The 57671-nt window shown below is 60.0% G+C and carries 57 protein-coding genes (2 of these 57 cut by a window edge); 25 read left to right on the top strand and 32 right to left on the bottom strand.

The annotated features are described in order from the left end of the window. The 11 genes from HS101_20040 to HS101_19990 form a co-directional block, all read right to left on the bottom strand. A protein-coding gene (locus HS101_20040; GenBank protein MBE7508554.1) for a hypothetical protein crosses the window boundary here: on the bottom strand, positions 1 to 381 show its 5' portion. It extends 207 nt beyond the left edge of the window; 381 of the gene's 588 nt are visible here — the first part of the coding sequence; the start codon lies at positions 379 to 381; the stop codon falls past the left edge of the window. Between the two features lie 6 nt (positions 382 to 387). Continuing rightward, complete coding sequence (locus HS101_20035) at positions 388 to 672, bottom strand: hypothetical protein (GenBank protein ID MBE7508553.1); 285 nt, start codon at positions 670 to 672, stop codon at positions 388 to 390. Between the two features lie 22 nt (positions 673 to 694). Continuing rightward, positions 695 to 1285: a hypothetical protein gene (locus tag HS101_20030; GenBank protein MBE7508552.1), complete on the bottom strand. Its 591-nt coding sequence runs from the start codon at positions 1283 to 1285 to the stop codon at positions 695 to 697. 15 nt (positions 1286 to 1300) lie between these two features. Next, positions 1301 to 2614: a TraM recognition domain-containing protein gene (locus tag HS101_20025; GenBank protein MBE7508551.1), complete on the bottom strand. Its 1314-nt coding sequence runs from the start codon at positions 2612 to 2614 to the stop codon at positions 1301 to 1303. Positions 2615 to 2805: 191 nt separating this feature from the next. Continuing rightward, positions 2806 to 3114, bottom strand: coding sequence for a DUF1232 domain-containing protein (locus tag HS101_20020; GenBank protein MBE7508550.1), 309 nt, complete (start codon positions 3112 to 3114; stop codon positions 2806 to 2808). Positions 3115 to 3279: 165 nt separating this feature from the next. Continuing rightward, the gene (locus HS101_20015) at positions 3280 to 3465 is read right to left on the bottom strand and encodes a hypothetical protein (protein MBE7508549.1); all 186 of its coding nucleotides are present in this window, start codon (positions 3463 to 3465) and stop codon (positions 3280 to 3282) included. Positions 3466 to 3541: 76 nt separating this feature from the next. Then, positions 3542 to 4381 carry a ParB/RepB/Spo0J family partition protein gene (locus tag HS101_20010; GenBank protein ID MBE7508548.1) on the bottom strand — a complete coding sequence of 280 codons (840 nt, stop codon included), beginning with the start codon at positions 4379 to 4381 and terminating at the stop codon, positions 3542 to 3544. A 183-nt stretch (positions 4382 to 4564) separates the two neighbouring features. Further along, positions 4565 to 5230, bottom strand: coding sequence for a hypothetical protein (locus tag HS101_20005; GenBank protein MBE7508547.1), 666 nt, complete (start codon positions 5228 to 5230; stop codon positions 4565 to 4567). A gap of 238 nt (positions 5231 to 5468) precedes the next feature. Next, on the bottom strand, positions 5469 to 5609 hold the full coding sequence (locus tag HS101_20000; GenBank protein MBE7508546.1) for a hypothetical protein: 141 nt from the start codon (positions 5607 to 5609) through the stop codon (positions 5469 to 5471). Beyond that, positions 5602 to 5706: a type II secretion system protein gene (locus tag HS101_19995; protein ID MBE7508545.1), complete on the bottom strand. Its 105-nt coding sequence runs from the start codon at positions 5704 to 5706 to the stop codon at positions 5602 to 5604. Before HS101_19995 ends, HS101_20000 begins: the two co-directional genes overlap by 8 nt. Continuing rightward, a complete protein-coding gene (locus tag HS101_19990) occupies positions 5703 to 5804 on the bottom strand; it encodes a hypothetical protein (protein MBE7508544.1) in 102 nt (33 codons plus the stop codon). Before HS101_19990 ends, HS101_19995 begins: the two co-directional genes overlap by 4 nt. Positions 5805 to 6037: 233 nt before the next feature. Between HS101_19990 and HS101_19985 the strand changes: the two genes are divergently transcribed. Both HS101_19985 and HS101_19980 read left to right on the top strand, forming a co-directional pair. Continuing rightward, positions 6038 to 6505, top strand: a complete 468-nt coding sequence (locus HS101_19985; GenBank protein MBE7508543.1) for a hypothetical protein — start codon at positions 6038 to 6040, stop codon at positions 6503 to 6505. Positions 6506 to 6648: 143 nt separating this feature from the next. Then, on the top strand, positions 6649 to 7641 hold the full coding sequence (locus HS101_19980; protein MBE7508542.1) for a tyrosine-type recombinase/integrase: 993 nt from the start codon (positions 6649 to 6651) through the stop codon (positions 7639 to 7641). Positions 7642 to 7821: 180 nt separating this feature from the next. On the opposite strand, the gene HS101_19975 is transcribed toward HS101_19980, so the two are convergent. The 9 genes from HS101_19975 to HS101_19935 all read right to left on the bottom strand — a co-directional run bounded on the left by HS101_19975 (position 7822) and on the right by HS101_19935 (position 15158). Then, complete coding sequence (locus HS101_19975; protein ID MBE7508541.1) at positions 7822 to 10137, bottom strand: FG-GAP repeat protein; 2316 nt, start codon at positions 10135 to 10137, stop codon at positions 7822 to 7824. A gap of 151 nt (positions 10138 to 10288) precedes the next feature. After that, positions 10289 to 10678, bottom strand: coding sequence for a hypothetical protein (locus HS101_19970; GenBank protein ID MBE7508540.1), 390 nt, complete (start codon positions 10676 to 10678; stop codon positions 10289 to 10291). A 28-nt stretch (positions 10679 to 10706) separates the two neighbouring features. Continuing rightward, a complete protein-coding gene (locus HS101_19965) occupies positions 10707 to 10925 on the bottom strand; it encodes a hypothetical protein (protein ID MBE7508539.1) in 219 nt (72 codons plus the stop codon). Between the two features lie 146 nt (positions 10926 to 11071). After that, a complete protein-coding gene (locus HS101_19960) occupies positions 11072 to 11386 on the bottom strand; it encodes a hypothetical protein (GenBank protein MBE7508538.1) in 315 nt (104 codons plus the stop codon). 194 nt (positions 11387 to 11580) lie between these two features. Continuing rightward, positions 11581 to 11883 carry a hypothetical protein gene (locus HS101_19955; GenBank protein ID MBE7508537.1) on the bottom strand — a complete coding sequence of 101 codons (303 nt, stop codon included), beginning with the start codon at positions 11881 to 11883 and terminating at the stop codon, positions 11581 to 11583. Positions 11884 to 11992: 109 nt separating this feature from the next. Further along, positions 11993 to 13003 (bottom strand): prepilin-type N-terminal cleavage/methylation domain-containing protein, encoded by a 1011-nt coding sequence (locus HS101_19950; GenBank protein ID MBE7508536.1) that lies wholly within the window; start codon positions 13001 to 13003, stop codon positions 11993 to 11995. A 62-nt stretch (positions 13004 to 13065) separates the two neighbouring features. Beyond that, complete coding sequence (locus HS101_19945) at positions 13066 to 13686, bottom strand: ankyrin repeat domain-containing protein (protein ID MBE7508535.1); 621 nt, start codon at positions 13684 to 13686, stop codon at positions 13066 to 13068. A gap of 123 nt (positions 13687 to 13809) precedes the next feature. Next, positions 13810 to 14685 carry a prepilin-type N-terminal cleavage/methylation domain-containing protein gene (locus HS101_19940; GenBank protein ID MBE7508534.1) on the bottom strand — a complete coding sequence of 292 codons (876 nt, stop codon included), beginning with the start codon at positions 14683 to 14685 and terminating at the stop codon, positions 13810 to 13812. Between the two features lie 167 nt (positions 14686 to 14852). Further along, a complete protein-coding gene (locus HS101_19935) occupies positions 14853 to 15158 on the bottom strand; it encodes a hypothetical protein (protein ID MBE7508533.1) in 306 nt (101 codons plus the stop codon). Between the two features lie 279 nt (positions 15159 to 15437). Here HS101_19935 and HS101_19930 point away from each other — a divergent pair, with 279 nt between their 5' ends. Then, positions 15438 to 15650 carry a hypothetical protein gene (locus tag HS101_19930; protein MBE7508532.1) on the top strand — a complete coding sequence of 71 codons (213 nt, stop codon included), beginning with the start codon at positions 15438 to 15440 and terminating at the stop codon, positions 15648 to 15650. A gap of 6 nt (positions 15651 to 15656) precedes the next feature. Here HS101_19930 and HS101_19925 read toward each other — a convergent pair whose 3' ends face one another. Further along, the gene (locus HS101_19925; protein ID MBE7508531.1) at positions 15657 to 16073 is read right to left on the bottom strand and encodes a hypothetical protein; all 417 of its coding nucleotides are present in this window, start codon (positions 16071 to 16073) and stop codon (positions 15657 to 15659) included. Beyond that, positions 16063 to 18705 carry a relaxase domain-containing protein gene (locus HS101_19920; GenBank protein ID MBE7508530.1) on the bottom strand — a complete coding sequence of 881 codons (2643 nt, stop codon included), beginning with the start codon at positions 18703 to 18705 and terminating at the stop codon, positions 16063 to 16065. Before HS101_19920 ends, HS101_19925 begins: the two co-directional genes overlap by 11 nt. Positions 18706 to 19233: 528 nt before the next feature. Between HS101_19920 and HS101_19915 the strand changes: the two genes are divergently transcribed. From HS101_19915 to HS101_19885, 7 genes are all read left to right on the top strand, one after another. Further along, the gene (locus HS101_19915) at positions 19234 to 19446 is read left to right on the top strand and encodes a hypothetical protein (GenBank protein MBE7508529.1); all 213 of its coding nucleotides are present in this window, start codon (positions 19234 to 19236) and stop codon (positions 19444 to 19446) included. A 61-nt stretch (positions 19447 to 19507) separates the two neighbouring features. Beyond that, positions 19508 to 20128 carry a hypothetical protein gene (locus HS101_19910; protein MBE7508528.1) on the top strand — a complete coding sequence of 207 codons (621 nt, stop codon included), beginning with the start codon at positions 19508 to 19510 and terminating at the stop codon, positions 20126 to 20128. Positions 20129 to 20138: 10 nt separating this feature from the next. After that, the gene (locus HS101_19905; GenBank protein ID MBE7508527.1) at positions 20139 to 20861 is read left to right on the top strand and encodes a hypothetical protein; all 723 of its coding nucleotides are present in this window, start codon (positions 20139 to 20141) and stop codon (positions 20859 to 20861) included. A gap of 4 nt (positions 20862 to 20865) precedes the next feature. Next, on the top strand, positions 20866 to 21099 hold the full coding sequence (locus tag HS101_19900; protein MBE7508526.1) for a hypothetical protein: 234 nt from the start codon (positions 20866 to 20868) through the stop codon (positions 21097 to 21099). Between the two features lie 248 nt (positions 21100 to 21347). Further along, positions 21348 to 21761, top strand: coding sequence for a hypothetical protein (locus tag HS101_19895; GenBank protein MBE7508525.1), 414 nt, complete (start codon positions 21348 to 21350; stop codon positions 21759 to 21761). 640 nt (positions 21762 to 22401) lie between these two features. Continuing rightward, complete coding sequence (locus tag HS101_19890) at positions 22402 to 23064, top strand: ParA family protein (protein MBE7508524.1); 663 nt, start codon at positions 22402 to 22404, stop codon at positions 23062 to 23064. Positions 23065 to 23076: 12 nt separating this feature from the next. Then, complete coding sequence (locus HS101_19885; protein ID MBE7508523.1) at positions 23077 to 23376, top strand: hypothetical protein; 300 nt, start codon at positions 23077 to 23079, stop codon at positions 23374 to 23376. Here HS101_19885 and HS101_19880 read toward each other — a convergent pair. After that, on the bottom strand, positions 23364 to 24023 hold the full coding sequence (locus HS101_19880) for a replication/maintenance protein RepL (protein ID MBE7508522.1): 660 nt from the start codon (positions 24021 to 24023) through the stop codon (positions 23364 to 23366). The two genes, HS101_19885 and HS101_19880, sit on opposite strands and share 13 nt — an antisense overlap. 525 nt (positions 24024 to 24548) lie before the next feature. Continuing rightward, on the bottom strand, positions 24549 to 25904 hold the full coding sequence (locus tag HS101_19875; GenBank protein ID MBE7508521.1) for a hypothetical protein: 1356 nt from the start codon (positions 25902 to 25904) through the stop codon (positions 24549 to 24551). A gap of 104 nt (positions 25905 to 26008) precedes the next feature. Here HS101_19875 and HS101_19870 point away from each other — a divergent pair, with 104 nt between their 5' ends. Then, positions 26009 to 26242: a helix-turn-helix transcriptional regulator gene (locus HS101_19870; GenBank protein ID MBE7508520.1), complete on the top strand. Its 234-nt coding sequence runs from the start codon at positions 26009 to 26011 to the stop codon at positions 26240 to 26242. 78 nt (positions 26243 to 26320) lie between these two features. Here the strand turns inward: HS101_19870 and HS101_19865 are convergent, their stop codons facing one another. Together HS101_19865 and HS101_19860 are read right to left on the bottom strand one after the other, a co-directional pair. Continuing rightward, entirely contained in the window at positions 26321 to 28978 is a 2658-nt protein-coding gene (locus HS101_19865; protein ID MBE7508519.1) for a cation:proton antiporter, read from the bottom strand. 48 nt (positions 28979 to 29026) lie between these two features. Next, positions 29027 to 29497 carry a hypothetical protein gene (locus HS101_19860; GenBank protein ID MBE7508518.1) on the bottom strand — a complete coding sequence of 157 codons (471 nt, stop codon included), beginning with the start codon at positions 29495 to 29497 and terminating at the stop codon, positions 29027 to 29029. 897 nt (positions 29498 to 30394) lie between these two features. Here HS101_19860 and HS101_19855 point away from each other — a divergent pair. From HS101_19855 to HS101_19805, 11 genes are all read left to right on the top strand, one after another. Next, entirely contained in the window at positions 30395 to 35962 is a 5568-nt protein-coding gene (locus HS101_19855) for a DEAD/DEAH box helicase family protein (GenBank protein MBE7508517.1), read from the top strand. 95 nt (positions 35963 to 36057) lie between these two features. Then, the gene (locus tag HS101_19850) at positions 36058 to 37332 is read left to right on the top strand and encodes a DUF2130 domain-containing protein (protein MBE7508516.1); all 1275 of its coding nucleotides are present in this window, start codon (positions 36058 to 36060) and stop codon (positions 37330 to 37332) included. Between the two features lie 42 nt (positions 37333 to 37374). Then, positions 37375 to 39330 carry an AAA family ATPase gene (locus HS101_19845; GenBank protein MBE7508515.1) on the top strand — a complete coding sequence of 652 codons (1956 nt, stop codon included), beginning with the start codon at positions 37375 to 37377 and terminating at the stop codon, positions 39328 to 39330. Positions 39331 to 39466: 136 nt separating this feature from the next. Beyond that, on the top strand, positions 39467 to 41344 hold the full coding sequence (locus HS101_19840; protein ID MBE7508514.1) for a UvrD-helicase domain-containing protein: 1878 nt from the start codon (positions 39467 to 39469) through the stop codon (positions 41342 to 41344). A 453-nt stretch (positions 41345 to 41797) separates the two neighbouring features. Next, complete coding sequence (locus tag HS101_19835) at positions 41798 to 42307, top strand: hypothetical protein (GenBank protein MBE7508513.1); 510 nt, start codon at positions 41798 to 41800, stop codon at positions 42305 to 42307. Positions 42308 to 42314: 7 nt separating this feature from the next. Then, positions 42315 to 43319 (top strand): toll/interleukin-1 receptor domain-containing protein, encoded by a 1005-nt coding sequence (locus HS101_19830; protein MBE7508512.1) that lies wholly within the window; start codon positions 42315 to 42317, stop codon positions 43317 to 43319. Further along, positions 43319 to 43522 (top strand): hypothetical protein, encoded by a 204-nt coding sequence (locus HS101_19825; protein ID MBE7508511.1) that lies wholly within the window; start codon positions 43319 to 43321, stop codon positions 43520 to 43522. The genes HS101_19830 and HS101_19825 overlap by 1 nt, the downstream gene beginning before the upstream one ends. 9 nt (positions 43523 to 43531) lie before the next feature. Then, positions 43532 to 46519 (top strand): DEAD/DEAH box helicase family protein, encoded by a 2988-nt coding sequence (locus HS101_19820; protein MBE7508510.1) that lies wholly within the window; start codon positions 43532 to 43534, stop codon positions 46517 to 46519. A 2-nt stretch (positions 46520 to 46521) separates the two neighbouring features. Beyond that, on the top strand, positions 46522 to 47724 hold the full coding sequence (locus HS101_19815) for an ATP-binding protein (GenBank protein MBE7508509.1): 1203 nt from the start codon (positions 46522 to 46524) through the stop codon (positions 47722 to 47724). Continuing rightward, positions 47721 to 49163, top strand: a complete 1443-nt coding sequence (locus HS101_19810; protein MBE7508508.1) for an SIR2 family protein — start codon at positions 47721 to 47723, stop codon at positions 49161 to 49163. Before HS101_19815 ends, HS101_19810 begins: the two co-directional genes overlap by 4 nt. A gap of 10 nt (positions 49164 to 49173) precedes the next feature. Then, positions 49174 to 49665, top strand: a complete 492-nt coding sequence (locus tag HS101_19805; protein ID MBE7508507.1) for a TIR domain-containing protein — start codon at positions 49174 to 49176, stop codon at positions 49663 to 49665. Positions 49666 to 49864: 199 nt separating this feature from the next. Here the strand turns inward: HS101_19805 and HS101_19800 are convergent, their stop codons facing one another. The 3 genes from HS101_19800 to HS101_19790 all read right to left on the bottom strand — a co-directional run bounded on the left by HS101_19800 (position 49865) and on the right by HS101_19790 (position 52348). Next, a complete protein-coding gene (locus HS101_19800) occupies positions 49865 to 50572 on the bottom strand; it encodes a toll/interleukin-1 receptor domain-containing protein (protein ID MBE7508506.1) in 708 nt (235 codons plus the stop codon). A gap of 463 nt (positions 50573 to 51035) precedes the next feature. Then, positions 51036 to 51848 carry a hypothetical protein gene (locus HS101_19795; GenBank protein ID MBE7508505.1) on the bottom strand — a complete coding sequence of 271 codons (813 nt, stop codon included), beginning with the start codon at positions 51846 to 51848 and terminating at the stop codon, positions 51036 to 51038. After that, positions 51845 to 52348, bottom strand: a complete 504-nt coding sequence (locus HS101_19790) for a DUF4238 domain-containing protein (GenBank protein ID MBE7508504.1) — start codon at positions 52346 to 52348, stop codon at positions 51845 to 51847. The genes HS101_19795 and HS101_19790 overlap by 4 nt, the downstream gene beginning before the upstream one ends. Here HS101_19790 and HS101_19785 point away from each other — a divergent pair. Beyond that, positions 52288 to 53982 carry a recombinase family protein gene (locus HS101_19785; GenBank protein MBE7508503.1) on the top strand — a complete coding sequence of 565 codons (1695 nt, stop codon included), beginning with the start codon at positions 52288 to 52290 and terminating at the stop codon, positions 53980 to 53982. The genes HS101_19790 and HS101_19785 overlap by 61 nt on opposite strands. A gap of 398 nt (positions 53983 to 54380) precedes the next feature. Then, positions 54381 to 55643, top strand: a complete 1263-nt coding sequence (locus HS101_19780; GenBank protein MBE7508502.1) for a ParB N-terminal domain-containing protein — start codon at positions 54381 to 54383, stop codon at positions 55641 to 55643. Positions 55644 to 55682: 39 nt separating this feature from the next. On the opposite strand, the gene HS101_19775 is transcribed toward HS101_19780, so the two are convergent. From HS101_19775 to HS101_19765, 3 genes are all read right to left on the bottom strand, one after another. Then, on the bottom strand, positions 55683 to 56309 hold the full coding sequence (locus HS101_19775) for a hypothetical protein (protein MBE7508501.1): 627 nt from the start codon (positions 56307 to 56309) through the stop codon (positions 55683 to 55685). Between the two features lie 334 nt (positions 56310 to 56643). Beyond that, complete coding sequence (locus HS101_19770; protein MBE7508500.1) at positions 56644 to 56817, bottom strand: hypothetical protein; 174 nt, start codon at positions 56815 to 56817, stop codon at positions 56644 to 56646. A gap of 24 nt (positions 56818 to 56841) precedes the next feature. Continuing rightward, the gene (locus HS101_19765; protein ID MBE7508499.1) at positions 56842 to 57063 is read right to left on the bottom strand and encodes a hypothetical protein; all 222 of its coding nucleotides are present in this window, start codon (positions 57061 to 57063) and stop codon (positions 56842 to 56844) included. A 504-nt stretch (positions 57064 to 57567) separates the two neighbouring features. On the opposite strand from HS101_19765, the gene HS101_19760 reads away from it, so the two are divergent. Then, positions 57568 to 57671, top strand: partial view of an HNH endonuclease gene (locus HS101_19760; protein MBE7508498.1) — the 5' portion only. 280 nt of this gene lie beyond the right edge of the window; 104 of the gene's 384 nt are visible here — the first part of the coding sequence; the start codon lies at positions 57568 to 57570; its stop codon lies off the right edge, out of view.

Below are 57671 nucleotides of genomic sequence, written 5' to 3'. Positions count from 1 at the left end.
CTTTTGTGTGATGCGCACGGTCGGCAAGACCCGGTAGCAGATGTCCACTTTTGTTTTGCCAGATTCGGTGAGAAGAACAATCGAAACGACTTGCGGTACCAGATGCCAATTGACCGTGTGATCGACTTGTCGAAATGTAAGGATACAACCGCGCTGATAAGCCCACGCTCCGTCTTTTATACAATCAAATGAGCACGCCTTGGACTGGTAGAACTTGTGCAATGTTTTTCGCACTCTTGATGGCGGAAGAGCGACGATACCTGAGTGAGAGTGCTGGATGTTATTTCGCACTTTGTTGATGATGTACGAATGCGCTTTTTGCATCAGATGGCAAACCACCAGGATCAGCGCAATGGCGAATCCAATTGTGTGTGACTCCATTTGAGACTACTCCCTTTCTCTTTCAGGTTCCGGCTCGCGGACGTTTGTCTCTCGCTCGACCTGCTTGAGCCGTTCGCCCAGGATGGACGGCTTTTCGTCCGGGTCGCGCAGCTCGCCTTGTTTCTCCTGCATGACTTCGCCGGGAGTCCGAGTCCCAGCGATGCCATAGACGCTCGGCTGCGCTACGTTTGATTCCGGATAGAGCGCCGCGCGCAATTCGGTGAGGCCCTGCCGGAACATCGCCTGCGCGTGGCCGGCGCCGATCTTCGGTTGTGGTTGTTTGTCTGCCATGATTCACCCTTGATTTCGTTGATTACTCACCGCGCATGTCGCGGAACCGCTCCGCGACGCCGCGTTGTTCCAGGTATGCGTCGTGCATATCGGAGACCCGCCGCCGTTCGTACTCGGCGGCTAGCCCGTTCGAGATCATCAATCCGGCGCTGGCGATCATCAGATACCCGCCGAGCGGCGGGCTGAAATTGAGCATGACGGCTCCGACCGCAAACGTCAGAAACGGCTCGACGATTTGCTTGGCCTTCACTTCGTCCATTCGTCGGAAACGCCGTAACAATCCGGGACTGCCGCTGTAACGTGTGTGAGGCTGCGGCAGGCCGCGCTTCCGCCGGAGCTGCAACCGCGCCCGAATGACAACACAGGCAAGGCAATACGCTCCCGCGTAGATGAGCATCGGCGTCGCGTCGTGATGCGGCTCGCACAGCACCGGCCAGAAGAAGATCAGCAGCAGCGCCACGCCGGCCTGTAGGCCGAGATAGCGCTCGCCGAAGGAACCGGGCTCGTGCAGAAAAACAACGACTGAGGCCTCGAACGCCCTCGCGACAAATGCGACGCCGCCGAGAAATCTGCGGAGTCCGTCGAATGGTCCTGCTGACTGGTCGTCGTGCATGAAGATGCCCTCTGCTTATGGCCTTTGCCTGAATGCCGTCTTGAGCCAGGTGCGGCCCGACGCGGCGAACGTGCGGCCGTTCTGAAAGACGATGCCGTCCACAATCCAACCGTTCGCGGGACCGCCCGTGCGAAGCCGCGTGAACTCCCGCGGCTGGACTTCGTACTCGAATGTCTCGCTGAACCCGGCGGACGTGGAGCCGCCGCCGTCCAGCCAATCAAGCCCGACGGCCGCTGCCCATCGGTGATCGTTGTCGTAGGAACTGTTGCCGCTGGCGAGAAACTGCCGCGCGCGGCCGATGAGCGAGGCGGCCCATTCGTTCGTCACCGGGTCACCGTTGGCGTGAAAGATCTTGGTATTCAGATTGGCGAACAGCGAATCGGCCTCTGCGCGCCCCTTGTCGCCCCCGCCGAGCGCTGCGTACACGTTGCTCACGTTCTGCGTCAGATTGACCGTAGCAACGCGCGCGGAGCGGCACGTCGTCTGGAACTGCATGTCGTACGACGTGATGAAATGCTGCGCCTCGTCGGCCCACAGGAAGACGGGGCGTGGACTCTCGGCGACGTTACGGCGTTCGATGCTGCGCTGAAAGCAGTACTTGAACAGTACTTGCGCGAACTGACCGACTTCTCCGAACTCCTTCACTGGCAGGTCGATCAGGATGATCTTGCCGTTCTCGACTGCCTCCGGAGTTATCGTCGTATCCGTGCAGAATAGCTCGCGCAGCAGGCCCCGATTGAGCATGTCGGCCCATCCCATGAACGTCGCCTGAATAACGCTCCGAGTCCGCTCGGCTAGGTTGGGCCATTCGAGCAGGTAGTAGTCGGCGACCACGCCGAAATCGTGAGTCTGCCGCTCGGTCTTCTCTTTTTGATCCGCCACTTTTAGGTACTGAAAGCAGAGCGACGACTCTTGAAACCCGCGATCGCAAATCTGCGCTGGTGAGAGCGGCGCGGACAACACAACACGCACTAGGTCCGGCACGGAAACTCCCCCTGTAGCAAGCGATACGAGATCGACTGAGTTGCGCATTCCTTTGAGCGCTCCCTGTTTCCAGAAGGTGCCGTCTTCACGGCCGCCGCCGGCACCAGCGTTGCGATCGCGGATTTCCATAACGGTCGAGAATACGTTGACGATGTTCTCGGTCAGGCCCGCGCCCGTTCCCTGCCGATTCAACTCGTGATCCAGAAAGTTGAATCGCAGCTTCGCATCCGGCCCGACGATGAGCAGGTCGCCGAGCCGGCCCGTTTCGCGGCAATAGGACTCCCACAGAGCCCGCTCGTCAGACTTGGCCGTCAGCACGAGGCCGCCGAATCCGGCATTAAGCATTGAAGTTCCAACTGTTCGACCGCTCCCGCTCGACTTTCCTTTTCCTGTTGCTCCCTGGATCAAAGTCCCCTCAGTCGCGTCTCGGATTGTCCACGAATCATCGCGCGACAAGCGCAGGATTTCGTCCGTCAACTCCCATCTCTTTGGCCGAGTCGGCGGTACAGACCTTCGTCTAAACAGTCGTCCGAGCATCACGCCGCCTCCCTTTGATCGTCGTCGTCGTCGGAATCAGACGGGGACGCTTCGCCGCGCTTCGCGGCCAGGGTTTCCTCAAACTCCGCTTCCTCCCACATGGCCCGTCGCTTGCGCTCGTTCATGGCGCCCTTCGCAGCGCCGATCGCACCGATGATGTAGCCGAAATCGTCGAGCCAGCCGACGCCGGGCACGACATCCGGCAGCACATCGACAGGCGAAGGAACCATCAGCAACAGCCCGCAGACGAGCGCCCACTTGGACATTTCCATCCCCACCGACCGCAGCTTGGATTGCGGCAGGGACATGAGCACCGCTGTTGCAACAAAGAACACGGTCCCACAGATCGCAAACACTTTCAGGAAACTGAAAAATTCTGACATGACCTTCCGCCTTTCTCTCGCTGGCGTGCGCCAGCCAAGATCACGACGACGCCCCGCGACGCTTGTCGCGGCGCGTCGTTCCATATGCAATCACTTCTGCCGACCGGTTCTCGAATTGCGTTTCCCTTTGTCCGACAGCTTGTCGAGGATGTCGAACACCCATCCGCCAACCTTCTCGACCGTGGCTGCTATTGCCAGGCTGTACATCAGCGGAATAGACACACAACCGCGGACAACGTCTTTTGCGGCTTCCTTCAGGCAATCTTTCGTTTCCATGTTTCATCACCTTTCACTCTTTGAGACACACTGTGAACCGCCTAGGATCGGGCGTAACGCTCGCCCGAAAGCGGTCCTAATCCGATTTCCGTTCCGCCGTTTGGGTCGGCCTGAGCAACGTGGCTAGGTCCTTTAGCCCAACACCTGGCGCGTTGATGCGTTTGATCCGATTGAGCAATTGGTCCAGCCACGTGATGAGCGTGTCCACGCTCAGTTCGGGGCCAGCGACCGTGATTGCGCGGCCCGCGCCCAGTGGCATGGTTACGCGCTCTCGCGGCGGGCGCTTCGCTTGTCGCGGCCGTCGTGGCGGTTGCTGATCGCGCTTGCGGGACTTGATTAGCTTGACGAGTTGGTCACGCTTTAGACGGCCGTCTAAGACACCGGCGACAAGCTGCTCCCGTTCTACCGAGTTATTCACTGTTGCCAGTGCGTAGCCGCTGCTGATCGGAATTCGGCCTGCGTCGATCAGGTCCTGAATCGGTTTAGGAAGGACAAGGATCGCCACAAGCTTGGAAATCGTTGCCTCCGATTTCTCGTTGGCGTGTGACGCCAATTCAGCAGCAGTTACCCCGAATTCAGTCATCAGCCGCTCGTAAGCTCTTCCACGCTCCGTGGGCTTGAGGTCGGCGCGATAGCAGTTAATGACAAGTTGAAGTCTTGCGGCTTCCCCATGACTCGGGGGATGATCGAGGACGCACATGGGCACAGCGTCCAAACCGGCCCGTGGCGCTGCGTCGATTCGCCGATGCCCGTCCAACGGTACAACGAACGCTCCATCTTCATAGCCGATGCACGGCACTTGGATTCCATTCTGCCTAATGCTCTCGGCCAGAGCGATTTGCTCATCCTCGACGAGCCGGTCGCGCACGTTCGAGCGAATTTCAATCCGGCTGAGCGGCACCAATTCGATCGCCATCGACTCCATAAACCACCGTGGCTCCTGTAATCGTCGCTGGGCGCACAATGCACGTTACTCTTCAACGATGATTATGAACCACGCGAATGCGAAGTTTGGCGGCAAGTTGGGAGCAATCGGGAGCCGTGTCTTGGGTAGGTCTTGGCGGAGTTTGGCGTCTCACTGCCAGGCGCAAGGGCTAAGTCAACTTTTGTTCTTTAGAGATTCCAGAAAACGTCGGGCCGCGCGGCTGGCCTTGTATCGCACTTGCATCGGCGTGCTACGCACTTCTACGAGTCCTGCATCCGTCAATTCTGAGATGAGCGTTAGAGCGTCGCCACGATGCCGGTCGATCCGAGCCGCCTTGAACCACGCAGAAAGCGATAGCCAGGCGTCTTGCGGGAAACCCGGGCCGCTAGCACAGATGTCGAATTCGACTAGCTTCTCCAGCAGCAATCTTGCGAAAAAAGACAAAGCCGCCTTCTGGACTGGAAGCGCGCTTTCCGGCTCGTTCTGTTCTTGGGGCTGACTAGCGATTGGGCTCGGGAAATTGCCCGCCCCAGATTGCTTGAAGGCGCGCTCAAGGCACTGACAGAGAATCTCAGCGCCGTGGGCGGCCAGCGCATCAAGGTCTCCGGACACTGACAAATCTATGGATACACGGTTGACGTGGTTCGCCGTTTCGTCGTGCCCCGAGCCGCCGAATCCGAGATGAAAACTAATGTGCCGTTGAGTGCCCTTGCTCTTTGTAAACGAACTATTGAAATCAACAGCGCGATGATCGCTATCACCACAGTTTATCACGTCAGCGCGCGGAGCTTCCTTCTTTGCGCAGTCTCCCCTTCGATTGACGCGGCGGCACTTTCGCATGACGAAAAACTCTGGCTCATCAGGTGGAATTCGCAGAACCCGGGTGGGCCTACCAAGGCATCAGTATGAATCGTCAGGGATATTGAAAAGAAACCGACGTGCCAGGGCAGCTGGCACGTGTAGATTCTCACTGTTTTGGAAGGTGATTTCAACATTATTCTTGTCCTTGATAGCCATTTTCTTGCGCGTCGATCACTCGGCAACTGTTCCCTGGACCGAATACCGCTCTACCATTGCGTTACAAATTGCTGTGGCGCAACGAATTACATATCAAGGAAGTTGATACGCCACCCTCGATTACATGCCGAAAAGGCAGGAATGGCGCCATCATCGAGATAAACAAGGCGATGATCGCTTGCGCTACAAGCAACTCAATCAACGTGAAAGCCCGCTTTCGCTCGACCAGCGCACATCCTCGGAGGCGGCCACAGCGTCAAAAACGCGATGATGGCGATCACCACGAGCAACTCAATCAACGTGAATGCCTTCGATTACCTTCGACCGACGCCTTCGCCAGAAAAGGGCAAAGCGTCAGGAACTCGATGATGGCGATCACCACCAGCAGCTCAATCAACGTGAATGCTCCCAATGCCCTCGACCGACACTCTCCCCACAAAAGGCTACAGAGTCAGGAACGCGAAGGCGATTACAAGCGCTTGTTTGGAGAGGGCGAACGGCAGCCGCGCATCCGGTCGCCCGGCTCATGCTGCGTTCCTGTGAAGCGTACCTACCCGTCGATTAGAGGTTGCCGAAGTGCCACTCGCTGTGCTATCGGTGGTAGTCCCCAACTGCGGAACCACCCCCAGAATGCCGAGCGACAACCAAGAGGATCAACAATTTGAAAAACTTCGCAAGGCCATCCAGGTCATATTGCGGGACGCACCAGCCGGCTACGACTCACTGCGAAGGAGGCTGCGTCGATTAAACGATGTGGTTTGCGAGGAAACGGCCATCGCGTTGGGGCCGGCCCTAAATGAGCGTGTGCGACGCCTGCCGCACGCCACCTACGAAGAAAAGAAGGAGCTGTCCAGATGGCTCAACGCCGAATTGCGAGAATTCGGGCTGGCAATCGAATGCCCGAAAACGGGGCAACCGACACTCTTGCATGCAAACCCAACGCACGATGCGGAACGTGGAAGGTTTCGCCTTGACCGCATGGATGATCAACATCGCTTCACAACAACTCTCACGTCCACCGAGTTGCCTATCATCAAACTTCGGTCGGCCGACATTGCTGTAGCACGACATCGGGCAAGGAACGATCGGTCCATTTGATAAACGACCCGTTATGCCATTAAGAATTTGTTTAACATTTTCTGCTACGAGTGTTCGTGGTACACAAAAGTAGTTATATCCCACGAGTTAACGCTCATGTCGCAGGTTAACGCTTCGTCAACAATTCACGCCGCGGAGGTCCTTTGAATGAAACTTCCATAGTTCTTCAACCCGTACGCGAGTTGACGCCAATCGAGGGCATCGAAGTCCCAGTCATCGTCGCCGATGCCGGCGCGAACGCACGGTTCGCCTACGCCGAATTCTTCGGCGACCAGATCGCCAGCGATTATACCCGCAGGGCCTACCGCCACGCCGTCCACCGTTTCCTGAAATGGTGCGAGGCCGAAGACCTCGACCTTGCCCGCATCCCGCCCGGCGGCGTCGGTCACTATATCCGCACGCTCATGACGACCGATAGCAGGCCCGCGTCGAAGCCGACGCGCAAACTCCACCTGGCCGCGATCCGGAAGTTCTTCGATGCACTTGTGCAGCGCCACGCCGTCGCGCTCAATCCCGCGTCCTCTGTTCGTGGCCCGGTCGTTAGAAACGTCATCGGAAAAACGCCGGCGACCGACCCCGCCCAGGCCCGCGCTTTGCTTCATTCTATTGATACGTCCGGCGTCATCGGTCTGCGCGACCGGGCGATTCTTGCCACCTTGATGTACACGGCCTGCCGAGCCGGCGCGGTCTCGAAGCTCCGGCTTCGCGACTATTACACCGACGGCCGTCAGCATTATCTTCGATTCGACGAGAAGGGCGGCGTGGATCGGCAGATTCCGTGCCGCCATGACTTGCAAGGCTATATCGAGGAGTATATTGCGGCCGCCCCAGCGGGCGATTCTGACGCGCCGCTCTTTCGCACCGCGCTCGGCCGGACACAGCAGTTAAGCGACCGTCCGTTTGAGGCTAAGGACATCCACCGTATGGTGAAACGGCGACTCGCAGCCGCGGGTTTGCCGACAATCCTCACTTGCCACTCATTCCGGGCGACGACGGCAACGGACTTGCTGGAGCAAGGCGTACCGCTTGAAGACGTGCAGGAATTACTCGGCCACGCCGACCCGCGAACGACGAGGCTCTATGATCGCCGCGACCGTTCGGTCACGAGGAATGTCGTTGAACGCATTTCTATATGAAAGGCGATAAGGCCGGGGAGATTAGATAACTTTTTTTCATTATGTTTCTTGCACCAAGACCGCAGTCTCTACTGCAATGAGGGGATTCTGGCTTTCGCCAGTGCCGACCTTATCACGATCGCGATATCATACGACTATGCTGCGCGCAACCCCGAAACGACGCGCACCGTTTTTTGAAAATCAGGGAAGCAGCTTATTCAATTCGACAGCCGCTTCCCAGGGCACCTGCCGCCTGCCGAGAAGCACATAGAGGAAGCCGCCGCGATCCGTTACATTTCCCGGCGCTACAATGAGCACGTCGATCCGGCCATCCGCGTTGATGTCGGCGGCAGCCGGCCGAAACGCATAGTCGTACGCCGCGGTGCCGCTGATCCGGAAGCTGCCGGGAAGGGCCACAGTATTGAGCTCGTTGGCATCACACGCCGTGTTTGCCACACCTGAAAAAAGATTAGCGCTGCTCCACCCGCCAGCCGGCTGAAGCACGATATATATCGATCCCGTGGTCGTCCCTGGGTCGCCCAGACAACCCGACGGCGAACCGCTGTTCTTGACCCCGATCAGCAGGTCCATCCTGCCGTCATCATTGATATCGGCGATGCTCACTACGCTTGGCACGGGCGAACTGATCCAGGAGGGGCGGTTCGTTGCCGTATCGATGATCGTCGAAGCATTTGTGTAGATGTCGTAAGGCGCGGCCACCGTCCCCGTTGGCCAGCTTCCGGCCGCGCGTCCGTAATAGAAGTAAATCCTGTCAACGTCGCTCACAATCAGGTCCCTGAATCCGTCGTTATTGAGATCGGCCACCGCCACGCTGTTGCCGATTGTGAGATAGTTGCTGGCGGCGGCGTTCGACACGAACTTGACGCCCCATGCCGGGTTGTTGGCGTTGATGACCGGTCCGAGGCCCTTGGTGTTCGTAGCGCTCCACGTCCAGTCGCCGGGAGTCGTCCACGTCGCGCGGCTCTTGCCGAACAGGAGATACGCCCCCGCGCCAGCGCCGCCGCTGTTGCCGCCAATCAGAAGGTCATCGATGCCATCGCCGTTCACATCTCCGGCGGCGAGCGAGAAATTGCCGACAGCCGCCGCATTCGAGAGGCTTGTCGCGGAGAGCGAGAATCCGTCGGCGATGCCGATGGTGTTGTGGGCTGTAGTCCACGTCTTTGGCAGCGACGCGCCATCGCAGGCAGTCACCAGGCTGCACCAGTTGGCCGAGCTGCGACCCCACACGAAGAACAGATATTGCGTCAATGGGTTGAGATGCTGCGCGAATACAATGTCCTTGATTCCGTCACCGTCCATGTCGGCGACAGCCGTTGCGCCCGGCGCGATGGTAAGACCGTAATTGACGAGCAGCCCGGCCGTGCCGTCGAGCGCGGACGTGAGAGTAGTGCCGTCGGCAAACGATCCCTTGCCAAAGACAATGGCGCTGGGGTAGCCCCCGATGACGATATCATCGTACGCATCGCCGTTTACGTCTCCCGTAGCGACCGTCTTTCCGAAACCGATGATAGAACTATCGTTGGAAACCACGAATCCAAGAGACCCGTCACCGCCTGTGACGGCGTTTAGATCCAGAGCATCTCTCACGGGCCAGCCGGTGCGACTTCCGAACGCGACGATTACGCGCGCGGTGCCCGCCGCGCCGTTTCCGATTACGAGGTCCTGTATGCCGTCGCCGTTGATGTCGCCGACAGCCACTGCCGCGCCGGCATCGGTGTCGGGCGTCCCGTCCATCTCCAGTGCGGCAGTAAAGCCGAGGGCGCACGCCTTGCCCTGGCAGCAGGTGTTCTTCGTCTGCTCCCGGTACCACACAATGTCGTCAAAGCCATCCGAGGGGTCCCTGCGAACGAGCCGCCCCTCCAGGGCAATATTCTTGAGTGTGTCGTCGTCCGTGGCGCCGTCCAGCGGGCCTTGGCCCTGCATCGAGTATGAGCCGTACTTGTCTTTCCCGTGCGATATCAAGGCCCACATCACATTGTCGCCGGAGACTGCCGCATCGTGCGCTGAAGCGATCTCGATCGCTCCTTTTGCGCGTTGACTCTGAAGGTCAAAACAGGACGACACGTCGGCCGAGAGCGCGGATGCGCCAGAGACGGTAGTCCTCTGATCGACGCGGTACTGCATCCGCCGGCCCCAGCCGTCGAAAGCATGCTCCTCCGGAAGACCGAGGGTCCTGACGGGCGGCATCCCGGCGTACTCCGAAGCTCCCACTGCCGAGGCGCAGTGGCCGGATTCCAGTTGCTCCATCCCGAACACGGCGCTGCCCATTAGATCGCTGATGCCGGCCGGGCACGGACGGCGATGATGCGCCGCCATGAATCCCTGCATCGCCGTTTCGATGGCGTGCATGCGCTGAAGCGTGATGTCCGCACGCTCAAGGTCGGTGCTCCCACTGCCGCCCGGCAGCACCGAGACCATGATGATGCCGCCGACGGCGATGAGCGCGCTCATCTGAATGAGTGAGAAGCCCCGCTGGGGGCGATTGTCATAATGCATGAAGCGACCGGATGCTGTTGCAGATATGCAACCCTACAGCGGTCCGGTTTCTTGTTAAAGCGCTTTCTGCCGTCGCCTTCCTGGCTCGCACCGGGAAGCCGGATTCCGGCTTCCCGTAATCATCATTACTGGAATGACTCGCGATAGGTTGCTAACCGGTCGGCTGGTCCATCGCATTAGCGGGATGCGGCCCGGTTAGAATTTGAGAACTATGATGCTGGCATTCCCACACGGAGTCATTAAGCTGTAATCCGTTCCAAATAAAGTCTATAAGGCCAGTATTGTATGGTGGCGAGGTCCCGCATGTGCATGTTGTCGTGCGGAGAGCCACAAACTGATCGTAGCCCTTTATTGCTACTTCGCCCTGACAAATAATTGACATAGGTGTATTGATGTTTTCGTTACACGATTGTCCTTGAAGTGTCCGACACATCGCCAGCGGCAACGCATTTGTATTAATGTTGATCGCCATCGCCGGACTCGTTGATAATACCGTACACCCGATCAGGGCCGCCGTGGTTAATAATTTGGTCTTCTTCATATGTTTACTCTCCTCCTGTGAATAATGGTTAATCGGTCGGCGAGGTTCTGCCACCGTCTCGAATGTGGGCGCCCATGCCGCATTCTCCGGTCTGCGGCCCGCTCTGAACCAGCACCGGTTCCTCATCCTCGTCAAACTGAATGATGCTGACCTGCGGACCCGATCCCGAGGGACCGTAGGCGCTCGCATCGCTTGCAGCGATGGCTGTCGCTGCTGCAATCGCCGTTAATACGTAAATCGACTTCATAAGACTCCTGTCAGTTGTTGCACAATCAGTAACTTGAGATCCAGTATAATTCACTTGTCTTAATAATTAGTTAAAATGCTCGACAATTCGTTAACCATTTGATTTCCCGTGCCTGCCTCATCGGCGGGCCGGAACGGCGTCCGGGGCTACGGCAGAATGAGCCATAGAATGAAGCCGTTCAGGCTCACGGGCTCAATGTGCATATCCCCGATGTCGCCGCAGACGAACGCGCCGCTGTACCGGTTGACGTGAAGTTCGATGGCATTGTCGGCGGCCCACGCGCCGTTTATTACCTGGCCGTCGTTGCCGGAGCAGCCTATCGCCACGCCGGCCCCGGTCGGGTAGGTGTAGGCGTAGACGCTGGTGTCGGCCAGCGCTGCCTGCGCCGGATCGGCTGCCATGACGCCCGCGAGTGTCACTGCGGAGAGCGCGGCCTTGAGTAATGGTCTTGTCGGTTTCATGTTCCCCCCGTTGGTTGGTTAAATGTGTTGTGTAGTCTTTCCAGAGTACCACGCAACTGTGACATTACTGTGACAGCCGGATGAAACATTTGTGACAATCGTGGGGACTGAAATGGCCGATTGCAGCCGCTCTTCGCAGAGCGGCAGCGCGCGGCCGTCGGCCGCGCGCCCGTGGTGAAAGCGTCAAGCAGTGGTTAGATGCCGCCGAAACCGTCGTAGCAGCAGATGTACGGAGTCGCGGGCGACCAGCCCGGAGGCGCCCAGGGCTCCCCGGTAACAGATTCTCCGCCCGACGCGAAGGTGATGCAGTACCGGGCCTTGCGGTCCGGTGCGGCCAGCCACGGCGAATGAGATTCGCAGGGCACGATGCCGTCCTCGATAATGTCGGCCGGCAACGTGGGCGGCGGGCCTGCGTTAAGCGCCAGCGCCGCGCCGGGGCCTCCCAGTACGCTCATGACGGCAAGCGCCGTCATTGCAGTGCGTGCAGTATTCTTCATGTCCATCCTCCCGCGATGTCGTTTCATGGCTGTTAATCATTATTAAGAATAGCGGGAAATGGTTAACAAGTACTTACTCCAGTGTGAACCTTTTGTGACAATTGGGGCGTCAAAACGTTCCACGGATGGCGGCGGAGCAGAGCCGGCTGGCCGGCGTGACGCGCTCGTTGTACACCCACTGCGAGGGAGGCGAGCCGCCGTCGTGGCACGCGCAGCGCGCGCCGGTCGCGGGCGGTGTCGCGCCGCAGCCGTACCCGCTGTCAGTGAATGCCTGCGAATGCGCCCCGTCCGTCGCGTAGTAGCGGGATTCATAGACCTGCATCTTGCCGGAAAGCGGAAGACCGTCATCGAGCTTTCGATCCACCGCCGCGATATCGACGGGGTCGAATGCCTGGTACGGGTCCCGCGTCATGGTCAGTCCGACGACGCTCTTGCCCAGGATCAGGTTGTGCGCGGCAAGCACCGTCACCGTCGGGTTGACGCCCGTGTAGTTCCCGGTGTTGGGCGCGGCGAACCTCATGCCGTTTCGCACCGCCCACCCGAATCCCGCGCCGCGCGCCGTAATCCCCGCCGCCGGCGTCACGACGCCTGCCGGGTAGCCGAACTTGTCGCTCAAGTGTTCGATTTCAGGGATTACAGACGTTCCCGGTCCGGGGTCGCCGGCCATGTTGAAGTTCGGATCGCCGAGAATTGTGTCTGCCGAGGCGGTGGCGGTTCCATTGTGCCCGATCATGCCGGCCGCAGAAAGGTGGTACCAGAAATTCAGGTACTCGCGGCTGGCCCGCTCGTAATAGACCGGTTCATAGCAGCGAACGGTCGGGTCCACGAGCATCCCGTCGCAGGGGCCGATGATGCCGTCGCCGTCTCCACCGGAAGTGAGCGCGAATCCCATCGCCGCCGGGTCGGCGCAGTCGCCGGGCAGGCAGCCGAACTTCGCCTTGAACGCGGCGGCGGCCGTATTGAACCGTTCGTACTGGGAGACCGTCGCGCGAACCTGCGCGCTCCGGACCAGGTCGCGGCCGACCACGACGCCGCCCACGATCAGCCCGATGATGATGATGACGATCGACAGCTCGACCAGCGTGAATCCATGGATATCGATTTGATTCTTCTGTGGCATCCCCTGCCCGTTTCTCGATTTGAGAATCGTTCCACTATGCCATCCCAATGCTTACGAATCGGTTAACGAAGCCGCCGGCTGGCGACCGCCTCGCTGAGCGCGGCGCAGAGTTCGGCGCTGCCGCCGCTTCGCGCGACATCGAGCGCCGAGAGCAGCCGGTTGTCCCGAAGCGACACATCCGCACCCTTCGCAAGAAGCGCGCGGCAGGTGTCGGCGTCGCCGAATCCCGCCGCCACCTTGTGCAGTGGCGTCTCCAGGTTTCGATCTCTGGCGTTCACATCTGCCCCGGCGTCTATCAGCCTGCCGATCCGCTCGTTATTGCCCACAACGATCTGCCCGCCGGTATACGCCCAGTGATGCAGCAGCGTCTGGCCCGTGTTGTCCTTTGCGTTGATGTCCGCGCCGTGGCGTTGCAGCAGCTTCACGGTTTTCATGTCCTGCGCGAACATCAGCGGCGTCCGGCCCCGCAGGTCTCTTGCACCCACATCCGCGCCTGCCTTGAGCAGCGCCTCGATTGCGCCGTGCGCTCCCGCACCCGCCGCCACGTGCAGCGGCGACTGGCCGAACTTGTTGGGAAGGTTAACTTCCGCCCCTTTTGCCGTAAGCTGCTTTATCGCGCGGCTGTTGTCGTGCTGCGCCGCGTCGTGCAGCGTCGGCAATCCTTCAATGGTATCTTCGGTCATGTTTCCCCCATCGATGTCTGTGCACGCTTCATAAATAGCACATCGGCGCGCGAACGTGTGTGATGTTTTTGTGACAGTCTTGGTCGTTCTGCGCAAGTAATTGACCTTGCGGCGAAAACTGGGTCAGAACCCGGTGATGAATATCAGCGAGCATGCGGGGTTCTTATGCGCGACCTTGTAGTCCGCCGTTGCGGCGCTGGACGACGTGGCGCAGTGTCGCGTCGCCGTTATGAAGTTCGGCGTGTATGAAAGCACCTGCCCAGTGCCGGGCTTTCCGTCGTCCACCATCTTGTCGATGGCCAGTGCGTCCTCCGGCGATAGCGCCGGCATCATGGCGGGATTGTTCAGACCGGGATAGGACGACTCCCCGCCCATTCCCATCATCCCCGGAACCGCACACGTCCCGCAGCCGAACACAATGACGTGGCCGTAGTCCGCACGGTAGGCGCCGAACGTATCCATGTACGAGGCGGCGAAGTGCATCGTATAGCCGCTCTCCGGTCCGGGTCCGCGCGGGATGTTGAGGCCGTGGCCCAATCCGCCTCCCGTGGCCGGATTGCCGGTTCCCGTGAACGCGCCTTCAATGAACCCTGCATTGGAAAGATGCTGCCAGACGCGAATCCCTTCCCTGACCTCCTGATCCGTTCCGTTGAGTGTGCCGGCCGACGACGTTGTGCCGCCGATGAAGCTGTTGCCGTTCCCGTTGCAGGTGCTTGCGGTCTTCAGGTCGCTCGCCGCCGTTTCAGGACAGCCGGCAAGCGAGCTCCACGCTTCCTCCGCCTTCGGGAAATCCCCCGGCAGGTAGCCGTACTTGTCGCGGAACAGCTTGGCTGCGTGCTTGAACTGGCTGACATCGGAGACGATCGCCTTGAGCTCGGCCGAGCGAATGATCCCCCGGCCGATCAGAACGGCACCGATGACCAGGCCGAAGACGATCAGATAGATGACTGTCTCAATCAGTGTGAAGCCTGCCGACTCTCTGCGCTGTATCTGTGCCACAGTGGTCCCTCCGCGCCGGCGCGCTTGCTTGCCGCTCGGCCCGAGCAGTATGCGCTCGTCAGGGTTAACAACCTGTAAACATCGTTCGCCGCGGCTGTGCCTGTATCGGGTTCCCGCCGTCAATCGGGCGGGGATACCCGAACCTGTTCAGGCAATCCTCCCAGAATTTACAGTGCGGAAGATTCGCTGGTGACGACGTTTATCACGCATGCGCCCCAGCCGCAGCAGTCACCCCCGATGCCGATGTTGTTCAGCACGTCGCACCATTTCTTGCATTCCCGCGGATTGCCGAATTCCTCGTAAATATGAATGGTGTCGCCCGTAGAGAGCATGCAGCCCTTAATTTTGTTCTTGACGATCGTCGTCGTCTCGAAGGCCAGCACACTGCCCGAAGGCGACATCGCGAGCATACCGGCCGTCGCAATGGCGGCCAGGAGCGTCAGTTTGAACTGCTTGAGCGTTGCGATTCTCATAATTACCCCCTGAGATTGTGATTCGCGTATAGTCCATTCATCGTACCGCTGTTGTGTGACAAATCGGCGACACAATTATGAACTATTTGTGACATTGCACTGTCCGGCGGAGTGCCAGCACATCCCACCCAACAGGATTGACTTGGACCTTCAGCGGCTTGGCTGGATGTTCTATTCATTTGCCATCTTCCACCACAAGCGCCGCCGGCTGTCATAAAGTTGTAACACTTCTGCAGTACAATGAGGCAGTTGCAACTGAACCAAGAGAGGAAGTTACGCATGACCAATCCGAACCCGCTGCATCTGGCCAATACGGCACAGAACATGGCCCGCAACGCTCCGCAGGGCGACGCCCAAGCCTTTCACAAGATTGCGATGATCTCGATGGTGGTGATGGCCGCCTCGTCCGTCATGCAGACGCTCCAGCCCTTGCTGCGAGACCTGATAAGGAAAGACAACGATCGGGACTCGCACCGCGGCCGGAGCCGTTGAGAGCGGCTACCACTGAATCGAATCGACGACCGTCGCATTTCCAGCAGCCGAGAGGCTTTGGCTGCCCTGCACCTCGCGTATCCACGGCACGCGGTGTCGGGCGAGGCCCTCGAAAAGGCGGATCGCCGGGCGAATTTCCGCATTGAGGTTTCTGCCCTTGAGCCGAATCTTTCCCCCGCCTACTGCCAGCGTGATCCCCTCCGACGGGTCGAAGTCGAACCGTTCGATGCCGTGATAGGGAATGGCGACGATGTTGCCGTTCGCCTGACGCAGCTCGACCGCGAGCGCGCGGTCGCGGATGCCGCGAAGCCAGCCGAAGCACCCGAGGTCGTCTATTTCGGGTTCGTCCGAGACGTGTGTCGCCTCGCTGTTGCCGTTGGCGCGGCCGACGTATTTCTCAAGAAGCCTACCGTTACCGCTCATAATCCTGCCTTTCCTGTTGCCGTTGCGCTTCGCTTGTGGCGACGGCCGGGTGCAGTTGTTCCAGCCGTTCCAGCGTCATCGCGCGTTGCTTTAGCTCGCGGCCGTTCACCAATTCCGTCGCCGAGAGGCGCGCGTCGGAGCGGCTGACCGCCGACTTCAGCGCCGCCTTGTCGCCGGTGTAGATCGTGGCCCGCTCGCGGCCGCGCGAGACCGAAACGTAGAACTGTTCGCGCGACGCCGCCGGGAAGCTCTGCGCCGATTCTCCGATCAGCACGCGCTGGACGGTGCGGCCCTGGCTCGCGTGACTGGTAACGACATAGCCATGCGTCAAGTGCCCGTAGTCCTTCGCCACCGTCCAGCCGTTGGCGAGGGTGATATTCCCATTGCCGTCGAAGCCCTTGACGGTAAAGGTCGCACCGTTATTGAGCCGGTGCAGGCCGTCGGCGGTCTTGCCGTTCCGCGTGATGCGGATCAGCTCGCCGGGCGCGATCGGCAGCAGGCCGGGTTTGTAGAGCGTGTACTTCGCCGCGTGTTCGACCGGCGGCGCGTCTTCGCCGACAACGACGCGCTCGCCCTTGCCGTAGCCCTTCGCGTTCTGGTGGAACTCCAGCACGTCGCCGGGTTCTAGGTTAATCTGATCGCCGCGCTCGGCTTCCGTGTAGTGCGTGTTGTGGAGCGTCAGCACCTGCCGCTCGCGTCCGGCAAGCCGTTTCGATTGCTTGAGCTTGGCGCGGATTTCATCGGTGATCCAGTCGCCTTCGCGGTGCGTGGGACTGACCACCAGCGCCGACTTGCCTTCCTCCAGGCTCGCGACGTAATCATCCGCCATGAGCTTGTAGCGGTCCGTCTCCGTGACTTCGCGCACCCAGCCCAACCGGTCGAGCGCCTGAAGCCCCTCTTCCGTCCGGCCCAGCGACAGCGACTTGACCGCTTCCTTGTACGCGCCACTCTGCCGCTGAATCTCCCTGATCTCCGCCGGCACTAGGCCGGCCTGTTCTTCGAGCAGTCGCAGCGCCGCGCCGCGTTCAACACTTCCGTGCTGGCGCCTGTCGCCGGAGAGAATGACGCGGGCGTCAATTTGCTTCGCCAGGTCAAACACATGGCCCATCGTCTTCGTGCCGAGCAGGCCGGCTTCGTCGATCCACAGCACCTGCCCCCTCGCCTGTTGCTGCAACTCGCCATCGACCAGCAGCCGCGCCACGGTCTCCGCGTCGGCGAAGCCCTGATCGCGCAGCACGCCGCGGCTGGCGTCGGCCGAGGGCGCGAACGTGAAGACGTGTTTCCCGCTTTTCTCAATCGCTTCAACGGCTTCCGACATCATCGAGGTCTTGCCCGTCCCCGCGCCGCCGCGAATCAGCATGACTCGGTCGGGCGAGTTGAGGATGTGCAGCACGGCACTCCGCTGATCGGCGTTGAGCCATTCGCGCGTGAAGGCATGCTCGCCGCTTGCGAGCTTGCGGCAGGTGCCCCTGCCCTGACGCGCGAAGTCAATGATGCGCCGCTCTTCGGCGACCACGTCCCCGGTCGTGACGAGCTGCTCCCCGTCGCGCTCGCCGCGCACCAGGTTCGCGCGGCCGAGATTCTGCATGATCGTTTTCGCCGAGGCCGCGCCGTAGGACCGCTTGAGCGCCGCCGTCACGAGCTTGCGCTCCGACAGCACGGAGCTGCGCTCGAACGAGTGCTCGATTGCCTTCGCGACGGCATCGCCGGCGGCGCGGTCGTCCTCCGCGATGCTGTCCAAGCCCAGCCGCGCCTTGATCCCATTGAGCGCCGCCAGTTCCGCCGACGTCAGCCGAGATTTCCACTCGCGGCCGAGTTCATCGAACGTCAGATCCTTGCGCTTGCGCTCGCGGGTCTTCGCTCCCAGGTCGCCCTTCGTCGCGGCATCGGTGATGCCCCTCTCCCGCGCCTGTTCTTCTATGAGCGCCGTTCGCCGCGAGAACTTGGAAAGCGCCGCTTTCGGCACGCCGGCCAGCTCCCAGCCGTGCCGCGTCCGCTGCACGGCAAGGCCCAGTTCCTCCATGCGCCGCGCCAGCCGCGAATGAAATACCGCCTCGAAGAACGGCGCGTCGCGCTTGAGGCCGGCGAACTGCCCGGCTTTCCAGCGTTCTTCGATGCCGTCCCAGGTCGTGTTGAACACGAAGCAGTGCGCGTGCAGGTGCGGATCGGGAATTCCGTCCACCGGCCGGGCCGTGGTGTGGATGAACTCTCCCCAGACCATGTTGCCGGTCGTGCGATCCTCGTTCCGGCCGGCAAGCCTTACGCGCGTCTTCATTTCCGCTTCGATGTCCTGCATCGTCGCATCGACCGACTCACGAAAGGCTTCGAGGATTCGCTCGTCCTTGGTGAGGCCGTACAGCACCGACACGCTCTTCGGCACGTGGAAGTTGAAGTCGTAGCCGACGCGCCGCCCGGTATTCTGCCGCGGCGTCAATGCGTTGCCCGTTTTCGGGTCGATGTTGTCGCAGAGCGCGTCCCAGTCCTTCTGCTCGACTTCGCCGGCGAGGCCAAGGCGCTTGGCACCCTCGCCGCGCCAGTGGCCGGTAAGCTCCTGACCTTCCGAGTAATAGTCGGCGGTCGAGTAGTAGCTCTTCGCGCCTTCCGGCGCAGTGTTCTGGTTGATGCGAAGCATGATCCAATTCTACTTCGCAATAGTTGAGAATTAGTTACTTCATGCGCGACTCACGTGTTTCTTTCACGGCTTTCACGCCGGGGGCGTCAGGCCGCAGCCTCCCACGGTGAACAGCTCTTGTTTTCGTGACACGCAGCGCGACAGTCTCGCATTCGCAAACGTCATTCCCCGGTTGCAACCCTTGCCTGCGCGAAACGCATGGCTCTTTCTGCGAGTCCAGACGCCTGTCATTCGCATTGCAACTGAGGCGTGCATCGGGCTTGCCCTTGGACCTGCCTTCGTGCCTTGTCGTCAGAGCTTCGTCTTTTCCTTTTCGTGCCAGCCCCGCCGCGCGGCCTTGCTGATGGGCACTTAAAGCCGCCGCCGGGCCGGTCAATCAGAAAATCGTTTCCCCTGAAGGGACCCACCATTTTCCGCTGTGACCGGTAGCGCTTCGCTTAGGCCCTGCCCCCGGACTGTTGCGGCTTTCTTTGCAGTGCCATCAGGCCGCGATGGGCGCGGCCGGACACTTTGAAAAGGAGACGAATCATGACTGACAACAAGAACACTTCCGGACAGCCGTCCAAGACCCCGACGCACGTCGCGTACCAGGTGCGCGACCGCGAAGGCGCGAAGGCGATCTGGACCCGCATCGGCGCCGCCTGGGCGCACGCCGACGGCAAGGGCTTCAACCTTCAGATCGAAGCCGTTCCGCTCGACGGCCGTATCACCCTGCGTGTCGTTTCGGAAAACAAGGAGTAACCGCTGTTCAACTGGGGCGGGCTTCGCGGCCCGCCCCCTTTTTCGAGAAAGGATTCTCAATATGACACACTTCACCGTAGCGATACTCGTGCCACAGTTCGTGGCCGACGTTCCCGCATTCATCGAACGCCAGATGTACCGCTTCAGCGAGCACCTCGACGTACCGCCGTACGTCTGCTACTCGCCGCAGGAGGCCGCGGCCGAGATCGCCGACACCATCCACCGGCTGGAACTGATCGTCAGCCGCAAGGAGTCGCACTACGACCTCGACAAGTGCCGCCAGGAAATCGAAGACCTGCGCCGCACGACGCCCGAGGAACGCTACCGCGAGCGGCTCAGGTTACACGAACGATTCAACGACCAGGGCGAGCCGTTATCGACGTACAACCCGGACAGCAAATGGGACTGGTACGTCATCGGCGGCCGATGGGACGGCTGGATCAACGACATCGAGACCGGCAGCGAGCGCTTCGAGGACAACACGGCCACGACGCAGCAGGCCATTGAGCGCGGCAAGATACCGCACGCCATCGTGACGCCCGACGGGGCGTGGCACGAGCGCGGCCGCATGGGCTGGTGGGCCGTCCTGTTGACGGAGAACGAGAACTGGGACGACCAGGCCCGCGCCCTCTTCGAGTGCCATCCCGAATGCCGGGTGGTCATCGTCGATACCCACATCTAGGGAGGCCGACATGACCATCAACCCGTTCTACTCCCGTCGAAATCCGGTCCCGCCGCCGTGCTTCGTCGCCCCGCTATACGCGAGGCTCCCGCGCGCTCCGGTCAACGCCAGCCCGGTGCCGAGGCTCACCAGCCTTTACCACTTCGAGCGCGCCGGCGAATACGGCGACCGCGGCTATCCCGGCAACTGCGGCGGCAACCTGATCCGCGACCTGCTACTTTACTTCCGGCCGCAAAATGTCTGGGACCCAATGTCTGGTAGCGGAACCTGCCGCGACGTGTGCCGTGAACTGGAAATCCCCTGCGATTCCAGGGACATCCACGGCGGATTCGATGCCGCCGATCCGGACCAACTCCCGGCCGAGCGTTTCGACTTCGTCTGGATTCACCCGCCGTACTGGCGGCAGAAGCTCTACGCGGCGGATTCGCGCGACCTGTCGCGCGCGCCGACGCTTGCTGCGTTCCTCGAAAGCTACGCGGCGGTAATCGCCAACTGCGCCAAGGCATTGACGCCAAACGGAAAACTCGCCGTTCTCATGGGCGATTACTGCGACCGCCAGTCCGGGTTTGTGCCGCTCGTCTATCACACGAAACGGCTTGCCTTCGACGCGGGCTTGCGGCAGTGTTGCACCGACATCATCCGTTTCAGCCACGGGGCATCGAGCAGCCGCAAGGTATACCGATCATCGTTCATCCCCGGCCTGCATGACGTGTGCATGGTGTTTCAGAGGTAAGCCTATGACCGACAACAAAGAACGGACTTCCTACTGTACGCAGGTGCGTGCCCGCGAGCTGACACCCTCCGCGAGGTTCGTCTTCAATGAAGTGCTCGCCGCGATGCAGGACGCCGAAGAGCTCGGCGGCCCGGATGGTGAGGCATATCTCGACCTGATGCAGGCCATTATCGATGAGGCTGCCCTGCGACAACAGAACTGCGCCGAGAGACTCGCTGACAAAGCTGACGAGACCTGAACGGCACCGATTTGCACGCATGAATCGGATTGTTCTCCGTTGATGAAACCGCGCCCGCGACCTGAAGACCGGCACGCTAAAGCCGCCGCCGAGCCGGGCAAGCTGCCAAAGCCGCTTTCCGCAGGCGGAAGCCTTCGGCTTTTCGCTTGACCCAGCCCGCTCCTGTCGTCGCTTCGGCTATCGCGGCTTTGCTCACGTGCCGTCAGGCCGCGATGGGCGCGGCCCTTAAACAACTCGGAGACAACCGTATGACAAACCGCAAGAAACCCACCAAGAGCAATGCACACGGAGACGGTCAACGCTTCGGCGACGATCAGCCTATTCCCGCCAGGTCACTCGAAAGACATCACGACTGCTATGGCGGCATCGGAGCCACGGTATATGAGACCCGCTTTCCAACCGGTGCCCGCCGTTACAGTGTCGTATTCCGACGCGACGTAAGCGACCTCACGCTCGAAGGGCCATTCCATTCACTCGGCCAGGACGAACTTATGGACCTCGTCGCGGCGGCATCAAACGCCTATTTCCACATTCGTCACCTGAGATTTCTCCGCAATTGCGGACACTTGCCCGAACTGCCTTTTGACCAACTCACCGAGGCCAACGGTTGGCAACCGGCTCACCCGGAAGAATACTTCGCGTCTCAAATCGAGAAGGATTAGCCCGGTTTGTTCGCAACGGCCGTGCCAGGCGTGACCGCGCATGTCACGTTCCTTGCCATTGAAATACAAGGAGAACCCTCCGGCTCGGAGCCTGACCGGCAGGTAGGGTGTCCCGGCGCGCCGGGATGACCAGCGCCTCGCCCCGCGGCCGGTCGCATCGGGTCCCAGCCGCCGGTGAGAACCCGACGGCGACGGCCTTATACGGCAGTCAATTCGGCCCTGCCCCATGTTCCGAAACGGAACGACCGCCCGGCAATCATTGCCTACCAACCACCTGAAAACCCACTCGAATCGAACCCGTTTCCAACCGCTAAAGAACGTGGTACACCGAATAAGCCCGCACGAAAAAATGTTGTCAGACGTCTCCCCTTAGCGCTGCTAAGGACAAGTTTCACCGTGAAAGCCTGCATGAAAGCATGTCAGCTTGCCATCATGCTGGCATGACAGATGGAAGGACGGCAGGCGTGCAAGCCGGATGGAAAGCAACCTGTCTTGATTGCTTGAATGTAAGCAGACAGGCATGTCAGCTTGCCTGATTGCAGGCAGGTAATCAAGACAGGTTGCTTGCAGGACGGCGAGCTTGCATGTCGGCAGCAAATACTGCTTGCCAGCCTGCATGAAATCATGCTATCCGTCTTACATGATTATCGTCGTAGCGAACTCCAAAGGCGGCGTCGGCAAATCGACGCTCGCCGTTCACCTGGCCGCGTGGCTCCATGAGCAGGGCCATCGGGTGACGCTCGCCGACTGCGACACGCAGCAGTCATCCTCCGAATGGATACGCGAGGCGATACCGGACATCAAAGCCGTTCGACTCGACAACCCCGATATCATATTGAATGAACTACCGATTCTGGCCCAGGACGCCGACTACGTCGTGGCCGACGGACCGGGCAGCCAGACCGAAACGAGCCGCGCGCTGTTGCTGCGCGGCGATCTTGCCATTGTTCCCTGCAAAGCCAGCATGTTAGAGGTCCGCGCGCTGGCCAAAGCAACCGAGGTCCTGCGGCAGGCCCAGGACATCCGCGGCGGAATCCCGAAGGCCGTGATCGTCCTGAGCATGGTCGGAAAAAACTACCGGCTGACGCAGGACATGAAGGATGCCGCGGCCGCGCTTTCGTTGCCGATGGCAACGACGGCGATGACGCTCCGCCAGATTTACGCAGACGCGCCGGGGCAGGGGTCCGTCGTGTGGAATCTCGGCTCCCGCGCCCGCGAAGCGGCGCACGAAGCAGAAGCGCTCTTCCGCGAGATTCTGCCGGACGCCGTCGCGCCGGCAGCACGTCAGGCCGTGAAGGCATAGGACGTGATCGCCATGGCCGAACGACGCACGCTCACGCAAGGACTCAAGGAAACGCCGCCTCCGATCGACACTGCCAAGGAAAAGGCGTTTGTCTTCGGAGACAAGGAATCGCCCAAGCCGGCCGCGCCCGTCGTTGCCGCGGCGACACTCAATCGTGTGCCGATCAGCACGCGCATCCGCGACGACTTCGCGCGGGCGCTGAAGCGCGCGTCGCTGGAGCGACAGCTTGAGGGCAGGGAGCCGAACACGCTTCAGGATATTCTCGAAGAAGCCATCGAGCCGTGGCTCAAGGCGAACGGCTACCTGTCTTGATCGCCGTCGAGGGCCGGCCCCACAATCACAGGCGCATCCGCAACTTCCGAAATAGTCGGGGGCGAGGATGCCGCCGATTCGAGCGGGAGTTCCTGTTGCCGGCCAGCGCCTTTGAGATGGTACGTCCGCACGAATGCGAGGCGGTCGCCGTTGAACATGAATCGGATGTTGACGAAGAACACGCCGTCCGACGGACTGCGGAACAGGAATTCCTTTTCGAGCAGCTCGCGCACGCCGCGCTGATAAGTGCGGTCGCTGATACCGTGATCCTTGGCGACGTACTGATTCAGCTTGATTTCGTCGGAGCCGGGATTGGCGCGCATTTCGTGATAGACGAGCTCGAACACCTGCAAGCCGGTCTTGGACAGGTCCGCCGCCTGCTTGATGCCATCGAGGAACATCTTTACGAATCGGCTGCTGTCCACTTCCTCTTCCCACCAGAAGCCCATGCCGCCGATGCCTTTGATCTCGCCGCTGCTGTTGTCAACGATGACCGAACCTCTGCCGCCCGGCACCTGAAACCGCTTGGTCCGAGTCGTGATGCCATTGGCAGTCGGCACGCTTGGATTCGTCCGGTAGACCGGGAATCCACGCTTGGTTGTGACCTGGTTATCCGGCATCGCCGCAATCTGTCGCACTTCCGTCATTTTCCACCTCCAAATTTGTCTGTAAACAGACAACACACTGGCAGACTAGCGACAGAAGCGCAAGTGTTTTTTGACGGTTCACCGACCGATCGTGACGGTCGCCCGTCAATTCGTGACGTTTCCGATTCAGGAAAATCAACGACTTGCGCCCTTGCTCTTTCTTACTACTAAATAGGGCACATGAGCCGCCGACGGCGCGCGCCCCCAAAGCGCTGGCGACGGCGGCGGCCCGCTGCAACCATGACAAGAACCGCCCCGAAACGGGACGGGGCTGTGGATAACTCTGTGAGTAAAGGGCCAAATCGCAACGAGAAGGCGACACCGATATGACAGGTGTTGCGCGATTGTCACAAGAGCCGTGTCTTCGAGTTTGCGGAAAGGCCCATTTGCCATCAGGAGGAGGTTCGAGCCAGCCGAACCGTCTTCATTCGCAATAGGAAGGCCGTATAAGCGCAAAGACGTCAAATACCCCACGTGGGAGGCATAAGACAGTCAACGCGATTCCCTGAACCGTCCTATTCGAGATCAGGGATTCAACATTGCCTGTACGAATGGAGCGATATCCGATCCATCGACTCGCGGCGAACCATCCGACTGCATATCGCTGTTCATATTCGCCAGCCAGACGGAGCACACCGATACATCAGGCGCATTCAGCAATGCCGCCACGAATAATGGCGCATCGTCCTGATCCACGTTGCCGCTGCAATCCATATCGCCGCGCTCGCAGGCCGGACTCCATCGAGCCAGATGAGGAGCATCCGTACCATCGATGTTTGTAAAAAACCCGCCGGCGACAACCTCGCCGCCGAACACCCCGAGGGCATTAAGCCGGGCATTCGATCCGTCTCCCATCTGCTGCCATGCGATGCCATCCCATCGAGCGACATTCGTCGCGTTCTGCGTTCCAGCCATCGTGAAGCGCCCGCCGACGATGAGATTGCCGTCGAACTCCGTCATCGCATTGACCGTCGGCGCGTCGCCGGTTACGCCATCGCCCATCGCGCTCCACGCCACGCCATCCCATGCCGCAACGCTGTTGGCCGGGACGCCGGCGGCACTCGTGAAGGGACCGCCGGCGATCAGATGTCCCTGATACAACGCAAGGGAATTCACGTTGTCATCCATACCGTTCAGCGGCTGATTCGGCACTGGCTCCCAACTGGCTCCGCTCCAGCGCGCGAGCTTGCTGGCCGGTATTCCACCGGCTGACATGAATATGCCTCCCGCGTAAGCTGATCCTCCGTCGATAGCGAGCGCCTGAACTCGGCCCGGAGTTCCCAGCCCCAGCGAATGCCAGACCTGACCGTCCCATGTTGCTAAGTTGCTGAAGCCGGCTGCCCCGCCGGCGATGCTGAATCTTCCGCCCAGGGCAAGCAATTCGTTGTAGACCCTGAGCGCAATCACCCGCGGAGGGTTGTTGGGATTGATGACCATGTCGCCGACGCCGTTCCCAACGTCCTGCCATGCCGCACCGTCCCATCGAGCGATGCAACTGACCGCGTTCCCGCCGGCAGACGTGAACCATCCGCCCGCGTAAAGGTTTCCCTCAAAGACGGCTAGCGCCATCACCCTCTCATTCATTCCGCCTCCCAGGACGGTCCACGCTGCGCCATCCCATGCGGCGACGTTGCCGCTGAATTCCGCGGGTTCAACGCCAGGATTGAGTCGTGTCCAGCCTCCGACGACGAGGGCCGGGGGAAGCGGTCCGGGGCCGTCAGGGTCCCATGTGACGATTGCATTCACGTTCGAGCCGATGCCCGGCACAACCTCATCGGGCCGCCAGCCGAACGGACAATCTGCCGCCGCAACAGACGACGAGGCAAGGCCGAGACCTGCCACCACGAGCGATCCGAGGTAACCGAAACGATACGGGAACATCTTTGCACCTCCGGGGAACCTGTGCCGCCGGGCACCGCCGGCAGCGGATCTACGCTTGCTGCTAAACTAGCAGCATACTGCGTTGAGTCTACCGTGCTGCGGATATGGCAGCAAGGCCACAACACAAGCCCGCGTACAGAAAGATGTGCGCGATGCTCCGCAACATGCGGGAGGAGGCGGGCTTGACGCAACGCGACCTCGCCAAGCGGCTCAAGATGCACAACACGATGGTCCACCGGTCCGAGATCGGCGACCGTCGCATCGACCCGGTGGAATTCGTCGCATGGTGCCGGGCCTGCGGGACCGACCCTGGCGAGATGATCCGGCAGATCAGTTGACCGCCGCGCGACAATAAGTAGTTCTAACCCACACTCCCGAAGAGCTATAGGTGCGCGAAGGGCTCCAATCGCGGAAACTCAGGACCGCTCGGTGTTTCCCGGCGAGCGAGGATTGAGGATAGCCAGGACATCCGTCGGTGATGGCGCATTCGTCAGCGCTTCGCGGGCCGTCAGCTCTTGGCAGACCGCCGCGAGTTGGGACAGCAGTGCGAGCTGCGCTTCAGGTTGCTCGGACGGCGTCACGAGGAGGAACACCAGATGCACAAGCTCTTGTGACGCGGGAGAGAACATCACCCCTTCGACGGAGCGGCCGAACACGACGATAGGCGCTTGCAAGCCGGAAACCCGTGCATGGGGGATTGCCACTCCGTTTCCCAGATCGGTTGAGACTTCCCTCTCTCGTTCGAATGTAGACCGGGCGATGCCGTCGTTCTTGATTCCGGACGGCAACCGGTCGGTCGGAATCGCTGCGACCAGTTCGGCGATCACTTGATCACGGGCAGTCGCGAACAGGTTGAGCACCATCGCACCGCGGGCCAGGGCATCAACTAACGAGACTGGCGACTCGTGCGGATACTCGTCCTCTATCTGGCCCACTACCTGTTCGAGAATGTCCTCCTGTGTGATGAGACCGAGTGGCCGCCCCTCGTCTTCTACCAGGTAAACTGAGTCTCCCTCGCTCTGCATGCGAGCCAGGACGGATTCGACGTTTTCGTCCGGATGGATTGCCTTCAAGGAACGCACCAATGGCGACCAATCCGCGTCGGCCGCGTGTGCGACCAAGTCCTTCGTCAGCAGGTAACCAAGAACTCGCCCCGTTTGAGGCTCAACAATCGGCCATCGGGAGAATCGTTCCTGTGATACCTGCGTCATCACGGTGTTGCGATCCGCGGACGCAGGAAGCCAACGAGCGCGCGCCCACGGCACCATGACGCTCCTCACCCGCTGAGTACGGATGTTGGAAATGTTTTCCAGGATGAGTTGGAGCCGCAAATCCTTGATCTTTCTATCCGCCGCTTCGCGATGCATGCCAGTGTCGGCGAGAACCAGGCGTGCCAGGGCAACCGCGGCTTCGGCCTCTTCGAAGACGGCTGCGTTCGCTCCCGCCTGTACCAAGTCCTCTCGTTCACTGAGGTATCTGGCCCGGACTAAGATTCGCATATTTGGATTGAGATTTCGGGCAGCGGCGACCACGGACGCGCGTTCGGATGAGTGCGGAAGCGTCAGAATCACGTAGGAGGCGCGCCGGGCTCCGGCTTGTTCAAGAATGCTGTCGTGCGAGGCATCACCGTAGATCGCCGTCTGTCCCTCCGCATTCAGCGACGAGACCGTGTCCATGTTCAGGTCGATGACGACCGTGGATAAGTTGGCCTCTCGAAGGAGCCGATGAACGGAGCGGCCGACCGGTCCGTAGCCGATCACGATGGCTAACCGGGTTTCCGCTTGAGTCGGCTGCGCTACGATTTCGGCCGCGGCCAGGTTCATTGCGGCGACTCGTCTTTCGGCCCGGCTGTTCAGGAGTCGCCAGAGCCGCGGCCGGGTCTTTAGCCATGATTCCATCTTCGGGAGTGACCGAAACAGCAAGGGATTCAGGGTGATCGAGATGATCGCCGAGGCGACCAGAACGTTGTGTCCGGCCTCCGGCATCAATCCATGCCGACTAGCAAGATCGGAAAGGATGAATGAAAACTCCCCGATTTGCGCCAGTCCAACGGCGACGGTCAGCGCTGTCCGTGGCGAATGTCCGAGGATAGCGACAATCGAAAGTGCGGCCAGGGGCTTTACAAGGAGAATGATCCCCAACGCCGCCGCAACCATGAGTGGTTGTTGAAGCAGAAACGCCGGATCGAAGAGCATTCCGACCGAGACGAAGAACAGCACGGCGAATGCGTCGCGCATGGGCAGCGCATCCGCTGCGGCTTGGTGACTGACGGGCGACTGCGCCACAACCATGCCGGCGAGAAATGCGCCCAAGGCCATCGAAGCGCCGAAGAAGAAGTACGAGCCAGCGGCAATTGCAATTGAAAAAACGAGCACCGTCAGCGTAAATAGTTCACGCGAGCGGAGCCGCGCTACCCGGACCAGGACCCAGGGCACGATCCGCGACCCCCCCAGCAGCACGATACCCACCAGCGCCGCCAGCTTGAGCAGCGCCAGTCCGAGCGTCTGCCACAGCGCCGGTTCGCTCGCCGGATTGGAAGTTGCCGCGGCACCATGCCCGCTGCCGAGAACCGGAATTAGGACCAACAGAATGACTGTGAAGATGTCCTCCACGATCAGCCAGCCCACGGCCACATGCCCTTGCGGCGAGCTGAGCGCGTCGGCGTCCATGAGGACCCGCATCAGAACGACGGTGCTGGCGACCGCCATCGCCATGCCGATAACGGCCCCGGTCGTCGGCGAAAAGCCAAATCCCGAGAATACCGCGATGGCGAACAATGTCGCAATGAGGCTCTGCCCGATCGCGCCGGGTATTGCCACCGCCTTGACCGCGAGCAGGTCTTTCAGATGGAAGTGTAGGCCGACGCCGAACATCAGGAGAATCACGCCGACTTCGGCCAACTGTTGCGCGACGTGAACGTCGCCCACGAAGCCTGGGGTGTGCGGCCCGATGAGAACGCCTGCCAGGAGGTAGCCGACGATCGGCGAAAGCCGAAACCGCTGCGTAATCAGCCCGAGCAGCCACGCACCGGTGAACGCGGCCGCGACCGTAGCAATCAGCGAAAGATCGTGCATGTTCGGTACCCTAGCATGTTCGTGCGATAGGTTCGAGGGCTTTTGGGCCTACACCAGCACTCCGGGAGGATAGTCCAAGTCGATCGCTACATTAGGCTCGATACCGCCAAGCCAGCCCAATCGCTGCCACCAATGCAGCGACTTGCGCCATTGATCGACTGCCGATTGAACGCGCATCGCCCCTGGATGAGACGACGCCGGAATCTGCCGAAGGATGTCGATGCATCCCGCGACATTCTGTAGCAGCAGCAGGACCGTCGCGTAGTTGATCAAGTGCATGATCGGGGCATCGGGCTTCAGGCAAACTCCCTGGCTGATGCACAAGCCGCGGTAGACCTCAAGCGCCTTGTCGTACTCGCCGATCCGCATGAGGCACACGCCGTAGGCGTTTCGAATTTCCTCGTTTTTTGCTCCGAATCGCGTGATCAATTCGATCGCTTCGCTTGGCTTGTTCTGATCAAGTAGGTCACGGACTTGAGCCAGCGCACGCTCTAATGTCGGAGGGTTGGATTTGCTCATTGCTCTGTGATTCCTGGAAGTCTGCGCGCCGCAGATGCGCGAACCGGGCGCGCAGGACCGGGTCCGCATTTACGAACTATTCGGATCGAGAATTGACGAACGAGAAACGTGCGGTGCGAGTCAAATCAGCCAGCGGCAGAGGATGGAGCAACGGGCGAGGAGGTGGCTACAGTTGGGATTCGTCGCGATCGTGGCCGACTGGCGGCGCAGGCCAGCAAAGTCAGGAGAGGACGATTCAGCATGAATCGCGGAAGCGTGGAAGTGCCGTTCATGACAGTCGCCGGCCGATCCTGACTTGGACGGTGCAAATGTAATCAGGTCTACATGGCCGGCGCGGCTAACCGCAGCTCGGTCATCCGATCGTGGTCCGCCAGCGTCCGGCATCAGGGACTGTGGTCTCGCCAGAAGCGCCAATACAACGCCAGACGCGAAGAGACGCGTTCCAGCGAGTTGCCAGGATGGCCGACGGTCGTTCATCGTGCTTGGATTCTAGTCGGAGCATGAACTCCTGCAACCATTGCGTTCGCCAAGCATTGCCTTCGCGTTTCATTTCGATGTCTTGCGCTCCTCACACCAGACCCATGGCCGTGACTTTCGGATCCGGTCCGTCATTCGTCCTGAGCCGCTTCGAGGGACCCTTCGGCGGTCTGCCTGCCGTGCCGCAATCAGGAAGCACGGTCCTGCCTTTCCTGTTGAACGATTCGTCAGAGCGTGCTATGCGAATTGCGAAGCATCGCATCGCGGGAACATGTCTGACGGATTGTCTCAAACCGACAACGAATCCTTCCCAAGGCTCGGCCGGGGCACGGTCGATCTGTCGCCCCTGAAAGCCGGATCGGGACAGGTCACGGTCCGACCACGCTCCCCGGAACACAACCGTCCTGATTGTTCCTGAGCATGGGCCGCAGGTCACGTCCCCCGCAGCATCCTACTCTGCCATTCTCGTCCGAATCAGACGATCCGCCGGTCGCGCTCGAAGAACCCCCAAAGCCACAAACAGGAGGCCACCATGCCGTACAAGACGATCATCATCGAGCTGCTTCGACAGCAGCCCTGGCTTCACGGCCGGCTTCGCCGCAAGCGGAAGGTGCTCGCGGTCGTGAACCACTACGCCGGCGAACTGAAGACGCGCCACGAACACTGGAAAGCGGCCCTCCCCATCAGCCGGCCGGACATGGATTCGATCCAGCTCGCCAGCGCGGCGCTGGAGATCGCGCTCGCCGAGGTGAAGCCTCGTTTGCGGAGCGCGTCGCTGCCGGACGAAAAGAACCCCTCGTCGTCGGGCGCCGCAAGGGCGCGGTCCCGCAAACGCACGTCGCGCGCCTGACATGGGCAGGCGAGCCGACGCTGTTCGACCTGCTGTCGTCTCCAGCGCCGTCTGAAACCAATCCGGCTGCGCCTCGAAGCACGCCGACGACCGGCAAGCACGAGCCGACGACACCTGACCAGATCGCCAGCGGCGAGAAGGAAAAAGCCCGCGACATCATCGCCGCGATCCGCACCCTTCAGATTGTCGAAAGCGAACAACGAGCCGCGACGCCGGAGGAACGGCAGGCGCTCGCCCGCTTCGCCGGCTTCGGCCCGGTCGCCCTGTCGATTTTTCCCGACCCGGTGACAGGCCGCTACAAGGACGCCGGCTGGGAGAAGCTCGGCGGGGAACTGAAATCCCTGCTCACACCCGCCGAGTACGACAGCGCCAAGCGCACGACGTTCAACGCCTTCTACACATCACCCACCGTCATCGCCGGCATTCACGAGGCCATTGCGCGGCTGGGCGTGCCTGACGATGCCACCATCCTGGAACCGGGATGCGGCATCGGCAATTTCATGGGCCGGGGTAACGGGAAGCACCGTTTCATCGGCGTCGAGTTGGACTCGATCTCCGGTCGCATTGCGCGGGCGCTGCATCCCGACCAGGACATTCGTATCGAGAGCTTCCGCGACACCAAGCTGCCCGAGGATCGCATCGACGCCGTGATCGGCAACGTGCCGTTCGCCGACATCAAACTCGACTATCACGGGCAGAAGCTGGCACTGCATGACTATTTTCTCGCCAAGTCGGTCGATGCGCTGAAGCTCGGCGGCGTGCTGGCCGTGGTCACATCGCATTTCACGCTCGACAAGCAGAACGCCGCAATTCGCGAGTATCTCGGCGACAAGGCCGACTTCGTCGGCGCGATCCGACTTCCCTCCGATGCCTTCAAGCGAGAAGGCACGGCCGTCGTCACCGACATCGTGTTCCTGCGCAAGCGGGCACCCGGCGAGCCGGCTCATCATGCCGATCCGCAGTGGCTCGGCATTGCCCCGCTGGCCATCGACGGAGCCGAAGTCCCGGTCAATCGCTACTTCCTCAAACACCCGGAAATGGTGCTGGGCACATGGACGAGGCAGGACACGCTCTACGGCGGGGAAGGGTACAGCATCCGCGGCGACGGCGACCTCGCCGCCAAGCTCAGAGATGCAATCCAGAAACTGCCGCAATTCCAAACGGCGCCGGCGTCCCGTCAGTCTGAGCAACCCGCCGCGACGTTCACTCCGCCGCCGCCCGAGAAGCACATCAACGAGGGGAGTTTCTTCGTCCGGGACGACAATTCCATTTGCCAGTTGGTGAACGGCCAGGGCGCCGCCGTCGAATACGGCGGCAAGGCGCTGAAAGCCAATGGGACGTTGACCGGCCGAAGGCTTGCGGCGCTGATCGGCCTGCGCGATCGCGCCCGCCGGGTGCTGCAATCGCAGAACGAAGGCTGGCCGACCGAGCATCGAGACGAAGCGCGGCGCGAACTCAATCACGCCTACGACCGATTCAGCCGTGCCTACGGACCGATCAACAAGACCAGCTTCAGCGAGAGCCGCGACGGCAGCGTCATCCGGCGCCGGCCCAACCTGGTCAAGTTCATCGAAGATCCCGACGCGATGCTGGTGATGTCGCTTGAAGACTACGACGAAGTCACGGAGAAGGCCGAGAAAGCGGCCGTCATGAGCAAGGACGTGGTGGGAAGGACCCCGCCCGTCACGCAGGTCAGGAGCGCCGAGGAAGGCTTGCTCGTCTCGCTCAATCAGCGGGGCAGGGTGGACTTGCCATTCATCGCCGAGCTGTACGGCAAGCCGGAGGAGCACGTCGTCACCGAACTGGGCGATCTGATCTACCACGATCCGGAGTCGAAGACGTGGAAGACCGCCGACGATTACCTGTCGGGCAACGTCCGCGCCAGACTGGCCGCAGCCGAAAAGGCCGGACGCGCCTACGCGCAGAACGCCGAGGCGCTGCGGCGCGTGCAGCCCGAGGACGTGCTGCCCGGCGATATCGACGCCAATCTCGGCGCGCCGTGGATACCGGCATCGGACATCCAGGCATTTGCGGCGGATTTGTTCCATGTCGAGCCGGAAGCTGTACCCGTCTCGCACCTTGAAAAAGACGCGGTCTGGAGCCTCGAAGCCGGTCACGCCGCGCGGGCGTCCGTCGCCGCGACTTCCGATTATGGCACAGCCCGCGCCAACGGCGCGTGGCTGCTGGAACTGGCCCTCAACATGAAGTCGCCTGTGATCTACGACATCATCGACCACGGCGACAAGGAGGAGCGCGTCGTCAACCAGAACGAGACGCTCGCGGCACGCGAGAAGCAAAAGCTCATCAAAGAGCGCTTCCGCGCGTGGGTATTCGCCGATCCGGAGCGGACGGAACGTCTCGTGCGAACCTACAACGACAACTACAACAATCTTCGGCCGCGCCTCTTCGACGGCTCGCACCTCGACTTCCCCGGCATGAACCAGACGATCCACCTGCGGCCGCACCAGGCCGACGCGATATGGCGGGGGATGAGTTCCGGCAACACGCTGCTGGCGCACGCCGTCGGCGCCGGCAAGACGTTCACGATGGCCGCGACCGGCATGAAGATGAAGCAGGCCGGCCTCGTCAAGAAGCCGATGTACGTCGTGCCCAATCACCTGCTGGAGCAGTTCGCCCGCGAGTTCATGCAGCTCTACCCCAACGCCCGGCTGCTGGTCGCCGGCAAGGACGACCTGCGCCGCGACCGCCGCAAGCTGCTGACCGCCAAGATCGCCAGCGGCGACTGGGACGGCATCCTCGTCACGCATTCCTCGTTCGAGCGGATCGGCATGTCGCGGGAATATCAGGAGAAGTTCCTCACGCAGCAGATCGCCGAGTATGACGAATTACTCCTTGAACATGCCGGCGCCAAGGGATCGAACCGGAACATCATCAAGCAGATCGAGAAGCAGAAAGCGGCCCGCGTCGAACGCCTAAAGGACCTGCTGGCCGAGGAAAAGAAGGACGACGGCCTCGTGTTCGACGAGCTGGGCGTCGATCACGTCTTCATCGACGAAGCCCATTTCTTCAAGAACCTGGAGACGCCGACCAAGATGGAGCGCGTCGCCGGCATCCAGACCGGCGGCAGCGAACGCGCCTTCGACGTGTACATGAAGGCGAGCTATCTCGGCGAACAGCATCCCGGCCACGGTGTCACCTTCGCCACCGGCACGCCGGTATCGAACACGATGGTCGAGATGTACACCATGCAGCGCTTCCTTGACCCGGCGGGGCTCAAGAGCCGGGGGCTTGAACACTTCGACGCCTGGGCGGCCACCTTCGGCGAGGTGATCGACACGATGGAAATTTCACCGGACGGCGCATCGCTGCGGCCACGCAGCCGGTTTGCGAAATTCACCAACCTCCCGGAATTGCAGCAGATGTTCCGGGCATTCTCCGACGTGCAGACGGCCGACATGCTCAACCTGCCGAGGCCGCGGCTCGAAAGCGGCAAGCCGATCGTCGTCGCCTGTCCCATGTCGGCGGAGCAGCACGCCCTTCAGGACGGACTCGTTGCGCGATATGAGCGGCTGCGAACGGAGAAGGTGGACCCGCGCGAGGACAATGCGCTCAACATCACGACCGACGGCCGCAAGCTGGCGCTTGACGGACGGATGCTCTCCGCCGCTGCTCCAGACGATCCCGGCTCAAAGATCAACCGCCTTGTGGAGAACGTCGCCGCCACATGGGAGAAGTCCGCCGCGACACGCGGCGCGCAGATGATCTTCTGCGACATGGGTGTTCATGCGACCCCGTGGGGATATTCCGCCTACGACGACGTAATCGAGAAGCTGGTTGCCCGCGGCGTTCCGCGCGCGCAAATCGCCGCCATCGGCGATGCCGACTCCGACGCCAAGAAGCAGGCGCTCTTCGAGAAGGTCAGGAGCGGCTCGGTCCGCGTGTTGATCGGCAGCACGCAGAAGATGGGCACCGGCACCAACGTGCAGCAACGGCTGGTCGCCCTGCATCATCTTGACGCGCCGTGGAAACCGGCCGAGGTCGAGCAGCGCGAGGGCCGCATCCTGCGGCAGGGAAACACCAACGAGGAAGTCGCAGTCTACCGCTACGTCACCGAAGGCTCCTTCGACGCCTACATGTGGCAGGCTCTTGAGACCAAGGCCCGTTTCATCGGCCAGGTCATCACCGGCCACAACGCCGCCCGCCGCGCCGAGGATGTCGGCGGGCAGGAACTGTCCTACGCGGAAGTTAAGGCCATTGCCTCCGGCAACCCGGCGGTGCTGACGCTCGCCGAGGCCGACGCCGAATTGCAGCGGCTGGCATTGCTCAAGAAGAACCACGTCGATGAGCAGTACGTCGCACGCCGCAACGTGCGGGACCTGCCGGAGAGAATCGTCCGGCTAAACGAGCGGCTGTCAAATCTCACCGCCGATCAATCAACTGTCGCCGCGCACGCCCGCGACCCCGTCACGATCAACGGCCGCGAGTATGAGAAGGATGAGGCGATTGCCGTCTTAGGCGCGCAATTAGACAAGCTGCCGCGCGACGTGCGGCAGGAACAGCGAAGCTCGCTTGGCGTTTATCGCGGCCTGCGCTTCGGCCTCGTGCTACATCGGGACTTTCCGCCCGACGTGTACGTTGAGGGCGCGACCACGCGCTACGACCGTCTGATCCGTGGTAGCCACGGCCCCCGCGCCGTCCTCAACGCGCTGGAACGGTTGTGCAACGCCTACGGCAACGAGATTGCCGTCGTGAAGCAGGACTTTTCCATCGCCGAATCGCAACTCCGCGACTACCAGGCCCGCATCGGCAAGCCGTTCACGCACGAAGCATACCAGACCGAACTAACCCAACTGCGCGACCGCCTCAAGGCAAGCCTCGCCGGCATCCCGTCGAACGCCGGCGGCGACGAATCACCCGATTCCGCCGCCGAACCGCCGCTCTCGACCGCCGAGCTGGCCGATCGGATCAAGGCGCTCAAGGCCGCCCACACTATCGACGCCGCCCCCGAACGCACCTCCACCCGCCGCCTCGACGCCGAGGAACCTGTCACTGCACGAATCCGCCGCAAGATCGATACACCCCCTGATTCCGACGCGCGTGGCAAGCCTGACGAATTCACAAGGCCCTACACGGCCCGCGCCTCCACATCGACGGGAATCACCGCGTCAATCAGGTAATGAACGCAGCAACCTGCGTTCTCCGTTGACTCGTCGGGGCTTCGGTGTTAGCTCCGTATCGAATACCATAGCTGCTATCCGTTTGGGGCCTTGTCATGACCGAACCGACGATAATTTGCCCAAGCTGCAAGTCCGAGATCAAGCTGACGGAGTCGCTGGCGGCGCCGCTGATCGAATCGACGCGCCGGCAGTACGAGCAGCAGATTGAGCAGAAAGACACCGACATCCGCAAGCGCGAAGCCGCCGTCAAGTTGCAGCAAGCGGAGATCGCCAAGGCTAAAGAGAATATCGACGACCAGGTCGCCGCCAAGCTGAAGACCGAGCGGGCAACCATCGCCGCCGAGGAAGCCAGGAAAGCCAAGCTGGCGCTTTCGACGGACCTGGACCAGAAGGCGAGGGAACTCGCCGACTTGCAGGACGTCATTAAGCAGAAGGACGCCAAGCTCACCGAGGCGCAGAAGGCGCAGGCCGATTTGATCCGCAAGCAGCGTGAACTTGACGACGCCAAGCGCGAAATGGACCTCACCATCGAAAAGCGCGTACAGGAGTCGCTCGGCGCAACCCGCGAGCAGGCCAAAAAGGAAGCCGAGGAATCCCTCAAGCTGAAAGTCGCGGAGAAAGAGCAGACCATCGCGTCGATGCAGAAACAGATCGAGGACTTGAAGCGCAGGGCGGAGCAGGGGTCGCAACAGCTACAGGGCGAGGTGCAGGAACTCGAACTGGAAGCGATGCTCCGCGAGAAGTTTCCACACGACTCCATCGAGCCGGTCGCCAAGGGCGAGTACGGCGGCGACGCACTCCAGCGCGTCATCGGCCCGATGGGTCAGCCGTGCGGCGCAATCCTGTGGGAATCGAAACGCACCAGGAACTGGACCGACGGCTGGCTCGCCAAGTTGCGCGAGGACCAGCGTGCCGCCAAGGCCGAACTGGCCGTCATCGTCAGCCAGGCGTTACCGAAGGACGTGGATGCGTTTGATCATGTTGACGGGGTATGGGTCACGTCGCACCGTTGCGCCATGCCGGTCGCCGTCGCGCTACGTCAATCACTCATCGAACTCGCCGCCGCCCGCAAGGCCGGCGAGGGACAGCAAACCAAGATGGAACTGGTTTACCAGTACCTTACAGGCCCGCGCTTCCGCCACCGCGTGCAGGCCATTGTTGAGAAGTTCAGCGACATGCACGAGGACCTGGAAAAGGAGCGCAAGACCATGACGCGCCTGTGGGCCAAGCGCGAAGAACAGATACGCGGCGTCATCGAATCCACCGCCGGCATGTACGGCGACCTCCAGGGAATCGCCGGGAAGACGTTGCAAGAGATTGAGGGCCTAGATGTGAAGCTACTTGAGAGCGACGCGCCGAGTCAATCCTAGCGTTCAACACCTCACCGGGCTGAACGCGTAGCGGACAATAACATGCATCTTGCCGAAATCACGATCGAGAATTTTCGCTGTTTCGGGAGCGACTCCGAACGAATTGTTATCCCAATTCGCCCGGGGCTTACTGCTTTGGTTGGAGAAAACGATGCAGGCAAGAGCGCGGTAATCGACGCACTGCGATTCGCACTTGGAACAACCGATCAAGATTGGTACCGGCTTGACGATGCCGATTTCCACGGCAGCGACACGTCACGAGAGATTAAAATTGTCTGCACGTTCAAAGGACTACGCCCCGCCGATCAACGAGCATTCATCGAATACTTGACCTACGGAGATAGCGATGGGCCAATCGTTATCGTGAATTGGACGGCAAAAGACACCGGCGAGGTCAGAAAGGGACGGCCGTATCGGCGTGTTACGGTACACGCAGGCAAGGACGGACAAGGCCCGACTTTTGCACCCGAGGTGCGGGACTTGCTGCGCGCTACCTACTTACGACCCCTCCGGGATGCGGAACAGGCGCTCGCTGCTGGCCGGGGCTCTCGGCTTGCCCAAGTGCTGCGTCATTCAGATCAGATCAAGACGGGCGAGAATGAGTGTGACCTGGCGCGTCCGTTGAAGGAACAGGGCCTGAGCGTGCTGGGAATCGCCAAATTGGTCGAAGCACTGCTGCGAGAGCAGCAAGGCGTCAAGGGAACACGCGATGCGATTGACCAGCATCTAACGCAATTCTCGCTTCACGGCGACGGAATCAAGAGCATGATCGACGTTCGCGGTTCCACGATGTCGGAACCCGCGAGAATTCTTGAGCTTCTGGAAAGGCTTGATCTGCGCCTTGATGGTACTGGGCGGCTCGGACTCGGATCAAACAACATCCTTTTCATGGCCTGCGAGCTTCTCCTATTGGCGCGAGATGATGAAGGAAGCAAGCTGCTTCTAATAGAGGAACCTGAAGCCCATCTCCACGCCCAACGGCAGCTCCGCGCCATGAAGTTTCTGCAGGAGGAAGCTAAACAAAAGGGCATTCAGGTGCTTGTGACTACACACAGCCCCAACTTAGCCTCGGCACTCGATCTGAACAACATCGTAATGCTGAGCAGTCGGCGGGCATTCCCCATGTCCGAAAAGTTCACGGAACTGGCACCTTCCGATTATCGCTTTTTGCAACGCTTTCTTGACGTGACCAAGGCAAACCTGTTTTTTGCACGTGGCGTGATGATTGTCGAGGGAGATGCGGAGAACATTCTCCTGCCCACCTTGGCGCGCCTTATCGGCCGCGACTTTACAGAGCACGGAGTTTCAATCGTCAATGTCGGCGGCGTAGGGCTTCGGCGATATGCCCGAATATTCCAGCGCAAGGGTGTGACCGATCAGACGCATTACCTAAATGTTCCCGTTGCATGTGTCACCGACATGGATGTAATGCCCGACTGCGCTGGCAACATCACGAATAAAGCAGTTCCGACGAAGGGTTCGCTTGGCGCCAGCGGGCTGGACGCAAGGCGGGCGACCTTGCGCGAAAAGGCATCCGGTCAATGCGTCCAAACCTTCGTTGCTGACCAATGGACATTGGAATATGACCTTGCATTCTCCGGCCTTGCCAAGGACGTGTTTCTGGCTGCACGGCTCTCCAAGAGGGATGAGGCTCTCGACGACGCGAAACTAACGGCAGAATCCGAGGCTGGGGAAGAGGCGTTTGCAGCCCTGGAAAATGAGGCCAAGACACTCGTTAATGGCAATAAGGCCGAAGGATGCACATATGAGGAGGTCGTCGCATCAATGGTGTATGCGGCGTTTTCCAAGGGCACCAAGGCGTCGAAAGCGATTGCTGCTCAGCACTTGGCCCGGAAGCTTGAGGATGCCGTAGAAAAAGGCGTGATGACAAGAGCAGACTTGCGGAGCAAACTCCCCCAGTATCTGGTTGAAGCCATCGAATACGTCACTCCGATACCAGCAGCGGAGACACCTCCCGATGCCACAGGGACAACGTAGCGCCGTGGACGAAGACCCTTGGCCGCACTCAGTCACTGATGATCACATCCGATGGGCCGCACTTACACTGGGCCTTCCGCAGGATGCCTTCCTCAGCAAGGATGGTGCGGACCCCCGCCGCGACGTGCTGACGTGCATGGAGACGATTGACGTTGCCGCCTGTCCGGGAAGCGGCAAAACGACCGTGCTTGTGGCCAAGCTGGCAATTCTCGCGGAGAGATGGCATTACCGAACACGCGGTATTTGTGTGCTGTCTCATACGAACGTCGCACGTCGGGAGATCGAAGCGAGGCTTGGCAACACATCGGCGGGACGCGCCCTTTTGTCGTACCCACACTTTGTTGGAACAATTCATGCATTTGTCAATGAATTCATGGCACTTCCGCGGCTACGTTCACTCGGGTATCCCATCAAGCTCATCAACACAGAGATAAGCCAGAGACGGCGATGGAGCACCTTGTCGCCACAGATTCGCAGCGGGCTGGATAACAACCGGCATGGTCCCTCAATTCTCTCGGTCACGGACGCGCACTTTGGAGTCGGAGCGCTGCGATGGGGGAAAGGTAATCTAGGCCCCCAAACACCTACATATTCTGCGCTAACTGCGGCATGCCGCAATTCGATCCAACAGGGCTACCACTGTTACGAGGAGATGTTCGTTTGGGCAAACGACCTGCTTTCAACCATGCCCAAAATCACATCGATGTTACGCGGCCGCTTTCCTCTACTGTTCGTCGATGAGGCACAAGACAACAGTGAGGAACAGTCGTCGATTCTGTATCGCGTATTCATGCAAGGCGCCGGGGCGGTTACTCGCCAGCGTTTTGGCGATGCCAATCAAGCAATCTTCAATTTCGTAGGGCAAGCTGGAGCGACAACAGACCCGTTCCCGGATGACAATATCAAGCGAGACTTGCCTAACAGCCATCGTTTTGGCGAACAGATCGCCCACTTTGCCAATCCGTTGGGCCTGTGCCCCTGTGGGTTGGCAGGGCATGGACCCAAACATCCGCTTGTATCCGGTGCCACAGACGCGCCGCATACCCTTTTTCTATTTGGGGATGAGCGAATCGCCTTGGTGCTTGATGCCTATGCCGACGTACTCCTTGAGACCTTTTCAGACGAGGAGCTGTGCCAAGGATCATTCGTAGCAGTAGGCCAAGTACACAAGGACGGCGGTGATGATCATCGTCCGCGTCACGTTGGACATTACTGGTCTGAATATGATCCGGAACTTGCCGGAATCGACCCGACGCCTCGTACATTCGTTCAGCATGTACTCATGGGCCAAGCAACAGCTGCCTCCATCGGCGAGGCATTTCCCGTCGTTGAGAAAATCGCACAAGGATTGCTGCGTCTTGCTGTAACGGCACCCGGCACGACGGGTACACGAGCCCGTCGGCATTCGCATCGCTACGTCCTCGAATTGTTGGAGTGCGATCCGCGGATTCGATCATGCTACTCACTGCTTCTCTCGCGCTTTGCCTTCAAGAGAAAACAACTGACGCGCCAGGCATGGGCGACTCGCTGGCGCGACGCCGTCCGAAGGATCGGCGTGTGCATCGCCGGCACAGCACTATCGAATCCAGATGCCGACGCATTCCTAGAGTGGCCTACCGATGCAAACGCGCTTTCAGTGAGGGCATCCGGTGTCGGGAGCCAGGACAACATCTACCGATATTGCAAGAATGGCAGAGAAGTAGCGATACGCTGTGGCTCCATACACTCGGTCAAAGGCGAGACGCATACCGGGGCTTTAGTTGCAGAGACGTATTGGCATGATCACAACCTTGAATCGATAAAAGCGTGGTTGCTCGGCGATTGCAGTGGCGCGGATGGCAAAGGAGTTAGAATTCAAGGCCGATTGAAGCTTCACTACGTTGCCATGACTCGTCCGACGCACCTCATGTGCCTAGCGATGAAAAAGAGCACATTCTTGAACACCCAAGGCGAACTTGATGCCGCAGCTGTAGCGAAACTTGCGGCGGGAGGCTGGCGCATCAAAGACCTTTAGATCATTGACAGGCGGTTTCGTTCCACTCTTGCGAAACTGACGTACGCATCAATCTCGACCTTTCCGCCCACGCGGATCCCACGAGAACCCTGCGCCATTCGCCGAAGCTCCAACCGGAACACCGCCCCGATGGGCACCCTGTAGATACGTTCCAATCCCTCCGAGCCAGCGATTCAACGTTTGGATTGTCTGCCGCCGACTCTGCTTGCCCGGCTTTCAGCCGCGGCTCCCGGCTGTCACCACTTCGCTTCCCGCCTCCGAGTCTTGCACGCCTCACGCCGGACCCGCTTCGCGCCCTTCGGGTCCGGTCCGTCATTCGTCCTGCTCCGCTTCGCGGGACTCTCCGGCGGCCTGCCAGCCGTGCCGCCGCTCGCTCCTTTGCCACCCCCGCCGGGGGTCCCTCTGGCTTTGCGAAGGGACCGCACGTCGCGGGTCCCGGCAAGGAGCAAAACCATGAAAGCCGAACAAGCCAAGAAAGTCGCCGACCAGGCCCTCGAACAACTCAGCCAGGCGCTCGCCGCAGGCAGGTGCGATGAGCTCACCCGCTACCTGTCGATGCTGGCGAAGTTCCACAAGTACAGCTTCGGGAACGTCATGCTGATCCTGTCGCAGAAGCCCGACGCGACGCACGTCGCCGGCTTCAACACCTGGAAGCAGGTCGGTCGCTACGTCCGCCAGGGCGAGAAGGGCATCGTCATCATCGCGCCGATGGTCTTCCGCAAACGCGAAGCCGAGACTATCGCCGGCGAGTCCGCAGAGCGTGACGACACCTTGTTGCGCTTCCGCGGCGTGTACGTCTTCGACGTGTCGCAGACCGACGGCCAGCCGCTGCCCGAGCCGGCCGGCATCAACGGCGATCCCGGCCAGCACCTTGACCGGATCAAGACGGTCGTCGCCTCGCGCGGCATCGCGCTCGACTACGAAATCGGTCCCGGCAGCGCCGTTGTACGAGCGCGCCAATGAGCCGCTATTGCGCGAGATCGTCGTAAACGGTGTCCTCTCCATTCATGAAGGCTGGGACTATGACAACTGGGATGGCGGCACGTACGGCCATGCCGTCACTCTTACCGTTCCCGAAGACATTTTCCTGCGCCTCATCGATACGAAAGACGAGGCTCAGTCGCGGATCGCGTCAGACCTGAACAAGCTCGACAACACCCGGAATGAGCATGTGAGCCAGGTATTCATCGAGATGAGCACCGCTGAGCAGGATCGATGGCGGGAGGAGTCGGGGGTCTATCGGCCGCCGATGGCTTCACACTCTGTGCCAGCAGACGCGCTCAAGCGCATTTGGGGGCCGTATCACGTGCGCGTATTTCTGAGTCACAAGGCGACCGTCAAGGTTGAGACCTCTCAATTGAAGCAATCACTTGCCCAATGCGGGATCGGCGCCTTTGTAGCGCATGAGGACATTGAGCCGACGCAGGAATGGCAAAAGGAGATTGAGCGAGCGCTATTCAGCATGGATGCCCTCGTAGCCCTGTTGTCCGCCGATTTCCACGACAGCAACTGGACCGATCAGGAGGTGGGAGTCGCAATCGGCCGCGGCGTTCCTCTCATCGCCGTAAGACTTGGCCTGGACCCCTACGGACTCATGGGAAAGGGACAAGGACTTGGCGGCAGTTCCTGGAAGGAGACCGACGCGATTGCGCTCAAGGTGTTCGATTTGCTCGGCAAGCGCCTCTCGGACCAATCGCGATTGTTCGAATGCGCCATTGCTGCCTATTCTCAATCGCATAGTTGGGCAGAATCGGCATGGAGTATCAAGCACCTGCTGGCAACGTTTCGCGAGCTTTCCGCAAGTCAGGTTGATCGGCTGCTCGCCGCATATCGCGCGAATCCCCAGAACAAATACTCGTTCGATGGAATGGACTTGCTACGTCCGCTTCTGAAGCAATGGACTGGGAAGGATTGGATCGTAAGCGACAACGAGCTGGTATTGCCGCAGCCCGCCGAGAGGGAGATTCCATTCTGATGGCCCGATTCAAGATTATTGCAAGTGACCTGCGAGGACCCGATGCCCGAATTCCAGAATCCCGAGCAAGTTCGATTGAGGCCAAGAGCAACTATTCGAAGAAGTCGAATAGTTCGAGGAGCATGGCGCATCGCCAACTCTCCGAACAAATTGGAGAGTTCAAGTCCGACGCCGAACTGGCCATTGCCTCAAATTACTGGTAGCTGAAGCCCATGAAACTGCAATTCGACGCCAACCAGCCGTTCCAGCTTGACGCGATTGCCGCGCTCACCGACGTGTTCGACGGCCAGCCGCAGGGCGCGCCAGAATATGCCGTCATCAACATGGGCGATTGGGGCGCGGCGGGCGACCTGCTTGCCGGCCAGGAGCGGACCGAGCTAGGCGTCGGCAATCAGATGCTGCTGTCTGCCGACAAGCTGCTTGCCAATGTCCGCGCCATCCAGACGCGCAACGACATCGAGGTGTCCGATCTGGCTACGCCGCTGGAATCGTGGGATCTTTTCGACGCGCCGGCAAACGTCGCGCGGGCCTGCCCGCACTTCTCCGTCGAGATGGAGACCGGAACGGGCAAGACCTACGTCTATCTGCGCACGGTGTTCGAGCTTTCCCGCCGCTACGGTTTTCAGAAGTTCATCATCGTCGTGCCGAGCGTTGCGATTCGCGAGGGCGTGCTCAAGAACATCGAGATTACCGCCGAGCACTTCCGGGCGCTCTACAACAACCTACCTTTCGAGCACTTCGTTTACGACGCCAAGAAAGTCAATCGTTTACGCCAGTTCGCGATCAGCAATACGCTCCAGATTCTCGTCATCAACATCGACGCCTTCCGCAAGAACTTCACCGGTACCGAAGCCGAACAGAAGAGCAACGTCATCTACAAGGAAAGCGACCGGCTTTCCGGCCGGCAGCCGATTGAATTCGTCCAAGCGGCGCGGCCTATCGTCATCATCGACGAGCCGCAGAGCGTCGATTCGACCGAGAAGGCCCAGGAGGCCATTCGGGCGCTGAATCCGCTTTGCACGCTCCGCTACTCTGCAACGCACCGCAATCCGTACAACCTCGTATACCGGCTCGACCCCGTGCGGGCCTTCGAGCTTCGCCTCGTCAAGCAGATCGTGGTCGGCAGCGCCGTTGCCGACGGCGGCGCCAACGATGCCTTCGTCCGCGTCGAGAAGATCGACTACAAGACCGGCATCAAGGCCAAGCTGCGCATCCACGTCCAAACGCCGGATGGACCCAAGGAGAAATCCGTCACAGTGAAGAACGGCGCCGACCTTTACTCCGTTTCTGAGGAGCGCGCCGCCTACCGTCAAGGCTTTGAGATCGCGGAGATAAACGCCGAGCCGGGGAGCGAGTACATCCGCTTCACCAGCGGCCGCGTGATGAAGCTGGGGGAGGAATCCGGCGGGATGCGAGACGACGTGTGGCGGGCGCAAATCAAGCACACGGTCAAGAAGCACCTAGAAAAGGAGCTTCAACTCCGCGAGCGCGGCGTAAAGGTGTTGAGCCTGTTTTTCATCGACCGCGTGGCCAACTACCGCGATTACAACGGAGACGGCAAACCGGTGATGGGAAAGTTTGCCGAGGCGTTTGAAGCGGCGCTCGCCGAATTCGCCAAGGAGGAACGCTACAAGGGACTGCCGCTGTTCAAGCACGCTGTCGAAAAACTGCATGACGGCTACTTCGCCCAGGACAAGAAGGGCGTGCTGAAAGACACGCGCGGCGATACCCAAGCAGACGACGAGGTTTACAACCTCATCATGAAGGACAAGGAGCGGTTGCTCGCAGAGGAAGAACCGCTTCGCTTCATTTTCAGCCATTCGGCCCTGCGCGAGGGTTGGGACAATCCCAACGTCTTTCAGATTTGCACACTGAATGAGACGCGCTCGGCGCTCAAGAAGCGGCAGGAGATCGGCCGCGGGCTGCGCCTGCCGGTTAACCAACACGGGCAGCGTGTGTTCGACGATTCGATCAACAAACTGTTCGTCATGGCGAACGAGAGCTATGAAGACTTCGCGAAGGCGCTCCAGACGGAGTACGAGGACGATTGCGGCGTGACGTTCGGAAAGGTGCCGATTACTGCCATCGCCCGGCTGACTCAGGTTATCGAGGGCGAGCAGAAGCCTATCGGCCGAGAGGCCGCCGAGGCCATCAAGAAGGCGCTCGTCGGTCAGAAGATGATCGACGGGGAAGGGCGCTTGCAGCCTGCATTCGATCCGAAGCGGCCGGAATTCAAGATCGAACTGCCCGCGCCGCACAAGGAGCTTGCCCCGGCCGTCGTGGACCTGCTCGCGAGCTACCAGATTGAGCGGCACATCCGCCAGGAGAAGCAGGAAGGCGCAAACCGGCTCCGCAAGGAAGTCGCACTCAGCCCGGAATTCAAGGCGTTGTGGGATCGGATCAAGCCCAAGACGATGTATCGCGTCGAGTTTAAGACCGACGAGCTTGTCGGCGCCGCAGTCGCAACGATCAAGAAGATGCCCAGGATCGAGGCGGCGAGAATTCGCGTGACGGCCGGACAGGTGGGAGTCGTCCGAGGCGGCGTAACCGCGACTGCCATAAGCGCCGCCGAGGAACAGGTCGCATTTGGCAACCGGCCTGTGCCCGACGTGCTTGCCTATCTTCAGAACGAAACGGAACTGACCCGCTCGACGCTTGTCCGGATTCTCAAAGAATCCGGCCGGCTGTCTGAATTCTTCGTGGACCCGCAGCGCTTCATGGATGCCGTCGCCGGCATCCTCAAGCACGAACTTCACCGGCTGCTTGTGGACGGAATCAAGTACGAGAAGATCGGCGGAAAGGGGCCGGATTCCGAATGGGAAATGCTGCTTTTCAAGAACGAGGAGTTGATTAACTACCTCACCGCGCTCCAGGTCCAGCACTCGGTATACGAGTACGTCGTCTATGACTCTGAAGTCGAACGCGAATTCGCTCGCAAACTGGATCAGCGCGAGGACATCAAGGTATTCGTCAAATTGCCCAACTGGTTCGAGATCGACACACCCGTCGGCAAGTACAATCCCGATTGGGCCATCGTGAAGCACGACGGCCAAGCCCTCTACCTGGTCCGCGAGACCAAGGGCACGAAGGACTTCCTGAAACTCCGCACGAGCGAAGCAGACAAGGTCCGCTGCGGACAAAAGCACTTCGAGACGCTCGGCGTGCCGTTCAATGTGGTTGTGTCTGCGGATGAGGTGTAAGCATGGACTCCGCGCTGTTTGAGCGGCTTCTATACGAGGAAGAAAGCACTACGCTCGATTTCAAGAAGGAGCAGTATCGCTTTGTCAAAGCCAGCGAGGACGAAAAGACAGAGCTTCTCAAAGATATTCTCGGCTTCTCAAATGCGTGGCGTCGTTCCGATGCATACATCCTTATCGGTGTCGAGGAGGTGAGAGGCGGACGAGCTAATGTTATTGGAATTCCCGCGCCCGACCAGCTTGACGATCACTCGTTGCAGCAGTTTGTTAACAACCTGACGAACCGCCCGATCCGCTTCCACTACGAGGCGTTCACTTACGAAGGCAAGCAGGTTGGGATCATTCGCATCGAACAGCAGCCCAAGCCTTTGTTTCTCAAGAGGGACTACGGCCCCCTCAAGAAAAACGAAGTATACGTGCGGCGAGGTAGTTCGACAGATCCCACAAAGCCCGCCGGTCCGGATGAAATTGCTCAGATGGGCCAGAGTTCAGCACCGGAAGCTGCCCAGCTACTTGTAGAGTTCGCTGAGATCGAACGGGATGATTCACTTGGCAACAAAGTCGCTTGGGATGCCGAGTACTGCGAAATGCCCTCAATGACATCGATTCCGGACTTGGCGACCCAGCGACAGCGCATAACGGGCTTGGCCATCGACCTGTCCGCGATACACTTCGATCCACTGCACCGGATCAATGACGACTATTTTCGGGAATTGGCAAACTACGAATTTGCAACGCGCCTACTGCGCCCGATCCGTGTCGTCGTGAAGAATGTCGGACAAATCGCCGCAAACAGCGTCCGCATAGAATTGACTGTTCCAGCCGACATCGGCGCGATTCTGATCGATCCATCGGATTTCCCCGATCCGCCCAAGCGACATCGCAACTTCCCGGCGGATTCCGTGATGAAGGGCATCCGTCCAGCATTTCGGCGCGATCCGGGCGAAGTGGAAATCGACAGGAACGATGATCGCTTCCGCGTCGCAATTGACTGCGGAGACCTTCAACCTGGACGGCGCGCTTGGTCGGACACATTCTATGTAGGCAAACGAGAATCAGGCGAACTTGCCTTGAATGGGCAGGTATTTGCCGACAATCTGCCGCAGCCCAAGGATTTCGCGTTAACGATAGCTGTAAACGTCACGCAACGAAGCATGTCCGTGGCCGAATTGTGTGCGTTGCCCGAACCCACGGAATCGAACCAATGAAATGGGACAATCCGGAATTTCTGCGCGAGTACGTCGCGGCGATCCGCAATGCGAGCGCTGCGGTCTTCGTCGGCGCGGGCGTGTCGCGATCAGCCGGATACGTGGACTGGCGCGAGCTGCTCCGCAAGGCGGCCACAGACATCGGCCTCGATGTGGACAAAGAGCCGGACCTAGTGGCGATTGCTCAGTATTACAAGGACCACAGCGGTACCCGTGGCCCAATCAATCAGCTCCTGATCGAGGCGTTCCCGGACACGGCTGATCCGACGGAAAATCACAAGCTCCTCGCGAGTCTGCCGATTCGGACACTGTGGACGACGAACTACGATCGCCTCATAGAGGCCGGGTTCAAAGTGGTCGGCAAGCGGCTTCAGACCGTGGTGACGAGGACGAACATGGCAACCACGACCCCTGACCGTGACGCTGTGCTGTTCAAGTTTCACGGTGATATCGAACAGCCTGATCAGACTGTCCTTACCAAAGATGACTACGAGCTTTTTCACCAGCGGCCTGACGCTCAACTCTTCACGGAAGCCTTGAAGGGCGACTTGGTGGAAAAGACCTTTCTTTTCATTGGCTTCAGCTTCGAGGACCCGAACCTTGACTACATCCTTGGACGAATCCGCGTTCTCATGGGCGAAAGCAAGCGTCGCCATTTTTGGGTGGTCAAGGAGATTGATCCGGCTACGGCTACTACGCCCGAAGAGAAAACCGCGCTCGAATATGCCAAGCGGAAACAGCAGCTTCGCATCAAGGACCTCAAGCGGTATGGTATCACGGCGGTTCTCATTCAGGACTATTCACAGGTCACTGAACTGCTCATGCGCCTTGGGCACTTGGCGCGATTAACCCGCATTTTTGTTTCCGGCGCTGTTCACGATCCTTCGCCGCTGGGCATCGTGCGAGTCCAAGAACTCGCGGAATTGATCGGAAAAACAGTTGTTGAGAACGGCGGAGTAGTTGTCTCGGGCTTCGGTAAGGACATCGGTCCGCACGTTGTCTACGGCGCCGTTCAAGCTGCACACGTCAGCAAACGAGACTATGCCAGATGCATTGACATTCGGCCGTTTCCGTTCATGGCTCCGGCCGCAGAGCGGCCTGCGCTCTTTACTCGGCACCGCCAGGAGATGATTTCTACCTGCGGCGCTGCTGTTTTCCTTTCGGGCAACAAGTCAGACAGCACAGGTGGTACGATCCCATCGCCAGGGGTCCAAGAGGAATTCGACATGTGCGTTAAGAACGCCGTGTATGTGATTCCATTGGGTTGTAGCGGTCATGTATCGGAAACGATTTGGAATCAGGTCTCAAGCAACCAGAAGCGCTTTTATCCTGCCCATGACCTGAGTGCACCGCTTGCCGTTATCGGTAGCCAAGCGAACTCGAATGCGGATATTATCAAGGCCGTAAAGCAAATGCTGGAAGCACTGACCACAATCTGAGGAGAAACGAATGGCGCGCAGAGCTTTCTATAGCTTTCACTATGACGCAGATAACTGGCGGGCAGCCCAAGTGCGAAGCATGGGAGTGATCGAAGGAAATACTCCGGCGTCTGACAATGATTGGGAATCCGTGAAGCGCGGCGGCGACGCGGCCATTGAACGATGGATTCAGGGACAACTCAACGGTACATCATGCGCCATTGTCCTAATTGGCTCACAAACGGCTGGCCGAAAGTGGATCGAGTACGAAATCAAAGAATCGTGGAACCAACGAAAGGGGCTACTTGGTATCCATATCCACGGTTTGAAGGACCGAAATGGCCGGCAATCCGTCCAAGGACAGAATCCCTTCTCGGGATTCAACGTCAACGGAACACTCCTGACCTCGATCGTTCACGCTTACGTACCGCCGTACTCCGATAGCCAGCAGGTTTACGCCCACATCAATGGGAATCTGAGCGATTGGATCGAAACAGCAATAGCAATCCGGGGAAGGTACTAATCGCAACGCCGGTAGACGGCTTCTGCCGTGCCGCGAATCAGCGGCCGTGCCTGCCGGTTTTGCAACTTTCACGGATTTACGCCCCGCCACGTTTGGCTGCAAGCATAGGGGCAAAGCTGACGAAGCCGGGAGCGGTCGGGTGCAGCGATTTGTTTAGCTGTGTTGAACGCAGCTCTGGATGATTTGGGCTGTCGCAGACCTAAAGGGCGACCAGCTCAGCGAGCTTGGCCGCGACAACTGCCATCGTATCCTCCGTGGTGCTCAGACCGCTTCGCGAACCGAGCAGGGGACTGACTTCGCGGAGAGCTTCATACGTTGTCTCGTGCACGATGGGAACCAGGCGGTCACGCGCGAGAAGTGCCGAAAGTTCTTTGTCGGCGATGCCCTCTGCTGGGAGGCGGCGCAGCAGCGCGGGAGTCACCAACACGATCCCAATTCGCGAGTTCGCCAGGCCCTTGTCGATGGCGCGCATCAACGGCACGCCGAGGCCAACGTCCTTCTCGCTGAACCAGACCTTGACACCGTTTGACTCTAGCAGGTCGTGCAACTCTTTGGCGACCCCCTGCCGGTCGTCCCACGCGTGGCAGAGGAAGACGTCCCGAAGGTCAGGCTGCTTCGCTAGGCTCTCGACGCTGGTGCGGACCGGCGTGAGTGACTGTACCTGGGCCGGCGTGTAAACCACGGACGAACCGGCTCGCGACCATCTTGGCCTCGCGCTGCTTCCGGACCCGCCGCCGCTGCTTCGGCCGGTCCCGATGCCCCCCGACGAGGAGTAGGTCGGTGACGAGTACGAGCTGTATCCGCCGTAGCCGTAACCGTAGCCTCTGGAGCGGCCACCGCATGCAGGGCAGTTCGCTGCGCCGCTCGCAGTTCGATGACCCTGTACTGGCGCTGTACATCTAGCCATGTCGCAGATGATACCGGGTACCATCGGCGCTTCCAGCCTTCGACTCACGTCATGCCGCTTCTGCAAAGCGGAGCCAGAAAACCGCCCGGATCGAGCGGAAAACGACGTTTCGATCATCAGGCTTATGTCGATGGCTGGCGTAGCGAGCCCCCGCTAGTTGAACGGACGCCGCAAACCGCGGTGGCCCAAGGGTTAACGAATAACGCCGGTACGGAGTCGTGCTGGCGTTTGCGTTTTTACGCCAAGCGTGGCAAGGGGTTACGTTTGTCACGTGCGGTCCGAGTCTCTTGCCTCGAACATCGCGGGCCATTGGGGCTCTGGCTCGGTGGCCCGATAGGCGACAAAGTCTCGGTGTCTCTCGCCGGTTCGTACCGTCGGGTTATGGGGGGGTTGCGTCCGGAGAGGGGAATCATACTGCATTCAAAGTACGGCTTAATTCTCGGTAAACAACTTTCCCCCGAAATCAAGTAATTTCAGACGGCGATCCAGCGCCTCCGAGAAAGCACGCGCTTTTCAGACGCCCAGGTGGTGACGCTGTCAAGAGTAAGAGGTTCACTCCGCCAACGTTGACTCCTGTTGAAGCGAACTGAAAGTTGTCGCCGTCCGGCCATCCGTCGACCCAGGTGTTCCAGAAGCTCCCCATAGGAAAGTGAGTTGGCTTAACCGGTCCACGGAAACTCGAGTCGCCTGGTAGCAGATGAACCACTGATACAATAAAATCTCCTCGTAGCGGAGGAGTCGTTACAAGCACCCGTGCCATCTGCGCCACATATCGTCGATACTCAGCTTCCCGGCGCTTGGAGTCTGCCGTAGGTGTCTTCACCTTCTCCTCGAGCACCCCGACTTGCTTTTCCAGCAATGCGACTTGATATGCGCCGATCAGCCAAAGATTGAGCCCGCCATTGACGGCAGCCAACTTCCATCGGCGCTCGTCATGGATGCGTTGGCCATTTCCATCAAGACAAGTGAAGTGTGTCTCACCATTCGAAAGTTCGAGCGTTGCATGGTGGATCGGGAATGTGTGTCCGTCGGCGAACTCCACTGGTTCGAGGGCGTTCACAGGCGGCCACAGAATTAGCCTGTTGCCCTTTGTCCTTGCGAGTGCAGCGAACGGCAGCCGTCTTCCACCGCCGATGTCGCAAAAGAGCACCGTTGTAGGTTCGATTGGATTCCCCTCATCAAATAGTCGACGAAGCGGCTTCCAAAAAACCGACTCGTCAGGCGAGACGTTCGGTGTGCTTGAATCAGTTGCGAAAGCGGGTTGATCGGGAGTCACTTCTCACCGGAGTAGCTGCACACCACTTCATCACATTGCCGCTTAATGAATGCTGAACGTCTTTCAGAGCCGGCACTTATTCGAGAATTCCGATACGCAATCATCGGCTCTAGATCTCTTGAGGTGTGCATTTGCTTGTCGTTACCCATGTACGTGAAACGGTCGGCGGGCGAATACAGGAATCGATATGAGTGCAATGCAATCCGATGATTTATTGAGGCTACAGATTTGGGAGCGCACTTGAGGACACAATCGCCCGCAAGTTTTAAATTCGAGATCAGCACCATCCTCCGCGTTAAGGGAAAGGTCACCTGACACTTCTGCAGCCAAACGGCAAATTTACCACGCGGCGGGTTGAACTGCGGTGAAGTAATAACAAACGGCCGATCTGAACAAATGAAGTCGGCCGCCCGATCAGCGCGAGGCCGCCGAGGCCTACATCGCCAGCCAGAAGGCCGAGGGCTGGGTCTGCCTGCTGGAGCACTACGACGATGGAGGATTCACCGGTGGCAACATCGACCGACCGGCCCTAAGGCGACTGCTGGCCGACATCGACGCGGGCAAGATCGACTGCGTCGTTGTTTACAAAGTAGACCGGCTCAGTCGGTCGCTGATGGACTTCGCCAAGATCATGGAGACCTTCGACCGGCAGAAGGTGTCGTTCGTCTCCGTGACGCAGCATTTCAATACCACCCATTCGATGGGTCGGCTGACGCTGAATATCCTGCTGTCGTTCGCCCAGTTCGAGCGCGAGATCATCGGCGAGCGGATTCGCGACAAGATCGCCGCCTCACGGGCCAAGGGAAAGTGGACCGGCGGCACACCCATCCTCGGTTACGACGTCGATCGGTCGGGGCCCAGCCCCAAACTGGTTGTCAATCCGACCGAAGCGCTTCGCGTCCGGGAGATGTTTGATTTGTACCTCGAACTCGGCTCGCTGATCTCGACTGCCCAGGAGCTCCAGCGCCGGGACTGTCGGACCAAGGTCTGGACCACACGATCAGGCGACGCCAAGGGCGGTGAGCCGTTCGACAAGTGCCGCCTGCACAATCTACTGACCAACGTGCTCTACGTCGGCAAGATCAGGCACAAGAAGGATGTGTTCCCGGGCGAGCATGACGCGATCGTTCCTGAGGGACAATTCCTCCGGGTTCAGGCGCTACTTCTCAAGAACCGAAACTCGGGCAACCCTGAACTGCGTAACCGTCACGGTGCCCTGCTGCGGCGTCTGCTCTATTGCAAGACCTGCCAAAAGGCGATGGTCCACACCTTCGCCAGCCGTGGGGCCATCCGTGAACACGTCATACACGTGCTGTACGGATCCGGCGCGAACGGCAAATCCACCTTCATCGAGACAATCGCGACGATGCTGGGCGACTATGCGACGGCCGCCGCCCCACGACTCCTGATCCGTCGGCAAGGCGAATCCCACCCCACCGAGTTGGTCGACCTGCGGGAAGCACGCTTCGTATCTGCCATCGAGACGGCCGAGGGCGGTGCATTCGACGAGGAGCGAGTCAAAGCCCTGACCGGCGACGATCGCATCAAGGCCCGGAAAATGCGACAGGACTTCTTTGAATTCCGCCCGACGTTCAAGCTCTTTCTCGCGACCAATCACCGCCCCATTGTCCGGGGCGACGACACGGGCATCTGGCGGCGCATTCGCCTCTGGCCCTTCACAGTCGAGATCCCGCCCGAAGAGCAGGACCACGCTCTCAAGGAGAAGCTCCGCGCCGAACTGCCCGGCATCCTTGCGTGGTCCGTTCGGGGCTGCATGGCCTGGCAAGACGATGGCTTGTCCGAACCGCCTGAAGTGTCGTCGGCGACCCAGTCGTACCGAGAGGAGCAGGATCACTTTGGCGATTGGTTCGAGTCGTGCTGCCTGGTCCCCGGGGAAAACGAAGTCGCTGAAACCTTTCATTGTCGCGGCGGGCTGCTGTATCAGAGCTATTCGGTGTTTTGCCGAAGCACCGGTACCAAGCCCCTCGGCATGTGGAAGTTCAGCGAGCGACTCTTAAAGCGGCCTGGCGTAATCCGTGATCGCAGCCGCAGCAGTAAATACACGGGCGTAAAGCTCACGGACGAGGCGTTTGCCGCCGCCCAACAGCAGGAGGGGCCCCGATGGCGAGGATAACGTCGATCGAAAATCCCCGTTTGCGCAGACTTGCGCAAAGTTCGCAGAGTTTTCCTATTACTCCACGTGAGATGATTTTCTTAGAGATTAACCGGAAAACGAAAAAACTCTGCGCAAGTCTGCGCAAACGCGGTTTTGGGTCTTCACCGACTGTGGCGAATAGATATCCGCACCTTTCTTGCCGCCCACACGACGACGGTGGGCCGCAAAAACGTCTACCGCGACGAACCCACACCCAAACTAGGCCGTGGCTCGCACAACGCAACGTGGGCGAACGTGGCCCGTCTGGCGGCCGCCTGCGCGGTCGTCGTGATCACCACAAGTCCCACGCCCTTCGGCACGAATGCAAGGACAACAAACCAAACCAACGGATGCAATTGTGAAATGGAGTTCATGATATGAAACTAGAGACAATCCCAATCAATGCCATTCGTGAATACGAACAAAACCCTCGTAAGAATGACGCCGCTGTTGGCCCAGTAGCTGACTCAATTCGGCAGTTCGGGTTCAAGGTGCCGGTCATCGTCGATGCGGAAAACGTCTTGGTGGCGGGACATACCCGTGTCCGGGCCGCTCTGCAATTGGAGATGACAGAAATACCTGCGATTCGGGCTGATGACCTCACGCCTGAACAAATCCGCGCGTTCAGAATCGCGGACAACAAGCTTCACGAATTGTCTGGCTGGGATCTGGAGATGCTGGCAGTTGAGATGAAGGACCTGCAAGCCCTCGATTTCAATTTGAATGCTATGGGCTTCTCTGCCGACGAATTAGCCGAGCTCCTCGACGTGGGCATCAGGGACGGCCTGTGTGACCCCGACGAAGTGCCGGCCCCGCCCGACGAGGCGACGACCAAACCGGGCGACATCTGGCTACTGGGCGATCACAGGCTGATGTGCGGCGACAGCGCCTCGCCGGAGGATGTCGATCGGCTGCTCGACGGCGCGAAGATTCACCTCGTCAACACTGACCCGCCGTACAATGTGAAGGTCGAGCCCCGAAGCAACAACGCCATTGCGGCGGGCAATTCTTCATTCCCCGAGTCGAAGAAGCGAACGCACCATCAATCCTTCGATGTGGCTCGCCAGGGCGAGAAGAAGAAGACCCATGCCAAGCTGCGAGCCAAGGACCGACCGTTGGCCAACGACTTCGTGACCGACGAGGCGTTCGACAAGCTGCTGTTCGGGTGGTTTGGCAACATCGCTCGTGTGCTTCTTCCGGGCAGGGGTTTCTACATTTGGGGCGGCTACGCGAATCTCGGCAACTATCCGCCGGTCCTGAAGGCCTGCGAGTTGTACTTTTCGCAGGGCATCGTCTGGGACAAACAGCATCCCGTCCTGACGCGCAAGGACTTCATGGGGGCGTTCGAGATCTGCTTCTACGGTTGGCGTGAAGGCGCAGCCCACGTCTTCCTCGGCCCCAACAACGCGACCGATCTGTGGCACATCAAGAAGGTCAACCCGCAATCGATGATTCATTTGACTGAGAAGCCGGTCGAACTGGCGATTCGGGCGATGCAGTACTCGTCACGGGCTGGTGAGAACGTGCTGGACCTATTTGGCGGCAGCGGTTCGACGCTGATCGCGGCAGAGCAGACGGGTCGCAAGGCGCATCTAATGGAACTCGACCCGCCTTACTGCGATGTGATTGTCCAGCGTTAGGAGAAGTTCACTGGGAGGAAGGCGGATCGGTGCAAAAGCTCAGTCGTCACAAAACTCGGGCAATGAATTGATTGGAATGCAAAACTCATCGCAGATTCTCTGCCAAGTGGTCACGCCAAGAAACGAGTCTCTTATTGCTTCTCGTTCCTCTGAAGAGCGATGTGGCAAACTCTCTGTCAAGATTGGCGGAAGCCTTGATTCGTTCAGGTCGCGTCTCCACTTATCGGGAACAGCTCCATTTGCTGGCGTGCCCTCGACGATGAAGACTCCGACGGGTGCTGGACCGCCCGCACGGTGCAGTTCCCATGCGCAGTCGAGGTGGCGGAGCATCTGGTCGCGGACGGGCATCCATGTTGTACTTCGCGTAGGCTTGGCTTCCGTTCGTTTTCCTTCTACAACAAGCATGAGGCCGTTGGCAATAAGGAAGACATCTGGCCAGGACGGCCCTTCCAAGATGTACCATGCGGAGCCTGGGACTTCTTTTTCTCGGAGAGAGGTCAGTGCTTCATCAATAACTTGCGGATCTTTCGCAAGTAACTTCTCTCTCTTTTCGCGAGTGCTTTTTGATTTACCTAGGGCCGATGATTGGGCCGGCCTCTTGGCATGCTTCACCAGCCATCTCAAGAGATCTCGCGGTGGCGGCAGTGGGATTTCATCGATACCCATTCGGACTTCCTTAATACCGCTGCAAGCTGATGAAGTAACACCGCGAATCTGTGAACCTGCCTGCGCAAGTTCGAGGAGCCGCTGGAGCCAGCTATCGCCCGTCGGGTCCTGCCTCAGCAATTCTCCGAAAACGGGGACTACTCGCGTCTTTGATGAATCGTATCTGCCGCCCATTTGTGCCGTTCAATCGTCGCTGCAAGACCAGATATCGGACAAGCCCATGACAGTATCAATGACCTGTGATTCAGTCAAAACCGCGTGCAATTCATTGCCGAAGCAACGCCCCGGTAGGTGCCGAGGCGTCGTTGGAGATGAGATGTCGGTGGTTGGCGAATCAGCCCGCGAACTGGAACTGCCCGCGGTCGACCTTTTTGAACCGGGCCGACTTGCCCTTAAGGCCCGCCACGCCGACCTCGTGGAAGTCGAGGGCGTCACGGCCGCGCTGTTCAAGCGTCTCGATGCCCAGGTGCTCTTGGGCAATCTGCGTAAGGCGTTCGGTCATGGTCATGTCGCTGGCCTCCCTAACGGCGGGCTAGTACCCAACCGCGATGTAGCAATGTCCGCCACGCGTCGGTCGATCAACGAATCGCGCCGTTGCCGGACCGCCAACCTTCTCGATGCGATCGCAATCGCGGCGGCTAATCGCCAGGTAGCGGCCGCCGGGCATGGTCAACGCGGCACCGCCCCGCTTGAGGGCGTAGTCTTCCGCTTCTTCGAAGATCTCAAATTCCCTGGCTCGGCATTGAATGGTCATAGTCATGGCTCCGATGCGTACGCCCCACGCGTACACACACATGAGGGCATCCGGGGCGGACACAATCAAGGCGAATTGCGGCGAAATTCGATCGATTACAAAAACGCCAACAGGGTCAACCGCCGCCATAATCAGGCACACGTGTTGCATGAGTGTCGTGGCGATGACATCGCGCACCGTGGCCCCACGACGAGGAGGGTCGCCTAGGTGGCCAACGACACGCGCCCAACGCCACACGGGCCAACGTCGCGGCCCACCTTAGAGACCGTGACCTACGAGCGGCCGCGCTGCCCGGCGTGCCGGGGGACCCGCCTGACCAAGTACCGGTCGCTGGCCGACCAAGGCGATGGCAGCAGTCTGTCTTGGGTGCGCTGCCAATGCGGCCACCGCTTCCGCATGCTGCTGGAATAGAACAGAAAAAATCCTCTTGCCTTCCAGATGCTGGATGGCCTCGATGGATCGTGTGCTATGCTGAATGTGAAGGAACGTACTTCGAGGTGCAGGATGCCCACGCGACCGACCCGACATCGCTCAATTGACCTGGCCAAGCGGCTGGGGACCAAGAGCCTCAAGACGATGGAACGACCGTCCGCCTCGGCGCGGGGCTA

The sequence above is a fragment of the Planctomycetia bacterium genome (assembly GCA_015075745.1).
Classification (GTDB): Bacteria; Planctomycetota; Phycisphaerae; order UBA1845; family UTPLA1; genus UTPLA1.
Note: the sequence above shows the minus strand (reverse complement) of the source record. Positions and strands in the feature narration are given on the sequence as shown.

Bases quoted from the DNA above. Each gene is read 5' to 3' on its own strand.
- HS101_20035 (MBE7508553.1), bottom strand. From the start codon at position 672: ATGGCAGACAAACAACCACAACCGAAGATCGGCGCCGGCCACGCGCAG.
- HS101_20030 (MBE7508552.1), bottom strand. From the start codon at position 1,285: ATGCACGACGACCAGTCAGCAGGACCATTCGACGGACTCCGCAGATTT.
- HS101_20025 (MBE7508551.1), bottom strand. From the start codon at position 2,614: ATGCTTAATGCCGGATTCGGCGGCCTCGTGCTGACGGCCAAGTCTGAC.
- HS101_20020 (MBE7508550.1), bottom strand. From the start codon at position 3,114: ATGTCCCTGCCGCAATCCAAGCTGCGGTCGGTGGGGATGGAAATGTCC.
- HS101_20015 (MBE7508549.1), bottom strand. From the start codon at position 3,465: ATGGAAACGAAAGATTGCCTGAAGGAAGCCGCAAAAGACGTTGTCCGC.
- HS101_20010 (MBE7508548.1), bottom strand. From the start codon at position 4,381: ATGGCGATCGAATTGGTGCCGCTCAGCCGGATTGAAATTCGCTCGAAC.
- HS101_20005 (MBE7508547.1), bottom strand. From the start codon at position 5,230: ATGCGAAAGTGCCGCCGCGTCAATCGAAGGGGAGACTGCGCAAAGAAG.
- HS101_19985 (MBE7508543.1), top strand. From the start codon at position 6,038: ATGCCGAGCGACAACCAAGAGGATCAACAATTTGAAAAACTTCGCAAG.
- HS101_19975 (MBE7508541.1), bottom strand. From the start codon at position 10,137: ATGCATTATGACAATCGCCCCCAGCGGGGCTTCTCACTCATTCAGATG.
- HS101_19970 (MBE7508540.1), bottom strand. From the start codon at position 10,678: ATGAAGAAGACCAAATTATTAACCACGGCGGCCCTGATCGGGTGTACG.
- HS101_19965 (MBE7508539.1), bottom strand. From the start codon at position 10,925: ATGAAGTCGATTTACGTATTAACGGCGATTGCAGCAGCGACAGCCATC.
- HS101_19960 (MBE7508538.1), bottom strand. From the start codon at position 11,386: ATGAAACCGACAAGACCATTACTCAAGGCCGCGCTCTCCGCAGTGACA.
- HS101_19955 (MBE7508537.1), bottom strand. From the start codon at position 11,883: ATGAAGAATACTGCACGCACTGCAATGACGGCGCTTGCCGTCATGAGC.
- HS101_19950 (MBE7508536.1), bottom strand. From the start codon at position 13,003: ATGCCACAGAAGAATCAAATCGATATCCATGGATTCACGCTGGTCGAG.
- HS101_19945 (MBE7508535.1), bottom strand. From the start codon at position 13,686: ATGACCGAAGATACCATTGAAGGATTGCCGACGCTGCACGACGCGGCG.
- HS101_19935 (MBE7508533.1), bottom strand. From the start codon at position 15,158: ATGAGAATCGCAACGCTCAAGCAGTTCAAACTGACGCTCCTGGCCGCC.
- HS101_19930 (MBE7508532.1), top strand. From the start codon at position 15,438: ATGACCAATCCGAACCCGCTGCATCTGGCCAATACGGCACAGAACATG.
- HS101_19925 (MBE7508531.1), bottom strand. From the start codon at position 16,073: ATGAGCGGTAACGGTAGGCTTCTTGAGAAATACGTCGGCCGCGCCAAC.
- HS101_19920 (MBE7508530.1), bottom strand. From the start codon at position 18,705: ATGCTTCGCATCAACCAGAACACTGCGCCGGAAGGCGCGAAGAGCTAC.
- HS101_19915 (MBE7508529.1), top strand. From the start codon at position 19,234: ATGACTGACAACAAGAACACTTCCGGACAGCCGTCCAAGACCCCGACG.
- HS101_19910 (MBE7508528.1), top strand. From the start codon at position 19,508: ATGACACACTTCACCGTAGCGATACTCGTGCCACAGTTCGTGGCCGAC.
- HS101_19905 (MBE7508527.1), top strand. From the start codon at position 20,139: ATGACCATCAACCCGTTCTACTCCCGTCGAAATCCGGTCCCGCCGCCG.
- HS101_19900 (MBE7508526.1), top strand. From the start codon at position 20,866: ATGACCGACAACAAAGAACGGACTTCCTACTGTACGCAGGTGCGTGCC.
- HS101_19895 (MBE7508525.1), top strand. From the start codon at position 21,348: ATGACAAACCGCAAGAAACCCACCAAGAGCAATGCACACGGAGACGGT.
- HS101_19890 (MBE7508524.1), top strand. From the start codon at position 22,402: ATGATTATCGTCGTAGCGAACTCCAAAGGCGGCGTCGGCAAATCGACG.
- HS101_19885 (MBE7508523.1), top strand. From the start codon at position 23,077: ATGGCCGAACGACGCACGCTCACGCAAGGACTCAAGGAAACGCCGCCT.
- HS101_19880 (MBE7508522.1), bottom strand. From the start codon at position 24,023: ATGACGGAAGTGCGACAGATTGCGGCGATGCCGGATAACCAGGTCACA.
- HS101_19875 (MBE7508521.1), bottom strand. From the start codon at position 25,904: ATGTTCCCGTATCGTTTCGGTTACCTCGGATCGCTCGTGGTGGCAGGT.
- HS101_19870 (MBE7508520.1), top strand. From the start codon at position 26,009: ATGGCAGCAAGGCCACAACACAAGCCCGCGTACAGAAAGATGTGCGCG.
- HS101_19865 (MBE7508519.1), bottom strand. From the start codon at position 28,978: ATGCACGATCTTTCGCTGATTGCTACGGTCGCGGCCGCGTTCACCGGT.
- HS101_19860 (MBE7508518.1), bottom strand. From the start codon at position 29,497: ATGAGCAAATCCAACCCTCCGACATTAGAGCGTGCGCTGGCTCAAGTC.
- HS101_19855 (MBE7508517.1), top strand. From the start codon at position 30,395: ATGGGCCGCAGGTCACGTCCCCCGCAGCATCCTACTCTGCCATTCTCG.
- HS101_19850 (MBE7508516.1), top strand. From the start codon at position 36,058: ATGACCGAACCGACGATAATTTGCCCAAGCTGCAAGTCCGAGATCAAG.
- HS101_19845 (MBE7508515.1), top strand. From the start codon at position 37,375: ATGCATCTTGCCGAAATCACGATCGAGAATTTTCGCTGTTTCGGGAGC.
- HS101_19840 (MBE7508514.1), top strand. From the start codon at position 39,467: ATGGAGACGATTGACGTTGCCGCCTGTCCGGGAAGCGGCAAAACGACC.
- HS101_19835 (MBE7508513.1), top strand. From the start codon at position 41,798: ATGAAAGCCGAACAAGCCAAGAAAGTCGCCGACCAGGCCCTCGAACAA.
- HS101_19825 (MBE7508511.1), top strand. From the start codon at position 43,319: ATGGCCCGATTCAAGATTATTGCAAGTGACCTGCGAGGACCCGATGCC.
- HS101_19820 (MBE7508510.1), top strand. From the start codon at position 43,532: ATGAAACTGCAATTCGACGCCAACCAGCCGTTCCAGCTTGACGCGATT.
- HS101_19815 (MBE7508509.1), top strand. From the start codon at position 46,522: ATGGACTCCGCGCTGTTTGAGCGGCTTCTATACGAGGAAGAAAGCACT.
- HS101_19810 (MBE7508508.1), top strand. From the start codon at position 47,721: ATGAAATGGGACAATCCGGAATTTCTGCGCGAGTACGTCGCGGCGATC.
- HS101_19805 (MBE7508507.1), top strand. From the start codon at position 49,174: ATGGCGCGCAGAGCTTTCTATAGCTTTCACTATGACGCAGATAACTGG.
- HS101_19800 (MBE7508506.1), bottom strand. From the start codon at position 50,572: ATGGCTAGATGTACAGCGCCAGTACAGGGTCATCGAACTGCGAGCGGC.
- HS101_19780 (MBE7508502.1), top strand. From the start codon at position 54,381: ATGAAACTAGAGACAATCCCAATCAATGCCATTCGTGAATACGAACAA.
- HS101_19775 (MBE7508501.1), bottom strand. From the start codon at position 56,309: ATGGGTATCGATGAAATCCCACTGCCGCCACCGCGAGATCTCTTGAGA.
- HS101_19770 (MBE7508500.1), bottom strand. From the start codon at position 56,817: ATGACCATGACCGAACGCCTTACGCAGATTGCCCAAGAGCACCTGGGC.
- HS101_19765 (MBE7508499.1), bottom strand. From the start codon at position 57,063: ATGACCATTCAATGCCGAGCCAGGGAATTTGAGATCTTCGAAGAAGCG.